Here is a 57,671-nt window from a genome sequence, read left to right on the forward strand (position 1 = left end):
CTCGTCGGGGATGGTGATGTCGTAGGCGTTCTCGAGGGACACCAACAGACGCACCATGGCCAGTGAGGTGAGTCCCGCATCGGAAAGCGGCAGATCGGGTGTCACGGCCGTCGCGGAGGGATCGGAGTACACCGAGGACAAGGCCTCCTGGATCAGCTCCTCGAACTGCTCGTCCCACGGTGTGCCCGGTACTGCGGTCACGTCCTCGACGGGCTCCGGTTCGGGGAGTCGGTCTAGGGCGACGCCCCCGCAGGCTGCCAACGGCCAGCCCTCCACCTTCACCAGCGTCTCCGGGATCAAGTGCCGCGGCATTCCTCGTTCTGCCAGGCTCCTGCTTAGCTCGTCGGCGGCGAACCGGGCCCCCGGGGCGACGCGGACGTAGCCGATGGTCCGGGGCCGCCCCAGCTCGGAGTCGGGCCGCAGCAGTACCCGGCTGTCCCGCACCGAGGGCAGGGCATCGAGCAGGTCCCGGGTGCGGTACACCTCGGCTGGTGTCTCGTCGTGGTGCGTCGACCGCTCGATCGGCCCCACATACTCCAACGTCCCGTCGGCTGCGAACCGCGCGAGCAGCCCCGTGCGGAATAGCCTCGCCCCGGGAGTGCCGAAGGGGTCCGGGATGAAGGCCTCGGCCGTTCCGGCTGGATCACCGAAGAGAGCGTCCGCGAGCCCCGCACCTCCCACACAGAGCTCGCCGACGACCCCGAGGGGCACAGGGCGCAACCGGGTGTCGAGGACGCGCAGCGTGCGTCCGGGGAGCGGCCTGCCGTGCAATGTCAGCCATCCGGGCAGCGTGTCGACCGAGTCGGCCGGGATCAGCCGTACGCTCAGGCTGGACGAGGCGGTCCTCCGCCCGTCGTCCTGCCCGTCTCCGTCGCAGAGACTGTCCGCGAGTGCGGTGACCCCGGCGGCAGCAGATCCGTCGGGAAAGACGTGCTCCGCCGCGAGCGTCGTCGTCCGCATATGTGTCACGGTCCCGGCGGTGACGAGATCCCTGATCTCGGCGACCGCGTCCGGCAGAGACGAGGCGGTGAGGACCGCCGAGCCCGCACACATGATCGGCAGCAGCAGTTCGTTCAGCGCGCACCAGGCCGGCAATGCCGTCATGGACAGCCATGCGGACCCGGCCAGTGCCGATATGCCCCGCGCTTCCAGTCCGGCCCGTGCGCTCGACAGCCCGTGCGCCAGTGCCTGGTGAGAGAACACCGCCCAGCCCGCGTCGGCGTTTCCGGCGGTACGCACCACACAGGCCGTGTCCACCGACAGGCGCGGGGCTTCGCGCCCTGCGGTGTGCGGCAGTGTTCCCAGTGGGTCCTCCCCGCCGAGGCCCTCCTTGCCGTCCCTCGATACGAGCACTGGCACGCGGCCGAGTGCGGCGCCTTCGGCGTCCCCTGCCGACGGCACGATCACCGCCGACAGCGCCGAGGACCAGCCCGGTCCGGGCATGTCGTCGCCGCCCCCTGCCGGCTCCCAGGGGGCAAAGGCGGCGCCTGCCTTCCAGACGGCCAGCAGCGCGGCGAGCGTTCCGGTGTCGTGCCGGGGAACCACCGCGACCAAGTCACCCGCCGCGACTCCGGACTGCCGCAGCCGCCCGGCGATCCGTTCTGCCCACGCGTCGAGCTGCGCGTAGGTCAACGACTCCGCACCGCGGAGTACTGCGACGGCGTCCGGATGCTCGCGGACCAGGGCGGCGAACGCCTCGGGCACCGTCCGCTCGACGCCGCCTCGATCACGGGCGGCGACGGCCAGGGAGTGCGCTCGACCCGTTTCCAGGGGCGGACGGCAGACCCAGTCGGTGTCGCCCTCCGGCCCACGGGCCATCTCCTCCAGCACGCTCCGGTAGAGGGCGGCCAGCCTCTGGCCCGCCTCTCTGCCGAGGGAGTGACTGGTGGTGTTAAGTCTCAGGTGCCCACTGATCGTGTAGACGTGTAGGGCGAACTCGTTCTCGCTGTCGTTGAAGGTCTGCGCCCAGTCAACGAGGTTCTTGTCCACCTGATGGAAGTCCAGGTAGTTGAAGAACACCTCCAGCAAACGGCTGCCCTGGCCGCACTCACGCTGGATGATGTGGATCGGTAGGCCCCGGTGCGGCCAGAGGTCGGTCAGCCCGTGGTACACCGCCGTAACGAGGGCACCCCATGTGCGGGCGCCGACGGGCATGGCGAAGGGCACGGTGTTGAGGTAGTTCCCGAGTACTCGGTTCGCACCGGGCACTTCCGGGCGTGTGTCACAGACGAGCCCAGTGAAGAACCTCTCCTCGCCGGCGATCATGCTCATGATCTTCATATGGGCGGCCAACAGGACCGCCTTCATCGATGTGCGCGTCTCCGAGGCGAGTCGACGGAGATCGGCCTCCAGATCCTGGAAGTCGAGCGTGGTGAAGTAGCGCTCGCGTGGAGACTCCGCTCTGTCCTGCCACGCCGTCGGCAGAGCGACGTCGGAAAGGCCTTCGACCGCCGCGCGCCAGTAGGCGCGGTGCTCGGTCGAGCGCACTGTCGCGAGTTCGGCCGCCACGTAGTCGGCGAACCGGAACGGCGCCGCCTCCGGCTCCGCGGCCACGCGTCCGGCCCGGATGTCCTCGTAGGCGACGAGGATCTCCATCAGCATGCTGTGGAAGCTCCACCCTTCGAGGATCGGGTGGCACTCCGCGATCGTCAGCCACCAGTCGGCTGAGTCCTTGGCGGTGTGGGCATGCAGCCGAATCAGCGGTGCAGTCGAGATGTCCATGAGGAACTGGCGCTCCACGACGGCGTGGGCACGCACGCGGGGATCCCAGCCCTCCGCTCCTAGGAGGCCGTGTTCGGTCAGCCCCACGGTGATCGGCGCTTCCGCGTGCACCAGCTGTAGAGGAACGGAGTAGCTGTTCAGGTCGAAACTGGTCCGGAGGACTTCGTGGCGGTCGACCACCAGTTGGGCAGCCTGCTGCAGCGCCGCCGCATCGAAGTCTCCGTTGGCGCGCACCCGGTAGGAAGTCGTGTCCTGATATGTGTTCACGTCCGGCCGGGACCGCATTTCCGCGAGCATGCCCAGTTGCATCGCGGTCATGGGGTAGGCGTCCACCAGCCCCGGCGGCAGCGCGTCACGATCCTCGCGGCTCAGCAGGGCATACGGTTCGACGGGCGAGGGAGGCGCCGCCTCCGCCAGGTCCGCGTGGCCCGCGCGGGCGGCCGCGCACAGGTCGGCCAGCTCTTCGATGGTCTGATGGGCGAAGACGTCGGCGGACGAGACGTCCAGGCCCTCAGCCTGCAACCGGCCGGCCATTTCGATGGCGCGCAGTGAGTGGCCGCCGACGTCGAAGAAGTTGTCCCGGTCGTCCGCGCCTTCGAGGCCCAGCACGTCGCACCACACATGGCGGATCCGATCGAGGAGAAGAGCCCGGGCGTCGTCGGAGACCAAGGTGGGTGCCATGGCGCGGCTCGCGGTGTCCACGCCGTCCTGCGCGGGCCGGCACCACCGCTCCCGGAGCCGGTCGTGCAGTTTCGCCAGCGACTCTTGCGGGTCACGGACGACCGCCTCCAGCAATTCCCCGAAGTACCCGGCCCATCCCCGTGCCGTGTCCTCGTCGATCACCTCGGTGGCAAACTCGAATTGTGTGAACAGCCTTCGGTCGGCCGCCTCCTGGACATGAAGGGTGAGATCGAACTTGGCCGGCCTCGTGCCGGTGAGGGGCAGCGGCTCGACGACCAGGCCCGGAAGGCGGAGCGTGTCCTCTGCCGAGGCGTTGACGTTGAAGCAGACCTGGAACAGCGGATTGCGGGTGGTGCCGCGCACCACGTCCGCCTCGTCGACCACCCACTTGAACGGCGCGGCGCGATGGTCGAAGGCGTCCAGGAAACGCTCCCTCACCTGGGCCAGCAGTTGCGCGAAGGTGTCGCCCTCGTGGTGTTGTGCCCGAACGACGATGCTGTTGATCGTGTAGCCGATCAGCTCGTCCAGTTCCGGCCGCGTCCGGGCGCTGACCGGTAGCCCGACCGCCACGTCCTCGGCCTGTGAGATGCCCGCGAGCAAGGCCTGGTAAGCCGCCAGCAGCACCATGGCGAGAGACGCCCGGTGCGCGGACGCCAGGGCGCGGACCCCGTCGGCCGCGTCGGCCTCGAACACGACGTCGACGGTCCCGCCGCGCCAGTCCGCGAGCGCCTGCCGGGGCCGGTCCAGCGGCAGGGGCAATTCCTGGAGGCCGCTCAGAGTGCGGCTCCAGTACTCCAGATGCGGGCGCAGTGATCCGTCCTGCGAGCCAGCCAGCTCCCAGGCGGCGTAATCGGCGTACTGGACGGTAACGTCGGGCAGCCCGGGGGGCCGGTGGTCGACCCGTGCCGTGTAGACCGTGCCGAGCTCTGCCGCGAGATGCTGGTAGGACAGGGCGTCACCAGCGATGTGATGCAGGTGGATCACCAGTACGTGCAGGTCAGCGGCGAGTGCGATGAGGGTGACGCGAAGGGAGTGTTCCGTTGTCAGGTCGAACGGTCTGCGCGCCTCCCACTCGGCGATCTGCCGAACCCTTTCCTCATGGGCCGAGAGCGGTACGTGGCCGAGGTCGACGAAGTGTAGTGCGAAGGGTTTCGGCGGGTCGATGATCTGCACCGGCTCGTCCCCGACCTGGGCGTAGCGCGTACGCAGGATCTCATGGCGTTCCACCACCTGTTCCCAGGCCTGTCGCAGCGCCTCTGTATCCAGCGATCCGGACAACCGCAGCGCCCATGTCATGACATACGCCGGGCTCGCGGGGTCGAGCTGGTGCAGGACCCACATCTGCTGCTGACCGGCGGAGAGCCGGATCGGCCGTGTGCGATCCGCCCGGCCGATGGCCCGCTGAACCGGGCGTGACCGCCGTGTGATCGTCTGTGGCCGCTCCCTCTCCGCTGCGCCGCCGAGCGGTGCGACCGACTGCTCCGCCATCAGGCGTCCTCCTTCATCGAGCCGTCGTGGTGCTGGGAACCGTCGGCCTCGTGCGGCACGAACCGCTCGACGGCATACGCGAGTCCGGCGGCTGTGGGCCGGTCGAAGAACTCACGCATCGGGACCTCGACGCCGTAGCTGTCCTGCACGTGCCACAGCAGGCGTGCTGCCTTGAGCGAATTGCCGCCGTGCGCCATAAAGTCGTCCTCGTACCCGACGTCGTCCCGTCCGAGCAGCTCACGCACCAGGCGTAGGATCTCCTCCAGATGGGACGAGGGCTCGAACGGCAGATCGATGTCCACGGTGTTCCTTCTCCTCCGCTTGGTCCGCGCCGATGCGCAGTTCGGGATCAGTGGCGAATCGCTCGGCGAGTGTGCGCAGTTCCGTCACCAGGTCCGTCGCCTCGGCTTCGTCGTACAGCGCCGACGCGTATTCCAGGGCCCCGCCGTACCGGCCGTCGTCGTAGGGCCACAGGGTGAGGGCCAGGTCGGTCCGGGCCGTGGACCACACCCGTCGGAGCCGAGGCAGGTCCTCTTCGCGCATGCGCTGGCCAACCGTGTCGTCACCAACGGTGACCATGGTCTGGAACAGCGGCGTCCGGGATAGGTCCCGTTCGGGCGCCGTGGCTTCGGCGACGGCCTCGAATGGCACAGCGCTACGGACGAAGCCCTCCCGGCAGACTCGCTCGACCGCGGCCAGCGCTTCCATGAAAGTCATGTGCGGTGTCAGCCGCGAGCGGATGACGACGACGTTGATGAAGAGCCCCACGATGTCGTGCAGTTCGGGCCGAGATCGGCGGGCGTGCGGCGCTCCAACTCCGAAGTCCCACTGGTCATGAGTACGGGCCACCACTGCGGTCCACAGAGTCAGGAAGACCACGAAGGGTGTAGCACCGGCGCGACGGCCGGTCTCCAGTAGCGCGGAGACGACTTCGGCGGGCAGGCAGAAGTCGACCGCCGCCCCTTCGGAGCTGCGCAGTCGCCCCCGAGTGCGGCCCGGTGGTTCGAGGGCCGGCAGCCCGGCGAGCGTCTCGCTCCAGTAGCCCAGCTCCTCGAACCACGCCTCGTCGGTCAGCTCCGCCCTCTGCCACGCCACCGCGTCGGCGTATGACAGCGGGAGAGACGGCAGCCTCGGCGTACGGCCCGATCCGATCGCGTCGACGAACTCCGCTAGGTCCCTCTCCAGCAGTCCGGCCGACCATCCGTCGCAGACGATGTGGTGGAGCATCAGAAGAAGCAGTTGCTCCTGCCCTGCGCCACGTACGAGGGTGGCCCGGCAAAGAGGAGCCACCCCCAGGTCGAAACCTAGCGCGAGTTCCGCCGCGAGGATCTCGTCGATCTCGTCGGAGGGCGTCTCCAGGACGTTCAGCAGCAGGGAGACCGCAGGCTCCACCACGGCTGACAGCCCTTCGGCGTCCATCACGCAGCGGGTGCGCAGCGCCTCGTGGCGCGCCACGAGGCAGGCGAGAGCCTGTTCGACCGTTGCCGAAGGCACGTCCACCGGCAACCGGATGAGCAACGGCAGCAGGTACTCCCGGCTGCCGGGGTTCATCCGGTCGAGCACCCAGAAGCGCTCCTGCCCGTACGACAGGGGCAGGCGGGCTCCCTCGGGCAGCCTCGGGATCGGTCGCTCCCGTGCCGCGTTGGACAGCAGTCGGGCCTGCTCGCGTGCGGTGGCGGCATAGAGCAGGTCGCGGAACTCAAGTGTGAGCCCCGACGTCTCGGCGAGGAGCGCGGCGAGACGGGTCATCATCAAGGAGTGTCCGCCGAGCCGGAAGAAGTCGTCGTCGAGCCCGACCTCGTCCACGCCCAGCAGCTCGCGCCAGGTGCTGAGGACGATGCGTTCCTCGACAGTGAGCCGAGTCCCCGGCGCGTCCGGCTCGGCCCCCGCCGCCCAGTCCGGCTCGGGCAGCCTGGCGTAGTCGGTCTTGCCACTGCTGGTGCGGGGAAGGGCCTCAGTGCCAGTGACGATCGCCGGGACGAGCGCGGGCGGCAGGGTGTCGCGCAGTCCGGGAACCAGCTCGTCGAGGGCGCCAGCGCGGACGACCACCACCCACGCGGCGAGCTTCTTAACGCCCTGTGGGTCGGTGACGGTCCGTACTGCGGCCTCGACCACGTCCTGATGGGCCTCGAGGGCCGCCTCGACCTCACCGGGCTCGATCCGAATACCGTTGATCTTGGTCTGGGCGTCAACCCGGCCGACGAACTCCAGGGCTCCGTCCGCCCGTTCTCGCACGAGGTCCCCCGTGCGGTACACCCGCGCTCCAGGCGGTCCCAAGGGATCCGGCAGAAACCGCTGTGCCGTTCGCACCGGGTCGCCGTAATACCCCCGACCGACCCCCGGCCCGCGGACGTACAGCTCGTGTACCGCTTCGTGCTCCCCTCCGCCATCGGCCGGGGGAGTCAGTAGATATCCGGAGTCGGCGATGGGTCTTCCGATGGGCACGGGGCCGTCGTGCTGCGCGGGGTCGAAGCGCGTGGCCATGACCTCGATAGAGCACTCGGTCGGTCCGTATGTGTTCCAGATCTCCACATCGAGGCACAGTCGGACGCGTTGGCAGAGTTCCGCCCGGAGCTGCTCTCCCCCGGAGCTGATCACGCGAAGGCTCGTGCATGCGGCGAGGTCCGGCTCGGCCGTAAGCAACCGCAACATCGTCGGCACGACCTGGACGACGGTGGCCCTCCGCTCACGGACCGACTGGACGAGCGCGCGGGCGTCCCGGCCGGCCTCCGGCCTTCCGAAGGCCACCGATGCCCCGCAGACCAGCGGAGCGAAGATCTCCCATTGCGCCGCGTCGAAGGTCAGCGGAGTCTTCTGCAGCACCCGGTCCGCGGGGGACAACTCCAAGGCGCCGACGCGCCAGAGCACGGTGTTCGCAAGACCTTGGTGCTCGATGACCACGCCCTTAGGCGTGCCCGTGGATCCGGAGGTGAAGATCATGTACGCGGCCTGACGGGGCTGCGACGGCATGTGGGCCGGCTCCGCAAAGTCGCCCGCGGTGAGCTCTGCCACGCGGCAGAGGGGTATGTCCCGACCCGGGTCGGCCCGCCGCGGCGACCACCGCTCGTCCGCGATGACGAGTGCGGCGTCGGCCAGCGCGAGGACCTGGTCGAGGCGCTTCGCCGGCGCCAGCGGGTCGAGCGGCAGGTAGCATCCGCCGGCCAACCAGACACCGAGGAGCGCGGCGACCAGATCGGGACCGGGGGCGATGAGCACGCCGACGATCGACTCCCTGCCCACACCACGGGCAGCCAGGGCCCCAGCGATCCGGCGTGCCGACCTCGCCAGCTCACCGTAGGTCACCACTTCGTGTTCCGAGATCACCGCCGGCGCGTCCGGGCACCTTCGTGCCTGCTCCAGGAACAGCCTGGAGAGCGGCGAGGTCATGGAGCGTCCTGGCCGGTCGCCGTCGACATCACATCGGTGCGCGCACTCAGGGGCCGCAGATCCGTCCACACCTCGGCGATGTGGGACAGGCAGCGCTCCTTGCTTCCGCGGAATCCCTCCGCGCGCCAGCCGTCCGGCAGCACGCGCCCGGTCTCCCAGATCGAGTACTGCTCCTCATGGTTGACCACGACCTGGTAAGCCTGGCCCTCGGCCGTCTCACTCACCGGTTCCACCTTTCTGTCCTTTCGAGCTTCCGTATGCCCGGCCCTCACCGCTCCGCCATGTCCGGGGGCGGGCTGTCCTGGTTTCGGCCGATGCCGACTTCGGCACCATGCGGGTCGGTGGGATCACACGGTCGGCGCCACCGCCGCGCGCCTCACACCATGTCCGCCAGCAGGCGGATGTCGACCTTTCCGTTGGTGGTCAGGGGTACGTCGTCGATGGCGACGATGTCCGACGGGATCATGTATGAGGGCAGTTCCTCCGCCAGGGCTGAGCGCAGGCGGCGTGCGTCAAGGACCCGCCCGGGGACCGTGACGACGAACGCCGCGAGACGTGTCGGCCGGGGCGGCCGCTCATACGACACCACCACTGCCTCAGCGACGTCGGGGTGCCGCCGAAGGGTCTCCCTGACCTCGCCTGGCTCCACCCGATGCCCCCGGATCTTGACCTGGTGATCCACGCGGCCGAGGAACTCCAACTCACCCGAACGCCAGCGCGCGCGGTCCCCGGTGCGGTATAGGCGTGCACCGGCAGGACCCCACGGGTCCGGGAGGAAACGCTCCGCGGTCAGTGCGGAATCGCCCAGGTACCCGCAGGACACGCCGGCCCCGCCGACATAGACCTCGCCGGGGACGCCTTCCGGAACCGGCTCCAGACGCTCCGTCAGCACATACATCGAGGTGTTGGGGATGGGCGCCCCGAGTGGAGTGAGCCCCGCGACGTCCGGGTCGACGATCCGCTGCCCCGAGTTCCCGACCGTTATCTCAGTGGGCCCGTACTCTGTCGCTACGGGCGTGCCGTCCGGCCCCGCGAGATCGTTCCAACGCTGGGCTAGCGCTCCGGGGAACGCGTCGCCCGCGGCGATGACGAGTCCGGCGAGATCACGTGCCTGCGAGGCGTCGAGATCCACACTGAGCAGATTCAGATGGCCCGGAGTCAGCTTGACGAAGCTGTAGGGGGCCCTAGCCGACAGAGCAGCGCCGAAGTCCTCGGTCGGCAGCGGATCGGGGAGCAGAACTACCGGCTGGCCAGTCAGGAGCGGGGCGAACAGACTCGGGATGCCGAGGTCAAAGGAGATCGAGGTGAAGTACGGCGAGCCGCCCTCTCCTCGTGCTGCGTACTCCTCCGCGGCCCACAGCAGGTAGTTGGCGAGTCCGCCGTGATGGACCATCACCCCCTTGGGCATCCCTGTGGAACCAGAGGTGTACATGACGTAGGCCGGATGGGTCGGGCCGGTCCGGAGAGGTATCGGCGTCGCGGGCAACGCGTCGATCTCCTCCCGCTGTTCGTCCAGCAGAACGAGCTCGTCGGAGGCGCCGAGGAGGGGCGCGTGCTCCGAACTCGTGACCACCATGCGGCATTGGGAGATGTCGATCTGCCTACGCAGCCGCTCCACGGGCAAGTCCGCGTCCAGGGGAAGATACGGTGCGCCCGCCCTCCACACGCCGAGCAGAGCTGGCAGCAGGTCGGCCGAGCGTCTCAGGCACACGCCCACGGGGGCCTGCCGCCCGGCGCCGAGCCCGATCAGGTGACGGGCGATCCGCAGCGACCGCCGGTCGAGCTCGCGATAGGTCAGGCACTTCCCGGACACTCGGACAGCCGTCGCATCCGGCGTCCTGGCGACCTGGTCCTGGAAGAGGTCGACGACAGTGACCGACCCACGGTCGATCACGGGACCGGTGCTCCACTCGCTCACTCGGCGCAGTTCGGCCTCCGGCAGGTATGCGCCCCGTGCGTCCCCGTCGGCTCCTGCCGCCATCTCCTCCAGCACACGGCGGTACATCGACGCGAGCCGTTCAAGGCGGTGGGCCGTCATCGCGGCACCGTCCGCGCGCAGAACCAGGTTGTCGTCTCGCACGGTCACGAGCAGTCCATAGGGCCCGGCCGCGAAGCGCTCGGTGGCGTACCGCGACGCATCGGCATCGACGGCGAAGAGCACACGCTCGGGGTGAAGGACCCCGCGACTCACGCTGTCATCGGACGCAGCCGTACCACGCGAGGCTCGCGACACCTGGGCGGTCAGCTCCCGCCAGGTGGCCGAGGCGCTCGGGTCCACGCGGAGGTCGTCCACGGACGACGGGGACCGGACGACCTCGGTGCGCAGCACCCGTTCCTCGGTGAGTGTGCTCAGCACCTTGACGTGGGCGGCCGACAGCACGGCGTAGAGTCGTGTGCCGACAAGGGCGGCGCACGCGTCGAGCGCCCCGAGCAGGTCGCCGTACGGAAGCACTGTCTCGCTGCCAGTCGAGGGCGAGCCCCCGCGCGACCGCCATGCTGTGGGCAGTGTGACGTAAGGGGTGTCGTTCACGGTCGTGTCCCCCCTTCCATAAGGCCACGCACGATGTCCGCGACGAGCTGACCGGCGTCGTTCAGGATGTAGTGGCCGGCGTCGAGCAGATGTAGCGAGAACTCCTTTGTGGTCTCGGTGGCCCAGGCCGCCATGGCCGCATGACTCACGAACCTGTCGTGGCGTCCGCCGACGACGGTGATGGGCACGTCCAGCGGTGGCCCCGAGGAGTACTCGAGCAGCTCGACCACCTGGTAGTCGGCCCGCAGGATGCGCTCGAACATCGTCATGAGGTCCGGGTCGTCGAGGATCTGCTGGGCTGTGCCACCGAACTCGACCACCCGGGTTAGCAGTTCCCGGGTCGGCAGCAGATGCAGTGGGTCGTCGATCCTGCGCAACGCCGGCCCCTCCGTCGAGGACAGGACGAGCATGGTCGGCGTGGGGCTCTCCGCCGCCTGCAGGCGGCGCGCGAGTTCGTAAGCCAGGACGCTGCCGGAGCAGTGGCCCACCAGGACGAACGGCAGGTCGAGCAGAGGAGCCACCGCCTGCTCAATGTCCGCGAGGAGCGTTCGCCAGTCGTGGCACAGCGGTTCGGTCATGCGGTTCTCTCGACCGGGTAGGCGCACGGCGCACAACTCGACGTCGTCCGGAAGTCGGTCTAGCCAGCCGTTGAAGGCCGCTCCCCCGGCTCCCACATGGGGGAAACAGATCATCCGCAGCCTCGGGTCCGCAGGCCTTCGAGGGCGGGCGAGCCAACGGTTCGAAACCGGCCGTCCCTGAGGCGGTGCTGTTCGTATCTCGCTCATGTGATAAGTGCCTCTCGCAACTCCTGCGCCAGGCACGGGTCTCGCAGGACGGCCCGAGGTGACGCGATGCCGTGGTCGAGCGGGAGTATGCGCAGGTCCTTCACGGCGTGCCGCCAGGTCTGTTCCGTCGCCGACAAGTGCATGGCGTCCTGGACGAGGAGCACCGGGCCGGCGTAGTCGGTCGGTTCGTAGTCGAATAGGGCGTGCGCGAGTTCTGCCCAGGCGAGCTGCAAGCGGGGCAAGTCCCGCGGTTCCGCCTGGTTGTCGTACCATCCAGCCTCGCGCATGCCCGCATGGGCCGCCTCAAGGCTCTCGGCACCATTGAGACCGAAGCGCCGTGCGAGCAGGGACAGGCGTTCCGTCAGCAACTCGTCGAGACCCCGGGGCCGTCCGGCGGCGGACCCGACTGGTGGTGGGTCGATCATGGCCAGGAACTCAACGACGTCGCCACCGGTTCGAAGGCGGCACGCCGTTTCGAACGCTACGACCGCGCCCTGGCCGAACCCCACGAGCCGGTACGCGCCGGCCCTCTGGTCTTCTCGCAGAGCCGTGACAAAGCGGTCAGCGATATCGCCGATGCCGTCGTACGGCGGTATCCGACCTCGTCCGCCCGGCAATGTCAGGGCCCGCACCGGGCGCGGGCTTTCCCAACCCGCCACCACTTCCCTCTCTAGCTGGACGTGATTGTCGGAGTGCACGATGTAAAGGGGTTCGGCGCTGCCGCCGACGACCGGCACCGGCCGGGAGTCCGCCGGGGTCCAGGCGGGGGCGTGCGGGAGCGCACCGTTCGCCGTGGTCGGCAGGAGGGCTGGAAGCCCGCTCGGGGTGGGGCTCCACAAGGCATCGCGGCCGATGGTCAGGCTTTCCGCGAGACGGGCCGGCGTTGCGTGGTGCAACGCCACCGAGCTGCGCAACGGAATTCCACGCCCTCGCGCGGCAACCACGATATCGACAATCGTGAGGGAATCTCCGCCTAGGTCGTAATAGTCGTCATCAGGGGAAACAGGGCAGCCTAAATAATCACTCCAAATCTCGCACATCAGGCGCTCGATCGTATGACAGGAAAGCCTGGTGGCGTCGGTCATCGTTTCCAGGGCGTCCCGCTCGGTCATTCCACCTCGCAGCCAGGTATGGGGCATGGTAGGCAGCCAGGACCGTATCTCTGGTCACGCTCGACGGTCTGCTGGAGATCCTGGCGTTTTCCCCCGCCGGAAACCAGGCAGCCGGACCGGCAACTGCCTCTGCCCGGAATTGCCGATTCGGATTCCTGGAACACCATGGGGCTCCTGTGATGATCTATAAGAAATCAAAGGGATGCAAAAACTCCTGCTTGCCTGTTTCATCACCACGCATGACATGAGATTCCTGGGAAGGAGTGGCGCACTTGACCGCCGCCTTGGACTCCACGCTGCCCCGCAGTCCCGGCCGAAGTCTCGGCGTGCAGCTCACCGATGACGATCGATCCGCCGTGGAGGCGCTCGCACAAGGCTTCGTACACAACGGGGCCGCACCGTTGGACAGCCCTGAATGGCAGGAACAGGCGCGCCTGGCGAGTTGTCAGCTACCCGCCCGGCTGACCCAGGCGATCAGGCGCTACCGGCACGACGCGGGAAGCGCTGGCACCCTGTCGGTCACCAATCTGCCCATCGTGACGAATGTTCTGCCCCCCACACCGCATGCGCCCGATTCGGTGGAACGCGCGGCCACGACGCCCGCGACGGTCGCCGTGCTGCTCGCCCAACAACTCGGTGAGGTCATCGCATACCGCGACGAGAAGCAGGGTGCCCTGGTGCAGAATGTGGTACCCATCCGGTCCCTGTCCCGGTCGCAGAGCAACGGCGGATCCGTGCCTCTCGAATTCCACACCGAGAACGCGTTCCACCCCAATCGGCCTGACTTTGTGGGTCTCTTGTGCCTACGCCCCGCGCATGAGGGAGGAGTCGGCACATACGTGGCTTCCATCCGCCAAGCCCTTCCGCTGCTGGAGGACAAGGACCGGGCTATCCTGCGCGAGTCTCGTTTCGTGACCGCCGCGCCCCCTTCGTTCCGGTCGGCGGACCGCACGGCTCCGCATCCGCTGCTGAGCGGCGATGCGGACGACCCAGACATTTGCGTAGACTTCTACGCCACCACTGCTCTGGACGAGACGGCGGCCGTGTCGATGGAGCGGCTGCGCGTGGCACTCATGAGCGTCCGTACGGGTCTCGTGCTGCGGCCCGGGGACATGGTGTTCCTGGACAACCGTCTCGTCGTTCACGGACGCGGCGCCTTCACACCGCGTTATGACGGGACCGATCGCTGGCTGCATCGGGTGTTCGTCCACTTGGACAACCGCCGTAGCCGGCCCCGTCGGACGGGTGGCGGCGCGGTGCTGGTGTGAACGTCGACGCGTGCTGACACGCGGTGCGGGGTTTCCGGCCCTCCCCGGGAGCCCCGCACCGCGCGCCTGTGCAGTGCCGAAGCCCCGCGTGTCCGCGTCGGCGCTTCGGCACCGTGCCGGCGCGACGGCGCGTCACGCACCTGGCGGGATAGACCAGGGAACGTCAGTGCGGACCGGCACGGTGTAGTCGACCCCTGGTATACCGAACCCGAACAGCCGCTCGACCTCGGCTCGGAACCAGTCGAGGTCGGCGAGGTCCGCGAGGTTGTCCGTGGTGACGGAGGCCCAGCGTTCCTCGACGGCGCGCTGTACCTCGGTGTCCAGCTCCCACGCGTCGACACGCACCCGGCCCTCGCTGTCGACCTCGAGCGGCCGTCCACCGGTCATCCGCTCCCACAGGTGTGACATCTGACCGATGGGCGGCACCATGGCCTCGCCCAGCACACCGCGCAGCAGCAACAGGTAGAGAGCAATACCGGGAATCGCGTTGGAGGACTGAGTAACGGCCACACCGTTTACCGTGGCGAAGGCTCGGCCGCCCACCAGCTTCTCCAGGCGTTCGTTCAACCGCGTCGCCGTGTTCTCCACATGGATCTTCGCGGCTCCGATGGTTCCCTGCCTGTAGACGGGCGCAGTGACGGGCGAGCCGACATACGAGAGCGCAGTGGTGGTGAAGCCGTCGGCCAACAGCCTCCGGTCGAGGAGGTGAGTGACCCAGCGTTCCCAGTCCACACCACCCATGATTGCAACCGTCCGCTCTGTCTCACCGCTCTCGGCCCGCTCCAAGGTCGTCTTCCTGACCTCGAACAGCCCATCCGCCGCGAAATGCAGTGTCTTCGTGGTGTGGGGTGCACCGATCGGCTTGAGCACCGATGCCTCCGTGCTCCCGGTCACCGGGTCGGTCCGTCTGGGCGCGGCCACCGAGTGGATGAGGTAGTCCAGTCGACCGCCGAATCGCTCGTCGAGCAGATCGGCGACCCGCTCCTTGAGGGCGTCGCCGAACCCATCACCGTTGAGGAAGACCATGTCCCGGCCGTGGCGGCGGGCCAGTTCGGCGACGGCTGCGGTGCGGTACCAGCCGGCCGACGCGGTTCTCCGGTCGGTCGCAGCTCGCTCCGAGCAGACACCGATGCCGCGGATCCCAGCCCGGGCGAGCCCCGCGACGGTGGCGGCCAGGCCGTATCCCGCGGACGAGCCGATGACCAGCGCCACGGCTCCCTCCTCCCGTCCGTGAACGGGAGGGACAGGGGCGGCGGCTCGCCAGAGGTCGTCCACGGCCCGGGCGCAGCCCGTCGGGTGGGAGTCGAGGCAGAGAAAGCCTCGTCTAACGGGGGCAATGACACGTTCACTCACTCGGGGCTCCTCCTTGTCGGAGCGCAAGGGGCGTCGGTGGGCTCCGGGACACCGGTCCGTCACCCAGCGGATGCGCGGCTCGTTCTCCGCACGGCGGAAAGCCACCAGTGCGGGGCAGATCGTTCTTGTGAACAGCCTTCGACGCGGCGCGTCTCAGGCCGGGCGTCTCCGTGAAAGGCAGATTGAGAGCGGTACGGGGTGCCATCGACCCACTTTGGGTTCCGCAGTCCCGCAGCAGCATAAGCACGCCTCGGAGATCGGTACAGGCAACTCGGCGGCAGCTCGATCGGAGCAGTCTGACAGGCAAAGACAGGCAACACAGTTGCCGGTCCCATTCCTGGAGATTCCCAAGCCACGCTGGCCTACTGATGTCGATGGCTCGCACGGGAGAAATGAACGGAATGGTGATGAAGCTGCCAGCGGACCAACGAAGCATCGCACCGCCCCACGGCCATCCAATCACTACGGGGCAGGAGGCAATGTGGTTTCTGCAACAGGTAAGACCGGATAGCGGTTCATACAATGTAGCGGGCGCTTTTAATCTGCATTTCCCAGCGGACATCACCATTCTGACATCGGCGATCGAGGCCATTGTAGCCCGCCATGAAATCTTCCGTTCCGTGTTCCGAACCCTCGGCGGATCCGTGCGCCGATTTCCGCTCCCAGCATTGCGGCCGACCGGTGCGCTGGATGTCCTGAACGTCCCCGACATGAGTGAAGAGGCACTGCGCAACTTCGCCCGGGAGCTGGCAGAAAGGCCATTCGATCTCGTCCACGAAACGCCTCTGCGGGCCACCCTCCTGCGCAGAGGATCCAGCGCCCCGGACATCTTGCTCATAGTCGCGCACCACATAGCAACAGACGATGTCACACAGCGACTGGTATTTCGGGACGTCCTGACGGCATACTCCGCCCGACTGTCCGACGCCGACTGCGCCGACGCGGCGGGCGGCAATGACTTCGAGGCGCTCGTGGGACGAGAGCGGACGTATCTTGCCTCTTCTGAAGCGGCGGCTGCGCGCACATACTGGCAGCGCGAGCTAGACGGCATCGATACGGGAGTGGACCTTCTGACGGATCTGCCCCGTCCCGCCGTTTACGAGTACCGAGGCTCAGAAATTCCCTTCACGCTTCCCACCGAACTGGCCGCCCGGCTCAAAGAGGATACCAAGGGGCGAGGTGTCACGGAGTTCACCTACTTCATGTGCGTGTTCCAAGCGCTGCTGTATAGGCACGGGGGCCAGACAGATTTCGTGATCGGTTATCCGGTGAGCCTGCGGACCAGCCGAGCCTTCAGAGAATCTTTTGGATGTCTCATCAACACCCTCCCTTTTCGAGTCTCCATTGATCCGAATGACTCGTTCGAAACGGTACTTCACCGCACGTCCGACAAGCTGTGGCGCGCACTGAGGCATCGCGAATACCCACTCGCACTTATTTCACGTGACCTCCGCCTCAGGCCCGACCCGGCCCGGACGGGCCTTCTCCAGGCTCTGATCACGACGAACACGTCGAACCAGACGGACTCTTTCTACTCCGCGTCCCTGAGCGATATGCGCTTCGTACATGCCGGCCTGGAGGTGTCTGTGTTCTACGTTTCGCAACAGCTCGGGCAGGACGATCTCACGCTGGAGGTCTTCCGACACGAAGACATAGTCACCGGAAAACTCAAGTACAACTCCGCGTTGTTCTCCACGGACACGGCCAGGCGCCTCGCAAACGACTATCTGGGGCTGCTGGACATGGCCGCCACCCACGCCTGGCCACGCACGATGCGTGAACTCCGCGGCGCGTCTGACAGCCCCGACGAACCGAAGGAGGCGTAGATGAGCGAGACCAAGGGCACCGCTATTGTCACGGGGGGATCCCGCGGCATCGGCCGGGCCGTCGCCGTCGCCCTGGCACAGGACGGCTACGACATCGGGTTCTGCTATCGCAGTGCCGGGTCCGAGGCCGAGAAGACCGCCCAACTGATCGAGGCCGAGGGACGTAGTGTCTACAGTGAGGCTGTCGATGTCGCCGACCACGACTCCGTCCGCGACTTCGTGGCGGCTGCCCAGGAAGCCCTCGGGCCGCCGACAGCCGCCGTGGCATGCGCGGGAGTAACCCAGGATCGTAGCGTGGCGCTGATGCGGCCCGACGAATGGTCCACGGTTCTGCGTACGAACCTCGACGGCGCGTTCCATCTGGCACGCGGCGTCATCACACCGATGATGAAGAACCGAAGAGGATCGATCGTGCTCATGTCTTCGGTTTCCGCCTTCAGCGGCAACCGCGGGCAGGCCAATTATGCCGCCTCGAAATCCGGTCTGCACGGGCTCGCTCTGTCCCTCAGCAAAGAGGCCGGGCCCTATGGCGTCCGGGTCAATGTGGTCGCTCCCGGCCTCATCGAGACGGACATGACATCAACGCTCCCCGCCACGGCCCGCAAAGCGGCGTCGGAGCGTATCTCGCTCGGTCGATTCGGCACTGCGCATCATGTGGCCGAGGCGGTCTGCTTCCTCTGCTCCCAGCGCGCCTCGTATATCACTGGCTCCATTCTGCGCGTCGACGGGGGCCTCGCCCTCTGACGGCAACTCCCGATCACCTCGTCACCGGGAAGACATCGTTCACCAGAAAAGGATGGAATCCATGACAGAGATCGTCAGCGACGAGACCGCGCTGCGAATCGCCACGATCCGGGACATCGCTGCGGATGTCTTCTCCGTGGAACCGGAAGACGTCGAACGCGCCGGCTCCTTCATCACCGACCTAGAAGCGGACTCGCTTCTCGCCATCGAGCTCGTGAGCCAGCTCGAAATGCGCTTCGACATCGCCATCGACGAGTCGCAAATGCCTCGACTGATGACCAGCCTGCAGACCGCCTACGAGGCCGTCGCCGAGAGCGCCGGTTGGTGACCTGATGCGCCGCCGAGTCGTCATAACAGGCATGGGCCCCGTGTCGAACATCGGCATCGGGATAGGGGAGTTCAGCTCGTCGGTCCGCCACGGCAAGTGCGGAACATCCCCGGTCAAGAGCTTCGACACCACCGGATTCCACCATATCCACGGGGGTGAGATAGCTGATTTCGAGCCGTCGCGTCATCTTCGACGGCTGCGACCGGACGACGGCCACTGGGGCCGTACCTCGTTGTTGGCCGCAACTGCCGTGCGCCTGGCCGTCGACGACGCCGAGCTGGACGTGGCGGACACGGAGACCGCTGTCGTCGTCGGAACGACCTTCGGTGAGATCCCTGCCCTCGTAGACATGACAGAGAACTGGCTCCACAACGGCTGGGGGCCGCCCGACCCGCTGACCGCCGCACAGGCACCGGCGTCGAAGCTCGCACTGGCGGCAGCGCGAGAGCTGGGCACGCGAGGCGAGGCGATGACCATCGGCACCGCCTGCGCCGCGAGCAATTACGCGCTCGGCTATGCCTACGACATGCTGAGCATGGGCCAAGCAGACGTGGCGGTGGCCGGGGGCGCCGATTCGGTCAACCGCTTCACCCACGCGGGATTCCACAGGCTCGGGGCCGTGGCCGCAGAGGTGTGCCGTCCGTTCGACAGGGACCGGGACGGCATGCTGCCCGGCGAGGGCGGAGCCGCGCTAGTCCTGGAGTCCTTCGAGCACGCGGAGGCACGTGGCGCACGCGTCTACGCCGAAGTCCTGGGCTATGCCATGACCTGCGACGCGAAGCATCCTACGGCTCCGGACGGAGACAGCATCGCCCGGTGCATGCGTGAGGCCCATCGTCGAGCGGGCGTGGCACCGGAGCAGATCGACTACATCTGTGCGCACGGCACCGGCACTGTGACCAATGACCTGGTGGAATCTCAGGCGGTGTTCGACGTCTTCGGCGAGAACCCGCCACCGATCAGTTCCATCAAGTCCATGTTGGGCCACACGATGGGGGCGGCCAGCGGCTTCGGAGCCATCGCCAGCGCGCTGAGTGTCTCCATGGGATTTCTGCCACCCACCATCAACCACGCCGTCACCGACCCACGCCTGGCGAAGCTGGACCTGGTGCCTAACGCGAGCAGGTCAGCCCCCGTGCGTGTCGCGCAGAACAACGGTTTCGCATTCGGCGGCAACAACGCGGTAAGCCTTTTCGGGAGCGCCCCATGACGCACATAGTCATCACAGGAATGGCCACGATCGCTCCGGAGGAGGCCGCCAGCGACGGTGCCGTCGATGGCCACCCTTCTCACCGCGTGTCGTCGTTTGACCCGGAAGCCTTGTTCGGCCGACGCGCGATCCGTTTCAGCCATCGTTCCACGCTCCTGGCGATGGCAGCTTGCGAGGCGGCCGCCGCTGATGCCGGCCTGAGCATCACTGAGGAGAACCGGAACGCCGTCGGCATCACTGTCGGTACGACGCTGGGAAGTCTCTCCGGGGTCTACGACTTCGGCGTGCCCACCTTCGACCGTAGGCGACCCGATCTGGTAAACGCGGCGTGCACACCCAACATCGCCCTGAACACCGCCGCCGGGGCCCTTGCCATCCGCATGGGCGCGCGGGGTGCCAACTCCACCGTGGCTGGCGGACCACTCTCCAGTGTCGCCGCGCTCCGCCACGCCGAGGTGACGCTGCGTGCGGAACACGCTGACACAGTGCTGGTCGGGGCGTCCGACGAACTGTCCGAGCCGATGATGTGGTGGGCGGCCTCCGCGCTGGCCACCGTCTCGCCCGGCGAGGGAGCGGCGATGTTCGTAGTGGAGCGCGAGGAGACGGCCCAAGCGGCCGGACGCGCGCCCCTCGCACGGCTCGGTGCCATCGTGGTCCGTGCGGTGGACCCCACGCATGCCGACGCGTTGGCGGAGGTGGTCCATACGGCACTGCGGTCTGCCGGGACCCGTCCTGAGCACGTGGTGCTCGCCGCGATACGCGAGACGGGTGTCCCCGCGGTGGACGAGGCCCAGCGCGATGTGCTGCGGTCGCTGCCCGGTGCCCGTCAACTGTGCAGTGAAGGCCGCATCGGCGACTGCTACAGCGCGCACGGCAGCCTCCAACTGGCGGAGCTGGTCGAGATGATGAGGGCGCAGGACAGCGGAGCAGAGTCGGCCGGCCTAGTCATGGCTGTGGATCCGGACGGGGCTGTGGGAGTCGCAGTGGTGACGCCCGCGACCGCGTTCAAACCGGCGGCAGCGGCGGGCTAAGACTTGTCCCGCAAACGATCACGAAGGACAGCGTCGCAGCCGGGTGTCGACCGGCTGCGGAATCAATCGAGGCAGGTTGCCCATGCCGTCAGCGTGACGAAGTCGTCGATGGCAAGGCCGCGTCGCGGGTCGACCCGGTGCAAGAGGGCGGGACCGTCGTGGTGTTGCTTCACCCAGGTACGATCCGCCTCTGTGATCTCGTCGTCGACCCAGGCGAACGCACGGCCCTTCGCCCAGGCGACGATCTCAGGCGTCTTCCAGAACACACCGCCCCCGGGCTCGGGTCTCGGCGAGGGCCAGGCAATGTAGGGCAGTTCGGGCAATCCCAGGACTGGCGCGACGAAGGCGTTGGCTTCTTCCTCCCACGTTGTCGCCCACACCAGGTCGAAGGGAAGCGTGTCCAGCGCCGGGCCGTGATCCGGGTTGAGCCACACCCGCAGCGGCTTCACGGGCTTGTTCGACAGCCCCCACTCAGTCAGTCGGCGGCGCTCAGCGGCCTCCCAGCGAGGAGTCAGCAGGCGGTGTGTCTGATAGCCCTCGGGCCGACGGTGCGGCTTCGCGGCATACGGGTTCAGTGGTCCGTCCACATCCACCAACAGCACTGGGCGCACGAGCTCATCCCCCTTGGTCCTGCGTCGCACGGTACCGGCCGGTGACGAGACCGCCCAACAGAATTCTGGCAAGTACTGATCTTCGTAACGCTGGGCTCTGGGGTAGTGGGACTATCTTGACCTGGGAGCAGTGATCACGGCGTCACAGCCGTCCTGGATAGGCCCGTTCACCGGGCTGAGCCCGCGCTGCTTCGGCAAGCTGGTGACCGCCCTGCGCCGTGAGGGAGCGGACGCGGTCCGTCGAGGCCGGCCGTGGAGCCTGCCCCTGGAGGACCGCGTCCTGCTGGTCGCGGCGTACTGGCGCACGAACTTGACGCTGCGCCAGCTCGCGCCGTTGTTCGGCATCTCGAAGTCTGCGGCCGACCGCATCATCGACCGCCTCGCACCGCTGCTCGCGTTGCGGCCGCGCCTCCGGTTCCGCAAGGGCACCGTGCTCATCGTGGACGGCACCTTGGTGCCCACGCGTGACCATGCGGTGGCCGAGCAGTCGAAGAACTATCGGTACTCCACCAACCACCAGGTCGTCATCGACGCTGATACACGGCTGGTCGTCGCGGTTGGCCGCCCACTGCCTGGCAACCGCAACGACTGCAGGGCATGGGAGTTGTCCGGAGCGAAGGCCGCCGTCGGCAACGCCACGGTGATCGCCGACGGGGGTTACCGCGGCACTGGCCTGGTGATCCCGCACCGCCGCGAACCCGGCCAGGCCGAACTCCCGGCCTGGAAAGAGGAGCACAACCGCTCACACCGCAAGGTCCGCGCCCGCATCGAGCACGCCTTCGCCCGCATGAAGAGCTGGAAGATCCTCCGCGACTGCCGATTGAAGGGAGACGGTGTTCATCACGCCATGCTTGGCATTGCCCGCCTGCACAACCTCGCGCTCGCCGGATAGACCGGCCCGAGGGGGCCGTCCCCGATGCTGACCGTCTCGACTCAATTGATCATTGCGGGACAGTCTTTAGCGGGCTCAGTGAGGCTGCGTCCAATCCAGCTTATGCAGAACAGGTAAACGGCTGACCCCAAGGTGAGGCGTGACAGAGCCCCTCGTCGTCGGCGCGGTGACCTCACTCATCGCACCGGCGGCCGAGGGGCTCTGTCGTGCCGGATGACTCACACGTCGGGCTCACATGCCGCCGATCAGAGGCCGCGTGGCCGCGCCGTGGACATAAACAGCCGATCGCGCCATGCAGCATCCTCGAGTAGGGGCTGAAGCAATCCGACCAGGTCGCCGGCTCGCCCGGATACGATCGCGGAATACACGTTTCGCAGTTCCTGAGGAATCCCAGCGAACAGCTGCGTAGGAAAATCATCCAACAGTTCGGCCGCTCGCTTCACGAACTCGCAGCGGTAATCCTCGTCCTCTTCCACGAACTCATCGAAGAACAGCGGGACCTCCTCCTGTAGGAGGTTCCTGTCATAAGATAGGAGCATTCCGTCTGCCGTGGCGGTACCACTCTTCAAGAATGTTCGAACGAGATCGATCGCGGTGAATCTGTCCGCCATTCCGGAGACGGTTCTCTGCTGAGTTATGGACGGAGCACCCCCCTCTCTGATGCGCCAGAGATAGACGACTTCATTGACGATGTCCACCGATTCGGCCAAGCAGTAGAGGGGGACGACAAATGGTGCGTCCTCGTAGAGCAGACCTTCCCGGAAGAAGAGCCTCTGCTTCTCCCAGAAGGTACGGCGATAGACCTTGTTCCATACCGTTCGGTCCATGAAGAGGCCAGGGGTCTCGAATATGTTGGTCCGCACCTTGAGATCACCGAAGTCGTGGATGTGCTTCTCGAACTGATAGCTCCCAAAGGAATCGAAACGATGAACGTTTCCAGCCGCCATGTCGGAGTTGCTGGACTCGATGGAAGCCAGCAAAGCAGAATAGGCATTCCGCGGCAGGACGTCATCGGAGTCGACGAAGGAAAAATAGTCCACACTGTCCGAAATCTGCCTCAGTCCGATATTTCGAGCAGCCCCCGGACCTTTTCTGCTCGACTGCACAAAGAGCCGAAATCGCTTGTCCTCGGCAACAAATCTACGAGCAATAGGTACACTTTCGTCCGTGGATCCGTCATCGACCAGGATGACATCCAGATCGGAGAAGTGCTGATCCGCGACAGACCTCAGACATTCCTCGAGGTATGGTTTTGCGTTGTATATCGGAATCACAACTGCGAGCTTGGGACGCACGGCAACTCCCAGGGAATAGGATGGGGCAAGTCAGACAGAGCGAGGAAACGCTGACCAGTCGGCGCCCGACGCCATCCAGTAGACGGAACCGGATATCAGCTTCAGGAGCCTCTCCTCCTGAGCGAACACCCCTGAATCGGCTCTGCTCTGTAGCTGCACTTCCGATGCGTCGCCACTCGAACGCACCCTCAACATCAGAGAGGGCCCGCGCAGGATTTCGTCATCGCCGACCACGATGCGGTCGTTCTCGCCAACAGAGCAGGACGGGGCGTCGGCCTTCGACGACTCAAGAAGTGAGTCGTGTTCGGTGTAGTTGAACAGCGCGCCGCAGACTGCCGTGGACGACGCCTCTGGAAGCACTTCCTCGATGACTTCGTCCAAGCCGTGGGGGGGCGCGTATCCCACGGACATGGACTTCAGCCGTTGAGCGTGTGTACGTCGCACCAAAGTCTCGGCGCTGTTCGTCCGCGGCGCCGAGATCGCCACCGGAGCTCCGGTGTAACGCAAGGACACAGACCGCAATTCAGGCTCGAAGAACCGGTTGCAGTGCAGGCCCACCACACCCATGACCTCCGAGTCGTGCATCAGGGAAAGTGCCCACCCGAACGCACACAGGAATACCGACTCTTTTGACACTTTGAAGCGGGTGGCGGCTTTCACGGCCGCGCTATGGAGTTGCGTCGAATGCAATTCATGCCGTCGGCATTTCCCGACAGGTGGCGATGACTGCGCACGCCCACTCAAAGAAATATAGTCACTGATTTCCTGAAATGTTTCGCGCCAGTATTGCACGGCTCGTCGGCCGCGCTTGATACCGGATGGCGAATCCTCCCATTGGGTCATGTCCAGGGGCTGAGTAACTGCTAGGCCGGTATCGAGCAATGGGTGCACTCCGACATCAAGCCCCCACAGAATGTCACGGGAGAGAACTTGGAGCCCCCATTCATCCGCCGCGGAGTGGTCGATGAGGATGTAGACCTCGTGCGCGTACCCGCCGTCGTGTCCAACCACGAAACGGACGGGCCATTCTCTGCGGATATCGAGGGCCGGAGCCTGGCGCAGTTCCGCGAGCCGGCGACTGACATCGATGGGAAGCAGCTCGACCACATGCTCGATATCTGCCGGGGAATGCGGAGCTTCCTGGACCGATTGCATGCCGACACCCGCCTGGTCATACGTCACCACGGTGCGCAGCGATTCATGTCTTGCCACGACCGCGGCCAGCACATCCAAGAGGTCGCGAATCCTAACCCGAGTCAGCGGCAGCCGGTTGACGAGGGTGTTCGCATGAGCGGACTCCGGATCATCTGGTTCCCCTCTCAGCCAATTCTGTTGCAGCCAGTTCAGGCGTCCGAACCGCCACACGGAGGGTTCGATCTTTCCGTCAATTGCCATTCTGCTTCGTATCTCCATGTGTACGAAAGGAAGCAGAGACCCCTCGGCCCTAAGGGCTGTCTCGTAACTGCTGGCCACAGGTGAAAATGCTCTTGCTGTGGCTGGTGTCATAACGGCGTCGGAAGCGTCCTGGTCGGCCAGTTCACCGGGCTGAGCCGGGCCAGTTCGACAAGCTGATCCCGCGTTGCGACGGGAGAGCGCAGATCCCGCCGCGACGCGCGGCAGCGGGCCGCCAGCGGTCGGCCTTGGAACGCGCCCCTGAAGGACCGGGTGCTGCTGGCCTCCGCGCCCCGCGATCCCCGCGCCGGGTCAGCGAGGGGATCAATCGAGGGACGCCCGTCGGGCGTCCCTGGAGCCCGCACCGCGGGGCCGTCTGTGGCGGCATGCGTCCATCACACTCCTTCGGCGAACGGGGCAGCGGCTCTGCGACTAGTAGGGCAGGACGGCCCCTTAGGATCCAGGAAGTCGGTAGGCAACTCTTTCTGCCGGTGTCATTCCGGTGCTTCCGGGCTCAGTACGAAGGCGGACCAGCCGATCGCGGTCTTGCCCTGCAGCCCGAAGTGCGTTGGCACACTCGACAGATACCCGCGCCTGCGACGACCGTTTTACTGCCCTCCGCTGTCGGGACATAGCGCTCGGCCTTACAGGTGCCTGATGACTGGCATCCCCAGGGAGCCGGGTGCCGTGTGGGCGCGATCGGCGACTGTCACCGGCGTTGGACGTCCGGAAGAACCGGAAGGAAACCGGCAGGAAAGCTTCCTCCGGGCTTCCTGGATCCTATGGAGCCTTCCTGCCGTACTTGTTTCGAGAGGTTGCCCTGCTCACCGGAGGAATGTGATGACACGTATGACGCCGCAGTCGGCGATGCCACGCGAAGCTGGAGACGCGGGAGCGGACCCGCTGGGAAAGCGTGGTGACGGGACCTGGCTACTGCCATCGGCAGTGCCCGGACTGACCTCTTTCACTGCGCGATTCGAAAGAGTCATGGCAGGGTTGCAATCAACGCTGACGTCGATCGATCCGGCCGGCTCGCCGGGACCGTCCTGGCAGCCTCCGGTTGTGCCGCAAGCAGTGATCGAACGCGCCGAGTACGCCGAGTCGTTCCCCCATCTCCTCGGCACCGTGCATGCGCTGGAGGCGGAAACCTCGGAGAAAGACGCGCTCGACGAAGGGAACCGAGGACCGACCGACGTCGTTCTGGCGCCGGCGGTCTGCTATGGCGTCTACGCGCACCTCGCCGACCGGCACCTTGCGGAAGCCCGTCAGTTCGACGTCGCGGGCCACTGCTACCGCCATGAGGCCACCAGCGAACTCGGTCGCTTCCGCTCCTTCCGTATGAGGGAATTCGTCATGGTCGCCGACGACACCGCGCTACTGGAATGGCGGCAGAAGTGGATGGAACGTTGCGAAGAACTGTTCGCGCGTCTCGGGCTGAAGGTCTCGGTTCAGGTGGCGAGTGACCCGTTCTTCGGCCCGGGCAGCCGATTCATCAGGTCCAGTCAGGTGGAGCAACACTTGAAGTACGAATTCGTGGCGCCGCTGTTCGATGACGATCCAGGAACGGCCATCGCCTCCGCTAACAACCACAAGGATCACCTTGGCCGCCGTTTCGGCATCGATTTCCTCGACCAAGGTCCGGCGCACAGCTCCTGCACCGCCTTCGGCCTCGAACGCATCGTCCTGGCCTTGATCCATGCTCACGGGGACGACCTTGCCGATTGGCCCCTCCCGGTGTGAGAGCAGCTGGACCTCGCTCCGGGGTCGGCCTGGGCGGAGACCCGTGGATGCCCTGTGATCTGTTCGGGACTCCGCTCCGAAGCTACGAGAGTCCGCCGTCTCCAGTGGGGACGAGAGCAACGTCAGTGGTTATCTTGTGTTGATGCCCGATTCTTCGCCTCGAGAACTGAGCGACATCGGTTCGCTCAAAGCTCTGGCCCACCCACTCCGCCAGCAGATGTTCGCCTGGCTCCAGCGCTCCGGACCAGCCACGTCCGCGGAGCTGGCCGCCGAATTCGGCGCGGACCGTGGTGCCACCAGCTACCACTTGCGCCAGTTGGCGCGCTACGGCTTCATCGAGGAGGACACTTCCCGGTCGACGGGACGTCGCCGGTACTGGCGGGCTCCCCCGCAAGACCTCCGCATCCCCAGGCGAACGGCGGACTCGAAGACCGCGGGCGCCGTCAAGGAGGTTTTTCTCGCCTGGCTCGAGCAGGCGGACGACGCGTTGCGGAACTTTCTGGCGGCCTCGGATTCCTTCGGGGAGTTCGCAGAAGCCTCCCAGCACTCGCTCGCCGCTGTCACACTCACCGCCGAGGAACTCGTCCAGTTCGGCGAGGATTACATGGCTCTGCTCAAACGATGGCAGCTGGACGAGGGGGAACAACCGCTGCCTGGCGCCAGACACATCACCGTTCTGTTCCACGCGTTTCCCACCATTGACGAGAAGTGAGCGGCTCGTCGCGGCAGGCGTTCTCATCAGGTGCACGATTCCGGTACTCCGGCGAGCAACGGCTCCGCGGCGACGTCGGCGGTGTCCGTGGATACCGGCTCTGTAGTCACGAACTCAGCGTGCTGTATCCCGTGCGCGCCTTGCGGAGGCACAGGGTGTCGACGTACACGTGAACGTGCATAGCCGCGTTCCGACCTGGGCCGCGGCGTCAGGACCAGAACCAGCTCCGTGGAGCGTCGCCCCGGACTGGTGCTGGGGCCTCAGCCTTAGGCCCGTACCTTCAACGCGTTTTCCCTTCCCCGTCGCCGAGGGGCTGAGTGGTGCCTGCGCAGGCCATGGCATCCGGTCATCTGCTGTCGGCCGCTGTCAGTCCTTTGCCTGCAGTGCTCATGGTCACCGTGCCGCCCCACCCATCTCCAGGGTCGCGTCGGCCAACGTCGGTACACCTGGCGTCTCCGCCACGAAAGAACGGGCCCCGGGTACGGCCCGCCTGATCGCCGGCATGCCGGACGATGTGCGCCTCCGGACCAGAGGGTTCGACGCTTCGCTCACGGTTTCGTGATGATCAGCCGGTTCCTCTTCCGATGGCCTGATCACCTCTCTGACATAGGGGGCCAACCGGTACTCGCACGGCTCGGCAGAGTCGGCCACGACAAGGGACAAGTCGAGTAGGTCGGAAAGCAGCACAAGCTGCGTCGCTCCTCCGACCGCCGTCGCCCGCGCCCCGAATTCCGCCGCCACGTCGTCCACAGTGAACCGGGGAGTTCTAAGGGTGGCCAAACGAGTTAGCAATCGGCGGTGATTGTCCGTGAGCAGGTCCAAGTCCCAGCTGATGCTGGCGGCGACGGAGCGCTGATGGGACGAGAGGGCGTGGTCCCGAGTCCAGAGCATCTGCATGATGAGCCCGTTGGTCAGCAACAGCTCGATCGGCACGGTCCGTAGACGCTCCGCCGCGAACTCGAGGTAGCGAGGCAGACCGCCCACCCGGCGGCATAGTTCGGCCAGGCGTGAGGCATCCCGGACGAGGTCGACGGCCGCTGGAGAGCCCGACTCGACGTGCCACAGCAGGAGTTCTACCGCCGGTGCGGAGGAGACAGTGCAGCCAGGCCGGTGGTCGACCGACAGGGGGAGGATCTCACGGTTAACGCCGAGCCGCTCCGTGAGCCGGCGGCGCGCCGTGATCAGGACATGGATTCGAGCGAATCTGCTGAGTAGTTCTCTGGCCGCCGCGATAGTCCCTGCCGGAACGTGCTCGGCGTTGTCGAGAACAAGCAGCAGGTGGTCGTCTCGTTCGTTGTCCGCCCTGCCGTCTATCCGCTTCGAATCGGCGGCGTCCGGCGGACTGCCCCCAGGGCGTGGGGCTCGACTGAGTCGCTCTGAGACGCGCCGCAGCACAGTGGTTGTTTGATGGTTGCCGAAGGGGTGCTCCCTCGGGATGTCTCCGAGCTCCACGAAGACGACGCCGTCCCGGAATGTCGAGGACAGCTCTTCGGCCACAGCGAGAGCGAGTCGGGTCTTCCCGACGCCGCCGGGCCCGTGAAAAGTCGTCAGCCGATTGGCGCGCACGGTGCGCACCAGCTGCTCGAAGTCCGAACCGAGACCGGTGAGGGGCGCGTTCGGCGACTGCGGGCCGCGCCAGCGCTCCGCCGCCAGGGCGTCGTCCGCCCGCCGCACTGCCTCCGCGGACACGCCGAGCGCCTCCATCAAAAGGTCGATCGAGGACTGACGGGGGTTCTGCACCCGCCCCAGTTCGACGTTCCTGATCGTGCGGACGCTGAGCCCTGAGTACTCGGCCAGCTCTTCCTGCGTCCAGCCTCTCTGCTTCCTCATCAGTGCTATTTCTCTTGCCAGTTCCATGAATTCCCCGTTAGCTCCTGGAAACAGTCCAACTCCGAGACTCCGGGCACCCCAAAGGGGCCGCCATTTCTGGTGTTCGGAAACGCCATTGAGCATGGCAGAGTCGGAGATGCAATGCGGCGTGCGCCCTGATTCATCCGGCCGTCCGCCCATAGTTTCGGCGGTTACGTTGCCTTAAGGAGGCAACTCCTCAATGAAGACCGGTTCGTGGTTCGGTGCACGTGGACACCGACTGTGAGCGGTGCCTCATTTGAGCGCGGCAGGGCTGTCCCCAGCTAACGGGCCGTTCATTCGCTTCGCCGCCCTTCGCTGGTCCGGCATGCTCGGGATCCCAAACGAATCTAGAAGGACGGCAAGACGGAACTTCCGCCACATAGAACTCTCCCTCGCTCGGGCAGACCACCCTCGAGGCATCCCGGCAGTGTATGACTTGGTGGTCAACACTGGCTTAATGAGATCCCCGTGGCCCCGTGTCCGCTACATGTGAACGCTCTCATTGGCTTAATTAGAGGTCAAGGGGAGGCCGCGAACCACTTGGAAACGTGCGTATATTTCAAGCCACACCAGCCATCGCCGCCACGGCTCGGAATCCCTCGACGTGGAGGTCCAAGGCCGGGTACCTTTCGCCACCGCCGTCGGTTGAAGCTCGACAGCATGGGGGGATTTTTGCTGGTAGACGAACCGCTTTCGAGGTGCGGTCCATCCGCGTCAAGCCCTCGCACACCTTGGGCGGTTCGAGATTCCGACAGACGATGCGTCAGAAAACGCTTTCATATGGCCGAAATCATGCCACGCCTTTATCGATACTCCATCGAATCGCCTACACCCGCCACATCGCCCCTTTTTACCGATCTGTGATCAGTCGAGTATATTCGCCGAACCCTGAGGTTCGCTTGATCGATCGAGTAAATAGCCCACCACGCAACAGCGGACTCTAAACCTGTGTGAACTCTATGTAGAGGCTGATGACCTATTCAGTGCCACAGGTCGAAACTTGCTGCTCTCTCCACTCCAACCTGCGGTCGCATGACAGAGACGTGCATTTCGATAGCATGGCGGATTCGCTCGCCGACACACACAGGGAGCGGCCCGAAAATAATCAAGCAAAGAAACTAAAAATGCGGCCTGCCATGCACTTGGGTTCTGAAGAACTGACCCCATCGCCGCCGCAGGCTCACCCTCTTCGGGCTCGAGGATGAGGCCGACGCCTTCAACGAGCGGGAAGTAGAGGATCAGTCGACTACAGCGTCCTTCGCAGCCAAAAGACCACCGGCCACTGGGTTTTCTTGAAGCACTCCTAGTGAGAGCAGTTCAATCAGATGCTGTCGACTGTTCCCCCATCCAATAAGGAGCCGATCGGCCGGTGCGAAAACGACTTCGCTGCGCACGCCGAACTCGGTCCCGGTAGGAGTCAGAGGTTCAAGCTTGCGTCGACTCCTTGCGTTCAGGGAGTGATGGGGCACGCCGGACTGCCGGGCTGGCGGTGGCGCTGATCGCTGCAACGAGTGTCACCGCGGTGAGGACGAATATGGAGCTCACGGGTCCAAGGAGGGTGAGCATATAGCCAGCGCCAAGAGAGGCTAGGGGCATGACCCCCCAGGAGAGGGTCATAGCCGCGCTAGTCACGCGCCCCCGCAGTTCGTCGGGGACCAGGACAGTCATGTAGGTGATCATCACGACGTTCCACAACGGTCCGATGAAGGCGCAGACAGCACCGATGGAACCAATCGCCAGGGGATTGGAGGGCAGCGCGAACAGGGGTAGGAGCGCGGCCCATATCCAGTTGACTCCGATGATGACGACCTTGGGCGTGAAGTGGTCATGTAGCTTGCTCGCGGCGAGGGCACCGACCAGGCCGCCGCCGCTGTAAATGCCGAGCATGATGCCGACAGTGCTGGATGAGGCGCCGCGTTCCTCGGCGAGGACGACCAGAATCAGTGTCAGGGCCTGGAAGACCAGGTTGCTCATGGCGATGAGCAAGATCGCGGCACGTATGAGCGGCCGGCGCCAGACCCAGCGCAGACCCGCGGTGGTCGCCTGCCACAGGGTCTCTGACGGTGGCTTCGCCTCGTTCTGCAGGTCGCTTCGGATGAATAGCAGTCCGATGGAGGCGACGACGTAGGAGATCGCGTCGGCCAGAAAGGGCACGGCTCGGTTGATGCCGAAGAGCATGCCGCCCAAGGGAGGACCGGCCAAGGCTGCACCACGGCTTCTGGCCTCGTTGTGGGCGACAGCGGTGGGTAAAAGCCCGACCGGCACGATGTTCGGGAGGGCGGCCCGCTCGGCCAGCCCGAAGAAGACGAAGCAGACTCCCTGCACGAAGGCGACGACGGCCAAGTATCCGACCGTGAGCAGGTCCGACCACATGGCGAATGGGACGGTCAAGAGTGCCAGTCCGGCAACGAGTTCGCTGATCAGCAGGATTCTGCGCCGGTTCCACCGGTCTACCAACGCTCCGGCCGGCAGGTGAGCGATGAGGTGGGGAAGCGTGCCAGCGGCCCCAACCAGCCCGGCGTCGGAGGGTGATCCGGTCGTCGCGAGCACAAGTAGCGGCATTGCCGTCCCGCTGATCTGAGCACCCAGTGTCGACACGACCTGCCCAGTCCACAGGATGACGAACTCACGGTTGCGCCACAGCGAGGGCGGCCGAGCCGCTCCCTGTACAGGCGGCGCAGTCACGAGGCGGCCTCGCAGTCCGTGAGTGGGAAGGTGCGTGAGGCAGCGGAGACGCGTCGGCTGCGGGGAGACGACGGGCAAGATTCTCGGTGTTGAGGAAAGGGCAGGTCGATGCGTCCTCCACCGGCCTGGGCGACCTCACAAACCTCGTCGGTCGCACGGACCTCGGTGGCCGAGGCAGCAGGCATGGCTAGGACGTGAGACTCACGCCAGGTCGGCTCCTGCCGCCGCAGCCGTCGAGCCAGGTCGGCGGGTGCAGGAAGGTCAGGCAGCGAACATGATCGTGATTCCGGCATGATGAGAAGATATCTGTGCAAACATTTCTTCTCAAGGGGCGAGCCGCTCAAACTCATGCCAGAGGCGAACCGACCAAGCCACCGAGCTCGGCCCCAACGCCCAGGCCTCACATTCCACGGGACGGCTACGGCGATCGTGGATCTGCGGCCGCTGGGGACGGCGATCCTCTTGAAGGAGGCGTCCGGTTGGGACGGCGGGAACATGTTGTCCGGGCGCAAGCCGCACCTGACCGTGGACTGCCTCGGCCTGCTCCTAGCGGTGATGTGGCGGGCAAGACTCGTCGAATGGACGGCCGAAACGGCAACGGAGCCTGACCCGGTCAGGGAAGCAGTCTGCGGCCCGCCCGGGATCTGGTCCGGCCGCACCTTCACAGGCGTCGCATCCGACATGTTGTGGGGCGGATCGGGTACGCACTGGACAACGCCGCCGCGGAGGCGCTCAACAGGATGCTAAAGGTCGAGTTCGCTCACCGGCAGTACTTCACCACCCGGGCCGAGGCACGCATCAAGATCTCGACCTGGATAGCGGACTTCTACAACACCCGCCGGAGACACGGCGCCGACGACGGGCTCACTTGATCCCGTTCGAACGTCGCATGGCAGAAGCGCGGAGACCATCAACGGCCCAGTCGGCGGCGCCGCGCAGTGAGGCGTGCGTCCTCTTCACGGGCAGGCCGTGGGAGTGCCCCACCTTGAGGACCGAGCGGTGTGACTCCACAGCGTCGTCCGGTGTTGGCCTTGCTTGCTCCGTGCCGCGCAGAGCCTCTGCCCCACACAGGGGACGATCTGTCGTCCCAGACGACGTGCGGCGGAACCAAGAAGCCCCACAAGCTGGCGTAGGGAAGCAGAACGGTCCAACCGGCCTCGGCCTCTGCACCCTAACCATCCATCAATCATCCGCCGAGAACAGCTGAAGCGGCAGGTCAGAGGCATGCTCACTCACCACCCCACCCACCTGCCCTCATACGGAGGACGCTCGCTGGCGCGCATCCGCTACCCTGTCCTTGGTCGGACATTGGTGCGCCATGTTGTCTCCCAGGTTTCCCTGGTGGAGAACGTCGCGCCATGTCTGACCAGCGGGCTTGTGCTCCTGGTTGAAGATCCGCTGTCTGGATTTTCAGCAAGGTTTTCTACAAGCCCCCGCCTTCGTAGCTCAGGGGATAGAGCACCGCTCTCCTAAAGCGGGTGTCGCAGGTTCGAATCCTGCCGGGGGCACAACGCGTTACGCCGCTGACCTGGGGTTTCTTCCCCTGGGAAGCGCTCTGTTCGGCCTCGGGCTCCCCGTCCGGGGCCGTTTGCGTGAGCGGTGCGGGCGGGCAACCGTTCAGGCCGGGAAGCCGGCTCTTGCGACCGGGTCAGCACAAGCCTCGCTGAGCTTCGAAGATTGTCAGGGCCTCGGTCCGACGTCCCTGGGTGATGAGGGTTCGGGTGCCGTCGTCGAGGAGCCCACGCCACAGCCATGCGCGGGCCTCACCCTTTCCTGTGAGGCCCGCCGGCACCGCGACATCCCCGAACCAGTGGCGGGGCCCGCCTCGACGGACTGGTACAGGTCGAGCAGTCCCCGACGGTCCTCATCCGCGTGGCCGGCGCGTACTCCGGCCACGGGTGGGAGAAGAGTGGCAGTGCCGTGGCGGGCGTCGTGCCGGCGTATCACGCAGGGGCCGTGCTGCTACTTGAGCTCGTCGGCGGTGAAGTAGCCGTCGGTGAGCAGAAGTTCGTAGTTGGTCCTGTCGATGTCGACCGGCTGCAGCAAGCGGGCGGGCACGTCCTTGACGCCGTTGTTGTAATCACTTCTGTTGTCCACCCACGGCGCCCTGTCGCTGAGTATGTCGTCGGCCATGTCTGCGGCGGCTCTTGCGAGGTCGCGGACGTCCTTGAAGACGGTCTGGGACTGCTGGCCCGCGATGATGGACTTCACCGAGGGCAGCTCGGCGTCCTGACCAGTGATGACCGGGAGGGGCTTGCCGGCGGAGCCGTAGCCGTCCTGCTTCAGTGCGGACAGGACGCCCCTGGAGATGCCGTCGTACGGCGAGAGGACCGCGTCGACCTTCCTGCTGCCGTACCACTTGGTGAGGAGGCCGCTCATGCGCTTTTGCGCGGTGGGCCCGTCCCAGCGCAGGGTGGTGATCTTGCTGAGTTCGGTCTGGCCGGACGGGACGTCCAACTGCTTGCTGTCCAGAAACGGCTGCAGGAGCGTCATCGAACCGTTGAAGAAGTATTTGGTGTTGTTGTCGTCGGGGGAGCCGGCGAACAGCTCGATGTTGAACGGACCCTTGCCGTCCTCCAGGCCGAGCTTCTTGATGATGTGGTGGGCCTGGATCAGGCCGACCATCTCGTTGTCGAAGCTGACGTAGTAGTCGACGTTCTTGGTGCCGAGGATGAGCCGGTCGTAGCAGATCACCGGAATCTGCGCATCGGCGGCCTGTTGAAGCACGCCGTTCAGCGACCTGGCGTCGATGGCCGCGATGATCAGTGCGTCGACGCCCTGCTTGATCAGGTTCTCGATCTGTGAGACCTGGGCCTTCGGGTCGTCGTCGCCGTAGACCAGCTTGGTCTTGTACCCACTGCCCTTCAGGTCCTCGACGAGGCTCTTGCCGTCGGTGAGCCAGCGCTCGGAGGCCCGCGTCGGCATGGCGAGGCCGACGGTGCCGCGCCCGGACCTGCGCACGGAGCTGCTCTCGCTGTTCTGGTCACAGGCGGACAAGGCGAGGGCGAGGCCGGCGGCTCCAGCGAGGGCGGATCTTCGGTTGAGCATGGTGATCGTTCCTTGTTCTTCTCGTCGTTGAGGAGGATGACGGCCAGGCGTCGACGGGGGCGGTGGAGCCGGCGGGCGGCATGCAGGCGAGTCGCGAGCGAGTCGGACGCGCCGTACGCACTCCCGGGGTGCCGGAGTCAGGTCCCGCAGAGGGGTGCCGTACGGGTGGATCCCCGGGCGCCCTGGACGGACCGAACTTCAGACAGCGCGGTGCGCTGGGGCGGACCAGCTCGGCGCCCTCGTGGATCCGCATGCAGCCGCCGATGTCGTCGGGGGCCTTGGTGCACAAGTTCCAAGGCGAGTGAACAACCGGCGGGCTCGCTCGTGTGGTTGAGGCCAAGTTGGCCCGGCACGCTGCACGAGTCGGTACTCATGCGCCTCGATGTCCCGCAGATCACCGATCCCGTCGCCGGTGTGTCCCTGTACGTACACCGGGCTTCGCCACGGCGTTCCGGCCACGTGCGTGCTGGTTCCGGGGATGCACAGGACAATCGCCTTTCGAATGTTCGAAATCTCGACACATGTTCGGAATGCTGGCGTGACGTTAGGGGCGGGTGTGCGGGGTGTCAACGGGGCGAACTGGAACGGTTACAGAAAGAGGTGGGAGATCGCGCTGATCGGATGCCGACCGACGGGAAGGGAGCGTGAAGCGAGATCAGCGTGCCGGAAGGACGGCAGACAGTACGCTGAATCCAGGCGGGATCGGGCCCGCAGCACAGTGTCCGGGAGGTGCTTCATGACATCCGAGATGGTGGCCCCGGCATGGATGCATGAGCTGATCACGGCGGAGGAGTACGACTCCTGGTCCGAGGAGCAGTGCGCCGGTATCGAGGTCGTGGACGGGATGGTCGTCGTGAGTCCGAGCGCGTCCAAGCGGCACAACCGGCTCGCTCGGATTCTGGCGAACGCCCTGGATGCCGCCGCGGGCCCGGAGTGGAACGCGGACACGCACTTCGACGTCCGGCTTCAGGACGTCCCGCTCACCAATCGCCGCCCGGACGTCGTCGTGTACCGCGCGGACACGATCGACATCACCCCCACTCGCCCTGAGCACGTGCTGCTGGTCGCGGAGGTGGTGTCGCCGGGCTCGGAGACCACCGACCGGATCGTGAAGGTCGACCAGTACGCCAAGGCAGGCATCGGCTTCTACTGGCGGATCGAGCAGGCCGTGACAGGCGTTCCTCTCGTGTACACCTACGTTCTCGACCCCGCGACGAAGGCCTACCGCGACGGAGACGTCTTCACCGGCGTCCTCAAGGTCGCGGCCCCCTTCCCGGTGGAGGTCGACCTCGGCCAGGTCTGACCAGGCGCTGCCTGGCAGTCGGCGACGCGTGAGCGATGCGTGAGCGGACTGCCCGATACAGGGCGGCAAAGCGGGTGTCGCAGGTTCGCATCCTGCCGGTGCACAGAGAAGCACCAGGTCAGGGGCCCTTCCGTCCAGCGGACGGAAGGGCTCCTGCGCTTGCAGTGCGGGCGGGCAGGGTCCGGACCAGGGATCTCCAGAAGGCGGGGCGGTAGTCCGTGATCAGCGGTCGCCGGGCGTCCTTCGGCCAGCTGAAGACGATGCCCGGGTTGTGCAGGCCGGTGCCGTCGGGAAGGAAGAAGTGCGGGCTGCCGGTCACCTCGGGGGCCTTCGATTCCTCCCACTGGTCGAAAATGGCGATGCGGCACGTTCCGCGGCGCAGCGCCGTGTCGAGGTGGCCGGTGTCGACCAGGGGGCAGTCGTCGGCGATCGCGAGTATCTCGGAGTGGACGCTGATACAACGCGACTCGGCGTAGAAGGCGTGACGGAGGGCCGCGTCGAGCTGGTCGGAGGCGGCCAGGCCCGCCTCGGGGGGTCCGGGCTGGGCCTTCACCGCCTGGACCGCCTCCATGGCCGGCAGCATGGTCACCGGGTATCCGGACTCCGGCCCCTGCCATCCTGTCCAGCCGAGAGCGGGTTCGCGTTCGGCCACGGCGGCGATCTCCGGGTCGAGGATCCACTTGGGCGTGGGACGGGAGTTGAAGAGTTCCAGGGGGAACGCCCGGTGGTCGATGGTGAGCCGGACGCCTTCCTCGGCGGCTGCCCGCCGCAGGTTGAACAGCCCCAGCGAGGCCCACGGGCAGCCGATGTCGGAGTACACGATCACGGTGTTCATGGCAGGGTCTCCTCCTCGGGCCGCGGCCCACGAGAGCGCGGGGCGCAGCCCGGGCGGCGCGGCCGGGCTGCCGACGTCGCAGATGTGCTGCGCGTGCCGGAAGATCACCGGACCTCCGGCGAGACACCGGCGCGCTGGTAGAGCACCGGGTCGAACGGGGTGGGACCACCGCAGGTGGCGAAGCGGGGTGCGGTGGGATCCTCGTCGGGGTGGCGGGTGCCGTGCGGCACACCGGGCGGGGCGAACAGCACGTCGCCGGGTTCGGCGTCGTACCACTGACCGTCCAGGTGGAGCTGGCCCTTGCCCTCGAAGGCGATGAAGGCCTCCTCGCTGTCGGGGTGGACGTGGACGTTGAAGTACTCGCCGGGCTCCATGAAGCCGCAGTGCAGACACAGTTGGGGCGAACCGGTGCCCGGCCAGAACAGGAAGTTCATGGTGGCGGTCCTGGCCGAGGCTTCGCTCTGCCCGGTGCCGGTGAAGCCCTTCAGCTGGGTCTCCTCGTTCCACAGGCGCGAGAACCGGCGGGGATCGGTGCCGGGAGCACGGTCCGGGCGCAGCGTGGTGTTCCACACGTACGCCGTGAGGTCCACGCCGGCGTCGGCGCTCAGCTCGTAGGGGTCACCGGTCGGCGCGTACACCGTGTCGGCACGGCCGAGGCGTCCGCGGGCGGTGCCGGAGGCGCCGGAGCCGGAGCCCTCGAAGACGACCACGACGTTCTCCTCGCCTGCCGAGGACGGGGGCCGCCATACCGCTGCGGCGGGGACCTTCACCACGTCGAGCCGGACGATCCGCGCACCGAGGTGGGGGCCGACCGCAGTGGCGACCCGGCACCCGTCAAGCAGACGGAACTCCATCTCGTCCGCCTTGACGACACAGCCCTGGGCGGTCCTGGTGCTCATGTTCTCCCTTTCGGTGGAGTCGTGCGGTGGCAGAGGGGGGCAACTGGGCGAAGACGATTCCGGCCAGCACGGCGGCGGCTCCGACCACTTGGAGAGGGGTCATGTGCTGTCCGAGCACGATCAGGCCGAGCAGGGCGGCGACGACCGGGCTGAACAGGCCCAGGAAGGACACCGCCACGGCCGGCAGCCGTTCGACGCCGCGGAACCAGACGGCGTAGGCGACGACGGCACCGACCAGGCACAGGTAGCCGTACCCCATGAGGTTGGTGGTCGTGACGCGACCGGGAAGCCCCTCGAACAGCAGGGTGAGCGGCAGCAGGAACAGCCCGCCCATGGTGAGCTGCCAGCCGGTGAAGGCCATCAGGCCGACCCGCGGCGGGCGGCCCCAGCGTTTGGTGAGGACGATGCCCAGGGCCATGCAGCAGGCCCCGCCCAGCGCGGCGGCGACCCCCACGGGGTCGAGGGTGGTGGCGGACGCCGAGACCAGCAGGCCCACGCCCGCCGTGCCGAGCAGACAGGCCACCAGGTGCCGGCCCTGGACCCGGTCGCGCAGCAGCACGGCGGCCAGCCCCAGGACGATCAGCGGCTGGAGCGAGCCGATCAGCGCGGCGATACCGCCGGGGAGGTGGTACGCGGCGACGAAGAGCAGAGCGAAGAACGCGCCGATGTTGCACACGCCCAGCACGGCGGACCGCCAGATCCACGTCCCCCGCGGCAGGCGGCGGGCCGCGAGGACCAGCAGCAGCCCGGACGGCAGGGCACGGATCGTGGCAGCGAGCAACGGGCGGTCCGCGGGCAGGAATTCGGTGGTGACCAGGTAGGTGCTCCCCCAGACCAACGGTGCGAGCGCGGCCAGCGCGGCGTCCGTGAGGTACGTCTTCACCGGGCACCGCCCGGCAGGAGCACGGCGGGCGCCCCGGTGGAGCCGTCCTCGGGTGCGGGGCGCGTCGGCACGGCCTCGAGCAGGTGCGCCACCACGTCCGGGAACGTGTCGCACACCGTCGTCCCCGGGACCGCCGCCAACGCGTCACGGCTGCCCACCCCGTAGGTGACCGCCACCGGGCGCATGCCGGCCGCTACGGCCATCCGCATGTCGCCCACGGTGTCGCCGACGTACGCGCAGCCGTCCGGCGGGACGCCGAGGGCGTGCGCCGCCGCCAGACCCGACTCCGGGTGGGGTTTGCCCCGGCTCACCATGTCGTGGCCGATGACCACGGGGAAGTACGCGCCGATGTGCAGGGCGTCCAGGAGCGCGTGGGCGCTGCGGGACACCTTGGCGGTGGCGACGGCCAGCGCGATGCCCGCCTTGCGCAACCGGGCCAGGCCCTCGGGGACTCCGGCGTGGAGCAGGCGTGTGCCCGTTCCGAGCACCTCGGCGTCGAACAGCTCCCGGTACCGCGCCACGGCGCGGCCGGTCCGCGGGTCGTCGGGTGCCGTGCCGAGCAGCCGGCCGAACGCCTGCTCCAGCGGGATGCCCACGGTGGGCGCAGCCTCCTCGGGTGCGACCGTCCGGCCGTGCTCGGCGCAGACCCGGACGAGCAGCCGGCGGATGGCCGCCGGGGTGTCGGCAAGGGTGCCGTCCAGGTCGAACACGACGGCCCGCAGTGGCCCGTTCACCGGTCCGCCCCCATGACGTCGCCGCGTGCGCGGCGCGCGTCGGCGAGAGCGACGGCGAGTTCGCCGGCCCGTCGGGCGGTGCTGATCAGCACCGCGCGGTTGGCCTCGGCGGTGCGGCCCCCGGTGGCACGGGAGAGTGCCTTCATCAGGTACGGGGTGGTCCTCGGCCCGCTCACCCCCTCGCGTTCGGCGTCCGCGAGCGCCTGGTGCAGCACCCGCTCGATCTCGTCGGGGTCGAGCGCGTGTTCCTCGTCGATCGGCGTGGTGACCAGGGCTCCGCCCGGCAGCCCGAGGCTCCAGTGCGCCTCCAGGGCCCGGGCGACGGCGGCCATGTCGTCCAGGCGCTGCGGGTTGCGCAGGCCGCTCGAACGGCAGTAGAAGGCCGGGAAGTCGTCGCAGCGGTAGCCGATGACGGGGACGCCCAGGGTCTCCAGGTACTCCAGGGTCAGCTTCAGGCACAGGATGCTCTTCGCCCCGGCGCAGACGACCGCCACCTTGCTGCGGGTGAACTGGACCAGGTCCGCGGAGATGTCGAAGGTCTCGGGGGCACCGCGGTGCACGCCGCCGATTCCCGCGGTGGAGAAGACGGGGATGCCGGCGAGGTCGGCGGCGACCAGGGCGGAGGCGACGGTGGTCGCGCCGTAGCCGCCGCCGGCGATCGCAGGCCCGATGTCCCGGCTGCTCACCTTCGCGACCTGACGCTCCGTCGCGAAGCGTTCGATCTCCTCGCGGTCCATTCCGACCGAGAAGCGGCCGCCGGCGATCCCGATGGTGGCGGGAACGGCGCCCGCCTCGCGCACGGCCTTCTCGATGGCGAGGGCGGTCTCGACATTGCCCGGGTAGGGAAGGCCGTGTGCGATGACGGCGGACTCGAGGGCGACCACCGGCAGCCCTTCGTGCAGGGCTTCACGTACCTCGCTGTGCATATCGACCAGGGGATGCACCTGGTCCCTCCTCTCGTCGCGGTGTCGGTGACGAGGATGCGCGGACCTGCTCCCGTGTCCGTCCCGATCGGATCCCGCACGGTTCCCCTCGGACGCCGGTCCCGACCGGCATCGAAGGACAGGGTGGGGAACGCCCGGCCGGAACGGTGTTCCGGCAGGTACGGCACCGGGAACGGATCGGGAACGGGCGCTCCTAGCCTGGCCGGGAAGCCTCAGGTGAAGGAGAAGTCACTGCCATGACCGAGATCGTCCTCATGTCCGGCAGCATTCGCGACGGCTCGTACAACTCCGCGGTCGTCGCCACGCTGCGCCGTCTCGTCGACGCGCGCTTCGACGGGGTCCGTACCACCGTCGTCCATCCGGCGGAACTGCCCTTCTACGACCAGGACATGGACGCGGCCAACGGTTCCGAGGCCGTGCTGCGGATGCGCAACCGGGTGGCCGCCGCGGACGTCCTGGTGATCAGCACCCCGTCGTACAACGGCGCCGCGCCGGGCGTTCTCAAGAACGCGCTGGACTGGCTGTCGCGGCCGTACGGCGAGAGCTGCCTGGACGGGCGGATCGTGGCCGTCACCAGTGCCTCGCCCGGTCCGCGCGGGGCCGTGGACGCGCAGCCGGGGCTCGTGGAGGTCCTGGGGCACGCCGGAGCGCTGGTGGTGGACCACCCGCCCGTCGCGGTGGCCAACGCAGAGGAACTGCTCACCGAGGGCGGGGAGTTCGAGGACCCCGCGACTCTCGACGCGCTGGAAGGCCTGCTGAGGGCCGCGCTGGCCGCCGCCCGTGAGGCCGAGCCCTCCCTCGCCGCCTGACCTTCCACGTGCCCTCGGCGCCACCCCCGCACCCCCGCGAGAGCCATGCGTCCAGCCCTGGGCCGCCACCCTCCGCATTGCTCGTACCGCACCCTTGGGACACGATCGTGGTAGCGGTTCACGGCCGGGCCCGGACGGCGAATCCGTCGTCCGGGCCCGGCCGTTCCGTCGTTGCCGCCGCTCTTGTCGTTCCCCTGCTCCGCCCGACACCCTTCCGCCGAAAGCCCTCCTCCGAAGGCCTTGACCGCCATGAACACTCCACCAAGTCACTGCCGGATCCTGATCGCCGGCCCGTCCGTCCCGCTCGTGCGGGCGGCCGCATCGGCCGGATTCCAGGTCTGGTCCCTGTGTGACGTCCGCGGATGTCCCCCCGAGGAACTCACCGTCCTCTCCGAGCGGTTACTGGTCGCCGACTTCCGCGACGAGGCCGCGCTCAAGGACGCCCTCGACACGGCCGCCCAGGCCGGCGTGTACGTCAACCCGACCATCGCCGTACGGCAGTTGGCGGATCCGGACGCCCTCCGGCGACTGGTGCGCGACAACGGCCTGTGCCCCCCGGGAGCCGCCGAGGACCCGGCCGGGGACCGGTACCTGGTCGACACGCTCAGCGTGCACGGCATGCACCACACGGTCGGCATCACCGCCGAGACGTCGTACGGCCTGCTGCATCCCGCGCCGTTGGCCGGGGACACCGCCGCCACGCTGCGGTCGGTCGTCACCTCGCTGCTCGACCTGGCCGACTACCAGTACGGGCCCGCGCACACCCTCGTCGTCCTCACCCCGCGCGGGCCGGTGACCACCGGCTGCTGGGCCGTCGTCGCCGAGGAACCGGTTCCACGCCTGGTGCTGACGGCCACGGAACGCGACCTGGTGGCCGACTCCTTCGAGGTGCTCGCCGGGCGGGATGTCGCGGCGGTACGGGCACTGCGGTTCGCGGCCTCCGTCGGGCTCCCGGACCCCGGGCGGGAAAAGGTGCGCACGTTGCCGTATGTACGTCACGTCGTCGCGGGCGAGGGCGGGCGGGGCGGTCATGTCGTCCTGGACGCCGACTCGCCGCAGGAAGCCCACGAACGCGCCCGCCACGTCCAGCGGTTGGCCGGCTGATCCGCCGCGAGAACGCCGAATGCCCCGGAGACCGGTCACCGGGGCATTCGGCTTATGGCGGGCGAAGAGGGTCAGGACGCGAAGGCGCGCTGGTGCCACACGAGGCCGCCACGGGAACCCTCGCAGGCGTCGACCTCGATGACCCTGCCGATGAGGATGGAGTGGTCGCCACCGTCACGGACCGCGTACCGCTCGCAGGTCAGGCGCACTCCGGCCGCCAGCGCGGGCGCCGGAGCCGGGTCCGGCAGCAGGGGCGTGTGCGTGAACCGGCGGTCCGCGGGGCCCGCGAACCGCATCGCGAGGTCCTCGTCACCGGGGCCCAGGACGTGCACGCAGAAGAACGGCGCGGACACCAGGGCGTCGTGCGAGCCGGCGCGGTGGTCCAGGCAGACGAGGAACAGCGGCGGGTCCAGGGACAGCGAGCAGGCCGCGCTGACGGTCATCCCGCGTGGGACGCCGAGGTCGTCGTAGCAGGTCACCACCGTTACCGGGGCCGCCAGAGCGGCCATCGCGGAGCGGAAGACCGCCGGGTCGACGGACTCCCGGACGGCCGGGCGCGGTGTCAGCAGACGGGTGCTCATCGAAGCGCCTCCAGGCGTCGGGCGGTCGGCAGCCAGCGGCCGTCCGCAGGGGTGTGCAGACCGGTGCGGACGTCCCAGGCGATCCGGCCCGCCCGTACCGTCGTGATCACCCGGCCGGTGAAGGTCCAGCCCTCGTACGCGGACCAGCCGCATTTGGAGCGCACGTCGGCGGCGGACATCTGCCACCGCTCGGCCGGGTCGAAGACCACCAGGTCGGCGTCGGCGCCGGGCTCCAGGCGGCCCTTGCCGGGCAGCTCGAAGAGGGCCGCCGGGCCGCTGCCCATGAGTCGCGCGAGATGGCGGGCCGCCTCGTCGGCGGGTACGCCGCGGGCGCGCAGCCCCGTCCAGATCGCCACCGCCAGCTCCTGCACGCCGGGCAGTCCGGGCGGGGCGTCGGCCGGCGGACGGTTCTTCTCCTCGATCGTGTGCGGGGCGTGGTCGCTTCCGGCGGTGGCCGCCTCGCCGCTCAGGACGGCCTGCCACAGGCGTTCCCGGTCGGCCTCGCCCCGGATCGCGGGCGACAGCCGGGTGCGCGGGCCCCGGCGGCTGGTGTCGGCATGGGTGAAGGAGAGGTGGTGGCCGGTGACCTCGAAGGTGACCGGCAGTCCTTCGCGGGCGGCGGCCACCAGCAGGTCGATCTCCTCCGCCGACGAGGTGTGCAGCACATGGGCGGCGGTGCCGTGGCGGCGGACCAGCTCCACGACCTGGGCCACCGCCACGATGGCGCCCGAGCGGGGCCGGTGCGGCTCGTACTCGGCGTAGGAGTGCGGGTCACCGCGCCAGGAGTCGAGCAGGTCGAAGACGTGCTGGTCCTCGGCGTGCAGGACCAGCCGCACGCCGCCGCGGGCAGCGGCCGCGAAGGCGGCGTCCAGCTGCGCGCGGTCCCGGAAGACGACCGGGGCCGTGTGGTGGCCCGCCATGAACACCTTGGCGGACGTGGCCACTTCGGGATCCAGGGTGGCCAGCAGGCCCGGGTGGGCCGGGTCGGCGCCGATGTGGAAGCGATGGTCCACCCCCGCGTGGCCCGCCACCAGCTCCGCCTTGGCCCGCAGGGCGTCCTCGTCCAGGCCTGGCGGGCGCGTGTTCGGCATGTCCATCACCGTCGTGACGCCCCCCGCCAGCGCCGCGGCGCTCCCGTGCTCCCAGTCCTCCTTGTACTCCAGGCCCGGCGTGCGGAAGTGCACGTGGGAGTCGATCAGGCCCGGCAGGACGTACCGGCCCGTGGCGTCCAGGCGCGGTCCTTCGGGCAGCGGCGCGTCCGGCCCGAGCAGGGCGGCGACCTTGCCGTCGCGGACGACGACCGTGCCCGCGCGTACGCCTTCAGGGGTGACCAGGCGGCCGCCCTCGACGATCAGCTGTTCCATGACATGCTCACCAGTTCCCTGCACAGATCGTTGGTCGGTCCCATGAGGGCCACGGCACGGGCGTCGCGGCCGTGGCGGTTGACGGGGTGGGTCTCGATGAAGCCGGCGGAGCCCAGCATCCGCGCGGCCTCCGCGCACACCTCCTCGGCGCAGACCGAGGCGAAGAGCTTGGAGTGCAGCGTCGCCATGCCGGGGTCGGGCGCGTCCCGGCGCCCGGCGCGCTCCACCACCGCACGGGCCGCCTCGACTCGGGTGGCGAGGTCGACCAGCCGGTGCCGTACCGACTGCTGGGCCAGCAGCCCGCGGCGGGCGGCCTGGTCACTGGCGGCGTCCAGGGCCGCCTGGGCGAGGCCGACCGCGACCGCGCCGAGCGTGGCACCGCTCTCCCGCACCCGCGCGATGATCGAGGCGGCGGCGCCGACCGGGCCGAGCCGGTCGGTGTCCGGCACCCGGCAGTCGTGCAGCGAGACGAACCCGGTGGCCGAGCCGCGCATCCCGGTCAGCCGCAGCGAGGTGTCCGGCCTGATGCCCGGGTTGCCGGCGCGGACGAGGTAGAAGGTCTGGCCTGCCGCGCCGTATCCGGTGTCGGCGGTGGCGGGGTCCTCGGGGTCGCCGGTCTGGGCGAGGACGAGGTACACGTCGGCGATGCCGGCGCTGGTGGTGAAGGACTTCGCGCCGTCCAGCAGCCAGTCGCCGTCGGGCAGACGACGGGCCCTGGTGGACAGGTTCTTCTTGTTGGCGCCGGCACCGGTCTCGCTCCACGCGGACGCGGCCAGCCACTCGCCGGAGGCGAGCTTCGCGAGCAGCTCGCCGTGCTGGGACTCGGTGCCCTGCTCCACGATGCGGCTGGTGACGGCGTAGTGCTGGAACAGCATGATCGCGGCGGAGGCGTTGACCTCGGCCACCTGGGCCACCCGCCGGTTGAGTTCCACCGCGTCGGCGCCCGCCCCGCCGAACCGGCGGGGTACGGCAAGGCCGAGCAGCCCGGTGCGGCGCAGCACCGCCACCGCGGCGTGATCGGGCTCGCCGGTGCGGTCGGCCTCCTCGGCGGAGCGCGCCAGTTCGGCGAGGCCGTCGGTGAGGTCGGCGGAGAGCGGCCGGGCGGCCGCGGCCGGGTCTACAGGGGCAGTGACAGGCATGACGTGTCCTTGGAGGGTGAAGGGGCGGGGGTGCTGAGGGAGTCGAGAGGGGACGCCACGGTGGTCTCGTAGCTGACGTACTTGTCGGCGACCGAGACCCAGCCGAGGCGGGGCGTGTCGGCCGGGCCGGTGATCCTGGCCCGTACGCGCAGCGGGCCGCCCGGGGTGCGCAGCCGGACCAGTCCGGCCTCGTGTCCGGCGGCCCGGGCCAGCTGCCAGGGCAGGGTGCCCTCGATGCCCACCGCGGTGCCGAGGCAGATCGCGCCGGTCAGGGCGAGGGTGGGGTGCCAGGAGGGCACGGACACCGCGCGGACCGCGAGTTCGCCGTCCGGGGCGGGCAGCAGGGCGGCGATCTTGGGGAACGCGCCCGAGGGGTCCCAGCCCATGCGGTCGCACACCGCCAGCCGGACCCTGCCCAGCAGGCCGAACAGTTCGTCCCCGGCGGCGAACAGCTCCCGCACATCGCGCACGCCGAGGTCGCCGGCGCCGACGAAGACGTACGGATTGCCCATGTCGACCAGCGACACCGGGACCTGCCGGCCGTCGACCCGGGCGGTGGTCACCGGATCGCCGGTGATCAGCAGGTCACCGACCGGGCGGGCCGGGGTGCACAGGAAGTGGGCGGTGAACCGGGTGCGGCCCGGGGCGGTCTCGTCGACCTCGCAGACCACGTGGTCACCGTTGTTGAGCACGTTGACCCGGATGCGCCGGCCGGGCTCCAGGGGCGGGACCATCCCGTCCCGGGCAGCGGCCTCGACGGCGGCGAGGATCGAGTGGCCGCAGGATCCGCGGGTGTCGAAGCGCTCGGGGGAGCCGGGAAGCGTCTGTACGAAGTAGTAGTCGAGGTCGAACAGCGGGTGGGCGGAGGGACGGACGACGGCGTTCTTCAGTACGGTCCGCCGGGTCTCGGTGTCGAGCCCGCCGCGTGTGCGCGCCAGGCCCTCCAGCAACCCGTCCTCGCTGTCCGGGAGTCGTCCGGCGTCGACGACCAGAGTGGGGCACGGCGCGCCCTCGGCGCGCACCAGGTGGGCCGTGCGGGCTCGGGTGATCGTGGCGTTCACCGTGCCTCCTGCGCTGCCGGGGCGGATATGGGGGAGCCGCCGAAGAACTGGTTCCGCCACATCTGGTGGGTCATCAGGGACCACAGGGCGAGGGAGGCCTGGTCGGACGGGTGGGCCGCCTGCTCGGCGAACAGGCCCTCGACCGCTTCCGGCCGCAGCCGGCCGTCGGCGCGCAGACCGGCGGGCGCGAGGGTGTCGCGGGCCAGGTCCCACAGGGCGGAGCCGGGCTGGAGCATGGCGGTGATCGGCAGGGTGAAGGGCTGCTTGGGCCGGTTCAGCACGCTGTCGGGGACCAGGCCACCGGCCGCCGCGTACAGGGCGCGCTTGACTCCGCCGCGGGTGATGCGGTGCTCGTCGGCCAGGGTGGTGGCGTAGCGCACGACCGAGGGCTGGCAGAACGGCAGCCGTACCTCCACCGAGCTGGCCATGCTGAGGTGGTCGACCCGGCGCAGGTGGTAGGCGGGCAGCCGGTAGCGCTGCTCGACCGCGCACAGCCGCTGCAGCCGGGTGCCGGGGCCGTGCCGGAGGGTGGTGAGCAGGTCGTCCGGGAGCGCGGGGCCCCGGTCGGCGACGGCGGTGGCATAGGCGTCGGTGTAGAGCCGGGCACGCAGCGCGGCGGGGACAGCGGCGAGGTGGTCGAGGTAGGTGCCGACCCAGTCGGGGCCGCAGGGCGCGGTGACCGCCTGGGTCATGCGGGCGTAGCCGCCGAAGAGTTCGTCGGCCGCGTCGCCGGTCAGGGCCACCTTGAAGCCCGCGTCGCGCACGGCGCGGAACAGGGAGAAGGTGCTCAGCGTGATCGGGTCGGCGTTGGGCTGGCCGAGGTGCCAGACGACGTCCGACAGCAGCTCCGGGAATCTTGCCGGGTCGATCTCCACCTGGTGGTGGATGGTCCCCGCGGCTCGGGCGACCTCGGCGGCGTAGGCCCGCTCGTCGAAGGGCCAGTCGCCGGCGTAGGCGATGTTGAAGCTGTGCAGTCCGGTGTGGGCGCGGGCGGCCAGGGCGGTGACCAGGCTGGAGTCCAGGCCGCCGGAGGTGATCGCGGCCACCGGGGCGTCGGCGACCAGCAGCCGGGAGACCTCGCGGGTGAGCAGGGCACGGAGTTCGGCACCGGTCTCGTCGAGGGTGCGGTCGTGCGGTTCGGCGGGCCGGGAGGCGGTACGGACGTGCAGCCGGGGTCCCTGCTCGCGGGTGACGACGAGCGTCGCGGCGGGCGGCAGCACGTCGATGCCCTCGAACATGGTCCGCTCGCCGAACGGCGTCTTCAGCGTCAGGTAGGCGTCCAGGCCGAAGGGGTCCTCGTGGGCGGTGACGTCGGCGAAGGCGAGCAGTGCGGGGATCTCGGAGGCGAACCGGAAGCGCCCGGTGGCCGCGTCCCAGGTGTGGTACAGCGGCTTCATGCCCGACTCGTCGGTGGCGATGACCAGTCTGGGCTCGTCGCGCAGGTCCATGACGGCGACGGAGTACATGCCGTCCAGGTGCTCGGGGAAGCGGTCGCCGTAGAGGTGGTAGAGGGCGGGCAGGACGGAGCCGTCGCAGCGGTCGGTGAAGGTGAACCCGTGCCGGGTGAGACGGTCGCGTAGTTCGTCGTGGTTGTACAGCTCGCCGTTGAAGACGACGGTGACGCCGTCGAGGTGGTACGGCTGGTCGCCGCCCTCGGGGTCCATGATGGACAGCCGGTTGTTCCCGAGGGCCCACTCGGGGTGGGTGGCCCGGGTGCCGGCCCTGAACGACTGGGCGTCGGGGCCGCCATGGTGCAGCAGGGCGGCCACCGTGCGCAGTTCACGGTGCGCGGTACGGGCGTTGAAGGTTCCGTAGATACGGCACATGACGTCAGATCACCTCACTGGGGACGCCGGCGGCGTCGTAAGGGGCGGGATCGAAGGGAGGGGGCCACCGCAGGTGACGACCGGCGGGCTGCGGGGCCGGTGTGCGGGGTGCGGGCGCCGCACGTCGCCGGCGGCGACGTCGGCCCGGCGGTCGACGCGGTACGTCCGGCCGATGCCCTCGAAGGCGGTGAAGGCGAACGCCTGGTCGGAGTCCGGGTGCAGACGAACGTGGAACGTCTCGCCGGGATGCTGGACGCCGCCGTGCAGGCACCTCGGCAACCGCCGGAGCCGGGCCGGATACGACGAGGTTCAACGTGACCCGGCGGCCCTCGGGGGGCGACCCGTCCGGTGCCGGCGAAGCCCCGCGGTCGGGTTGTCTCGACACAGGCTCTGAGGGCCGGGGCGCCCGGCCGGTCGGCGCATACGCGGCCGAGGCGGGCCGGGCGGGCGGCTCACGCCGTCCACGATGAGCCTGCCCGAGCCCGCGAAGACGACCGCGGTGTTCTCCTCCTGCACGGTGTGGGGCGGGCTCCAGGTCTCGCCGGTGCGGACGATCCGGGCGCCGCCCAGGTACGTCGTCGTCCGCGTTGTTGTCATGGGTGGCTCCTGGCTCGTACTCACATGCGGGTCGCATGTCGTGTTCGTGACGAGCGTGGTGGGAGTCCGTACCCGTGATGTCCCAACCCGCTCCCGCCACAGGGCGGTCGGCCGGTACCGGCCGGGAACCTACCGGGACCGGTTCGGGAAGACGGGGCGGCACCTTCGGGGTGTCGCCGGAAGACGGCGGCAGGGACGAACCCGCGAGAGGAGGAACAGCCATGATCCGCAAGCCGGTTCGCCGGGGCGTCAGCTCCCGCAAGGCCGTGTCCGCCTGACGGCCCCACTCCCCCGCCGCGACAACCCCCGGAAAGGAGGAACAGCCATGATCCGCAAGCCGGTTCGCCGGGGAGTCAGCTCCCGCAAGGCCGTGCTCTCGTAAGCAAGGCCCCTTCTCTGTGGCGGGCACAGCCTCTGCGCGGTGCCCGCCACCGCCCTTTTCCGCACACCCCCCTCAGGAGCCTGAAATGGAGTTGACCGACCGCGTCGTACGCATCGCGCACGTACCGGAAGCCGGGCTGCTGGCCGCCGACGTCACGGGCCGCATCCACCTGCTCGACGAGGACCTGCACGTCATCAGGTCCTCCGCCGCCCCGACGGGCAGTGTCGCCGCGGGCCACGCCCCGGTGTACACGGTGACCGCGGCCGGCGACTGGGTGGTGGGCCGCGACAAGCGCGGCACCCTGCTGCGCTGGCGTCTGGACACCCTCGAACTGGTCGACGTGCTGGACGCCGACCACACCGCGAACCGCACCGAACTGCTCGAGGGCGAGGAGCCCTCACCGGTGATGAGCCGCGGCATCACCGTGCACAAGGGCAAGGTCTACGTGAACAACGGCTACCGCCAGATGGCCGTCCTGGACCTCGAGACCTTCGCCGTCGAGCGGATCGAGCCGAACTTCGCGGGGCACGTCCCGCTGGAGTGGTTCTGCCAGGACCACCCGGAGGTCGACGCGGCCTCCGACAAGGCCGGCCGGGTCTTCCTCGGCGACCTGGAGACGCTGGACTTCCCGACCGTCGTCCAGGCCGACGGCGGCAACATCCACCGAATCCTCTACGACCCGCTGCACGACCGGTTCTGGGCCACCCAGGACGACGGCGTCGACGAGAACAACAACATCGCCAACGGCGTGCTGACGCTGGACGCCCGCGGCAAGGTCACCGGCCAGCTGCTGCTCGCCCGCGACGACGTGGAGTTCCTGGCCTTCTCCCCGGACCACCGCACCGTGTACGTCGGCGGCTTCGACGGCGTGCTGCACCTGCTGGACAACAGCACCCCGGAGCTGAAGGTGGCGTCCACCGTCAGCGGCTTCTCCCACCAGCTGACCGACTTCGCCGTCGGCGACGACGGCACGATCTACACCCTCACCCAGGACGGCGACATCCGCCGGCTGACCGCCGACGGCACCCGGACCCTGGCCCGCGCCCCCTTCCGGCGCCAGTGCGTGTGGGACATCCAGCCCTCCGTGGACGACCCGGACGAGCTGTACGCGGCCACCGACGACGGTGTCGCGGTCCTCTCCGTCGTCGCCGACGGCCTCGGCGAGCCGCTTCTCGACCTGCGCGCCCACCACACCCACGGCATGGGCTTCACCCGACGCGTGGTGCCGCTGCCGGGCGGCTGGGCCGGTGTCACCCGCGACCAGTGGGTGTTCCGCGCCGACCGGGACGGCACGGTGCTGTGGCGCCACCGCCTCGACGCCCTGGCGCACACCGTCGCCGGCTCCCCGGACCACACCCGCCTGCTCGCCTGCCACAACGACGGCGTCGACGAACTCGACGCGGAGACCGGCGAGTTGATCGCACGGCTGGACATCGGCCGGGCCTCCGCCTGGGCGGGCTGCTACCTGCCGACCGGCGAGCGGGTCATCGCCTCCAGCACCGGACTGGTCAGGGTCTACGCGGCCGAGGGCGACGAGGTGCTGAGGGAGTTCGACACCGAGGAGTACCCCAAGCGGATGTGGGCCGACGGCCCCGGCTCCCTGGTCATCAGCGGTGAGAACGGCGTCAAGCGCCTCACCGTGGCCGACGGCGAGGTCACCCACCGCTGGACCGAACTCCTCGACAACACCGTGGAGAACGGCGTCCTGCTGGCCGACACCGTCTACGCGGTCTCCTACGGCGCCCAACTGGCCGCGTACGACCGTGAGTCCACCGAGATCACCGCTCTCGTCGAGGACCTGCCCGACTTCGCCAAGGCGCTCGCCGCCGTGCCCTTCGGCGACGAGTACGTGCTGCTCGCCGGCGGCCGGGGCGGCTGGATCCGACTCTTCCGTCCGGCCGGCGAGGACCGCAAGGCGACGCTGACCCGGGTACGCGACCTGCTCCTGCCCCGACAGAGGACCACGCCGTGAGCACCCCCGCCGCCGCGCAGTCCGAGCCGGCGCCCTGGCGGGACCGGAGGTTCCGGATCTTCGCCGCCGGCAATGTCGTCAACAACATCGGCGAGGCCGTCTACACCGTCGCGCTCCCGCTGTTCGTGTACGAACGCACCGGTTCGCTCACCGTCATGTCACTGCTGGCCGTCCTCACCCCGGCCACGCTGCTGCTGGCACCGGTGCTCGGGGCGATCGTCGACCGGCACGGCGCGCGAGTCCTGGTGGTACCGGGGCTGTTCGTGCAGGCCGCGGCGGCGATCGCGCTGAACCTGACCGGACTCGCCGCCCACGCCCCGGTGTGGCCGCTCTTCGTCTTCGGCGCCCTGGTGCAGATCGGCGGCGCCGCCTACCGGATGGGCTGGATGACCGGGGTGGCGCACATGTTCCCGGACAACCCGGTGCGCTCCCGGGCCAGCCTCGGCAGCCTCTACACCGTCACCAACGTGGTCGGCCCGCTGCTCGTCAGCTCCGCGCTGCTGTGGGTCGGTTACACCGGGCTGCTGTGGTTCAACGTCGTCACCTTCTTCGCTCCGATCGCCGTGTGGCTGATGGGCATCCACCCGCCCCGGCAGCAGCCCGCCGAGGCCGGCGGCGGGGTGGTGCGGGGACTGGCGGAGGGTCTGCGCGTGGTGTGGGCGACGCCCGTGCTGCTGCACGCCATGCTGGTCTTCGTGCCGATGCTGCTGGTCGGCACGACCGGCACGATGACCCTGTCGCTGTTCCGGCTCCAGCACGACTGGGACCTCTCGCCGCGCACGGTGGGCCTGGTCCTGGTGGCCGTACGGATCTCCGGCGTCCTCGGCACCGTCCTGGTCTCCGAGCGCAGGACCTTCCCGTTCCGCGCGATCGTCCTCACCGGCACCGTCGGCATGGGCGTGGCGCTGCTGACGATGGCGTCCGGCTCGGTGCAGGTGTTCGTGACCGCGATGGTCGTGATGTTCGGCTTCCAGTCCGCGCTGGGTGTGGCGAGCGACCTGATGGTCTTCAAGTTCGTGCCCGCCGACGCGCTGGGGCGGGTCGGCGGCATCGTCGACCTGGCCCTCGGCCTGCCGATCCTCGCCGGGCCGCTCGTCGTCCCCGCCCTCGCCGACGTGCTCGGCGCGGCCGCCACCTTCCTCGCCTTCGGCTGCCTTCAGCTCGCCGGCCTGCTGTGGCTGTGGCGGACCTGGCAGCAGTGGGCGCCTTCCGCACCGCACACCTCGTCCCGAGAGGAGACCGTCTCGGCATGAACGACGGCAGCAACGACAGTAACGACCTGGGCCGGACGGCCATCCGCGCCCGCGTCCCGGTCACCTTGCAGCGGGCCGGGCACCGCCGCGCCGACCTGGTCACCTTCACCGGTCTGCCGGACCGCGAGGAGCACATGGCCGTGGTCGTCCCCGCCCCCCGCGGCGAGGTGCCCCTGGTCCGGCTGCACAGCGAGTGCCTGACCGGCGACGTGTTCGGCTCCGCGCGCTGCGACTGCGGCCCCCAGCTGGAAGAGGCGCTCAGGCGGATCGCCCGCGAGGGCGGGGCCGTGCTGTACCTGCGCCAGGAGGGGCGCGGCATCGGTCTGTACAACAAGCTCGACGCGTACGTCCTGCAGGACCGCGGCAGCGACACCTTCGAGGCCAACCGGCTGCTGGGCCGCGGCGAGGACGAGCGCGACTACACGGCGGCCGCCGAGATGCTGCGCGCCCTCGGCCTGACCCGTATCCGACTGCTGACCAACAACCCTGAGAAGGCCGCGCAGTTGGCGAGCCTCGGCATCGAGGTGGCCGCGATGGTGCCGACAGGGGTCTACCTGACCGACGAGAACGGCCGCTACCTCGACGCGAAGGTCCGGCACGGCGGCCACACCCTGCTCGTCCCGGACGCCCTGTCCACCGCGTCCGCACCCCGTACCGACGACCTGGAGGTGTCTGTCCTGTGATCCGCCACAACGGTCCCATCAGCGGAGTCGCGGCCCACGACGGCAGGTTCGTGGCCACCGCCGGCTACGACAACCAGCTCGTCCTGTGGGACGTACGCACTCGCCGGGCGCTCGCCCGAGCCGTCCACGACCATCTCGCCAACCAGGTGTCCTTCAGCCCCGACGGCCGCCATCTGGTCTCCTCCTCCAGCGACTACACCGCCCGCCTGTGGTCGGTGCCCGACCTCAAGCTCCTGGCCGTGCTGTCCGACCAGGACGACGACGTGGAGATGTCGGCCTTCCACCCGTCCAAGCCCCTCATCGCCACCGCCTCCCGTGACCACCGGGTACGGGTGTACGACTTCTCCGGCACGCTGCTGCACACCTTCAGCGGTCACACCGCCGACGTCATCTCCGTCGAGTGGGCGGCGGACAGCGACGAGTTGGTCTCCTCCAGCGACGACGGCACCATCAAGCGCTGGTCCATCGTCACCGGCGGCCTGGTCTCGGACACCGACCTCGGCGGCGTCGAGACCGACACCATCGCCGTCACCCCCGAGGGCACGGTGTACGCGGGCAACGACGAGGGCGAGATCGTCGTCCTCGCCGCCGAGGGCACCTCCGTCCACCGCGCGCACGAGGCGGGCATCAAGCGGCTGGTCCTGGACTGTGCCCAGGGCAGGCTGGTGAGCCTCAGCTATGACCGCACGCTGCGGGTGTGGGACGTGACCGACGGGCTGCGGCCGGTCGCCTCGTCCGCCTTCCCGGCCGATGTGTGGCCTCGCTCGTGCGCCTTCCTCGACGCCGACACCCTGGTGTTCGCCACGTTCGGGTCGTCGTACGCGATCCACCGCATCGCCGACGGCACCTGGGACCTGGACCACGTCGAGCCCACTTTCGGCGTGAACGCCGTCGCCGTGCACGAGGGGCGGCGGTTGACCATCGGCGACGCCGGGATCCTGTGGGCCGACGGCGTGCCGTCCGCGGAGACCGGCAGCCTGTGCAACTTCCTCACCCCGGCCGGCGGGCGGGTCTTCAGCGGCGGCCAGATGGGCACCGTCTTCGACGCGCTCACCGGCGAGGTGCTGTACCAGCACCGCTCGCCGCTCAACTGCGGTGCCGCCTTCGAGCGTGCCGGTGTGCCGCACGTGGTGGTCGGCGCCTACACCGGTGAGGGCCTGGTCTTCTCCGTCCAGCCCGACGGCGCCGTCAAGCACGAGGTGACGCTGCCGCTGCACACCGGCGCGGTCAAGGGCGTGGCGGTCTCCGACGGCCTGGTCTTCGCGGTGTGCGCGGACGCGGCGGCCTCCTGGTTCTCCACCGAGGACTTCACCGAGGTGGCGCGGGTCGACGCCGCCCACGACCGGATCGCCAACGGCTGCGCGGCGCTGCCCGGCGGGCGTTTCGCGAGCGTCAGCCGGGACCGGGTGCTGCGCCTGTGGGACGGCTCCACGGCAAGCGCCCACGCCACCCCGCACGACCACTCCGTGAAGTGCGTCGCCGCCTCACCGGACGGCCGGTACATCGCCACCGGCTCCTACAGCGGCCTGGTCGCCGTCTTCGACACCGTGTCCGGGACCTGGCCGGTGGTGATGCGCCCGACCACGGCCGGCATCTCCTCGCTGTGCCACGACCCGCGGCACGACGTCTTCCTCGCCGGGTCCTACGACGGGCAGGTGTACGAGATCCCGGGGGGCGACCGGTGAACCCGAACCTGGTCGGCGACCGCGCGGCAATGGGGCTGCCCGAATCCTTCGTGCAGCGCAGCTCCGGCGAGGTCATAGGTCCGCACCGCGACCTGCTGACCGCTTCCCCCGAAACCCTGATCGCGGTCGCCACCGCGCCGCACGAGCCGTGCCGGCGGCGGCACGCGGCCGGCACCGTGCTGAGCCTGATCGGTGACCCGCGTATCCGCGTTCTCGACCCCGAGATGATCGACGTGCCGGCCGCCCGGGTCGGCGTGGGCCTGGCGCCGGAGCGGGTGGCCGAGGTCACCGACCGGTGGCGGCACGTCGGCGTGGTGGAGGAGTGGATCGCGAAGGAGTGCCCGGTCCACGAGGTCGACATCGCCGCCTTCCGCATCGCCCGCTACCCGGTGACGAACAGCGAGTACCGCGCGTTCCTGGAGGACACGCACGAGACATGGCTGCCGAAGTCGTGGCCGTTCGGCGTCTACCCCCGGGAGCAGGCCAACCACCCGGTGTGGGGTGTCCCGGCCGAGGCCGCCGACGCGTACGCGGCCTGGCTGTCACGGCGCACCGGCCGCCGCTTCCGGCTGCCCTCGGAGGCCGAGTGGGAGTACGCGGCCTCCGGCGGTGACGGCCGGGAGTACCCGTGGGGCGAGTCGTTCCGGCCCGAGTGCGCGAACACGGTGGAGGCCGGCCCGCTCACCACCACTCCGGTCGGCGTCTATCCCGCCGGTCGCAGCCCGTTCGGCCTGGACGACGTCGCCGGGAACGTCGAGGAGTTCGTCGCCGACGACTACCGGCCCTACCCCGGCGGTGACCCCGAGCCCGACGACCTGCTGCTGACGCAGGGGTCGTACCGGGTGGCGCGGGGCGGGAGCTTCACCCGCTTCGGCGATCTCACCCGATGCCGCAGGCGGCACGGCTGGTACGACAAACCCATCTACGCGATCGGCTTCCGACTGGCCGAGACCCCGTGAGCCCGCACCGCGAAGGCCGGCGCCAGACCGTCGCCGGCCTTCCGCCACGTCTTCGGCGTCCGTCCGCCGCCGGTTGCGCGGAGCCTGTGTGTCCTGTTTCACATCCCGGACACGTCACCGCTCCCTGACCTAGGATGACTCCGATCTTCTCCAATCAGGGCGGAATACGGGGGAGGGAGAAGGATCCGTGATGTCGGGGGAGCCGAATCGTTCCGTCAGGTTCAACATCCTGGGATCGCTGGAGGGTTGGCACGGCGAGCAGCGACTGAAACTGGGCAGCCCCACGCAGGAGCGTGTGCTGGTCACCCTGCTGCTGGAACCGGGCCGGATGGTCCCGGTGTCCCGACTGGTGACCGCCGCCTGGGACGACGAGCCGCCGCAGACCGCCGCGCACCAGGTCCGCAAGGCGGTGGCGACACTGCGCAACCGGATCCCCCAGGGCTCCGAGCTGATCGTCACCGACGGCACCGGCTACCGGATCGTCCTGGACGAGGACCAGCTCGACCTGCACCTGTTCAACCTGCACGCGCGGCTCGCCCGGGAGGCGGTGGCCGCCGGGCGGATCGCCGAAGCGGCCGATGAACTGCGCGCCGCCCTCGACCTGTGGCGCGGGCCGATCCTCGCGGGCGCCGGCGGCCCGTTGATAGCCGCTGCCTCCGCCGCCCTGGAGGAGCGGCACATGGCGGTCGCCGAGCAGTACTACGGGCTGCGTCTCGAACTCGGCGAGGCAGCAGAACTCGTGGGCCCGTTACGCGAGTTGGTCACCTCGCACCCTCTGCGCGAGACCCTGCGGGGCCAGCTGATGCTCGCCTTGTACCGCTCGGGCCGGCAGGCGGAGGCCCTCGAGGAGTTCGGCCGGGTCCGTGACCTGCTCGTCGAGGAGCTCGGCATCGATCCGGGCGCCGAACTCACCCGGCTGTACGAGGCGATTCTGCGCGACAGCCCGGAAGTCGCCCCCCGGCCACCGCAGTCGGTGGCCCCCCGGGGGATTCCCGCGCCCGCCGCCCAGGACGACCTGCTGCCCAAGCTGGAGCAGCCGCCCCGCACCCTGCCGTACGACCTGCCGGACTTCACCGGGCGGGAGGCGGAACTGCAGCGGATCGTCGCCGCCGGCCGGACTCCGGCGCGGGGGGCCGCCCGCATCATCGGCATCGACGGCATGGGGGGCAGCGGCAAGACCGCGCTCGCCGTGCACGCCGCGCACCGGCTGGCCGAGGACTACCCGGACGGGCAACTCTTCGTCGATCTGCGGGGATTCAGCCCCGGGGAGAAGCCGCAGGAGGCCGGCGCGGTGATCGACTCCCTGCTGCGCAACCTCGGTGTGTCCGACGACCGGATGCCCGACGGGCTGGAGCGCCGGATCACCCTCTGGCTCAACATCTGCGCACAGCGCCGGCTGCTGCTGGTCTTCGACAACGCGGTGGACGCCGCCCAGGTCCGGCCGCTGCTGCCGGCCTCCGAGAGCTGTCTGGTGCTGATCACCAGCCGGATCCGCATGCTCGACCTCGACGGCGCCGAGTGGCTCTCCCTGGAGCTGCTCTCCGGGGACGACAGCGCCGCGCTGCTGGCCCGCACGCTCGGGCAGGAACGCACCGCCTCCGAGCCCGAAGCCGCGGCCCAGCTGGTCCAGCTCTGCGGAGGACTGCCGCTGGCCCTGCGGATCACCGCCGCTCGTCTGCGCAACAGGCCTCGCTGGACCATCCAGTACCTCGTGGACCGGCTCGCCGACGAGACCCGCCGCCTGCACGAACTCAGCGCGGGAGAACGCAGCGTGGAGGCCACGCTGCGGCTGTCGTACCAGGCGATGGAGGAAGACCGGCGCGCCGCCTTCCGGCTGCTGGCCGAGCATCCCGGCGGCGCCCTCGACGTGCACTCCGCCGCCGCGCTGCTCGGCGAGGGGGTGCGTGAGGCCGAGGACGCCCTGGAACACCTCCTCGACATCCATTTGCTGGAACAGCCGGAGATGGG

The 57,671-nt window shown here is 68.6% G+C and carries 44 protein-coding genes and 1 tRNA gene (2 of these 45 only partly in view); 21 read left to right on the top strand and 24 right to left on the bottom strand.

Annotated features, from left to right (window positions below; all coding sequences use genetic code 11):
- From ABT254_RS24750 to ABT254_RS24780, 7 genes are all read right to left on the bottom strand, one after another.
- On the bottom strand, positions 1 to 4,890 hold the 5' portion of the coding sequence (locus tag ABT254_RS24750) for a condensation domain-containing protein (protein WP_351473957.1). Its footprint begins 93 nt before the window's first position; only the first 4,890 of its 4,983 coding nucleotides appear in the window; its start codon is at positions 4,888 to 4,890; its stop codon lies beyond the left edge, outside the window.
- On the bottom strand, positions 4,890 to 5,192 hold the full coding sequence (locus ABT254_RS24755) for an acyl carrier protein (protein WP_351473960.1): 303 nt from the start codon (positions 5,190 to 5,192) through the stop codon (positions 4,890 to 4,892). The genes ABT254_RS24750 and ABT254_RS24755 overlap by 1 nt, the downstream gene beginning before the upstream one ends.
- The gene (locus tag ABT254_RS24760) at positions 5,128 to 8,277 is read right to left on the bottom strand and encodes a non-ribosomal peptide synthetase (protein ID WP_351473963.1); all 3,150 of its coding nucleotides are present in this window, start codon (positions 8,275 to 8,277) and stop codon (positions 5,128 to 5,130) included. Before ABT254_RS24760 ends, ABT254_RS24755 begins: the two co-directional genes overlap by 65 nt.
- Positions 8,274 to 8,501 carry an MbtH family protein gene (locus ABT254_RS24765; protein ID WP_351473966.1) on the bottom strand — a complete coding sequence of 76 codons (228 nt, stop codon included), beginning with the start codon at positions 8,499 to 8,501 and terminating at the stop codon, positions 8,274 to 8,276. The genes ABT254_RS24760 and ABT254_RS24765 overlap by 4 nt, the downstream gene beginning before the upstream one ends.
- Before the next feature lie 152 nt (positions 8,502 to 8,653).
- On the bottom strand, positions 8,654 to 10,807 hold the full coding sequence (locus ABT254_RS24770) for an amino acid adenylation domain-containing protein (protein ID WP_351473969.1): 2,154 nt from the start codon (positions 10,805 to 10,807) through the stop codon (positions 8,654 to 8,656).
- A complete protein-coding gene (locus ABT254_RS24775) occupies positions 10,804 to 11,592 on the bottom strand; it encodes a thioesterase II family protein (protein WP_351473972.1) in 789 nt (262 codons plus the stop codon). The genes ABT254_RS24770 and ABT254_RS24775 overlap by 4 nt, the downstream gene beginning before the upstream one ends.
- Positions 11,589 to 12,704, bottom strand: coding sequence for a thioesterase domain-containing protein (locus ABT254_RS24780; RefSeq protein ID WP_351473974.1), 1,116 nt, complete (start codon positions 12,702 to 12,704; stop codon positions 11,589 to 11,591). The genes ABT254_RS24775 and ABT254_RS24780 overlap by 4 nt, the downstream gene beginning before the upstream one ends.
- Before the next feature lie 272 nt (positions 12,705 to 12,976).
- On the opposite strand from ABT254_RS24780, the gene ABT254_RS24785 reads away from it, so the two are divergent.
- Entirely contained in the window at positions 12,977 to 13,972 is a 996-nt protein-coding gene (locus ABT254_RS24785) for a TauD/TfdA family dioxygenase (RefSeq protein WP_351473976.1), read from the top strand.
- Between the two features lie 132 nt (positions 13,973 to 14,104).
- Here ABT254_RS24785 and fabV read toward each other — a convergent pair whose 3' ends face one another.
- Entirely contained in the window at positions 14,105 to 15,325 is a 1,221-nt protein-coding gene (gene fabV, locus ABT254_RS24790) for an enoyl-[acyl-carrier-protein] reductase FabV (RefSeq protein ID WP_351473979.1), read from the bottom strand.
- Positions 15,326 to 15,717: 392 nt separating this feature from the next.
- On the opposite strand from fabV, the gene ABT254_RS24795 reads away from it, so the two are divergent.
- From ABT254_RS24795 to ABT254_RS24815, 5 genes are all read left to right on the top strand, one after another.
- Positions 15,718 to 17,151, top strand: a complete 1,434-nt coding sequence (locus ABT254_RS24795) for a condensation domain-containing protein (protein WP_351473982.1) — start codon at positions 15,718 to 15,720, stop codon at positions 17,149 to 17,151.
- On the top strand, positions 17,152 to 17,895 hold the full coding sequence (gene fabG / locus ABT254_RS24800; protein WP_351473985.1) for a 3-oxoacyl-ACP reductase FabG: 744 nt from the start codon (positions 17,152 to 17,154) through the stop codon (positions 17,893 to 17,895).
- A gap of 61 nt (positions 17,896 to 17,956) precedes the next feature.
- The gene (locus ABT254_RS24805; protein ID WP_351473988.1) at positions 17,957 to 18,223 is read left to right on the top strand and encodes an acyl carrier protein; all 267 of its coding nucleotides are present in this window, start codon (positions 17,957 to 17,959) and stop codon (positions 18,221 to 18,223) included.
- Positions 18,224 to 18,227: 4 nt separating this feature from the next.
- Positions 18,228 to 19,433 (top strand): beta-ketoacyl-[acyl-carrier-protein] synthase family protein, encoded by a 1,206-nt coding sequence (locus tag ABT254_RS24810; protein ID WP_351473991.1) that lies wholly within the window; start codon positions 18,228 to 18,230, stop codon positions 19,431 to 19,433.
- A gap of 20 nt (positions 19,434 to 19,453) precedes the next feature.
- The gene (locus tag ABT254_RS24815; protein WP_351473994.1) at positions 19,454 to 20,464 is read left to right on the top strand and encodes a beta-ketoacyl synthase N-terminal-like domain-containing protein; all 1,011 of its coding nucleotides are present in this window, start codon (positions 19,454 to 19,456) and stop codon (positions 20,462 to 20,464) included.
- Between the two features lie 62 nt (positions 20,465 to 20,526).
- On the opposite strand, the gene ABT254_RS24820 is transcribed toward ABT254_RS24815, so the two are convergent.
- Complete coding sequence (locus ABT254_RS24820) at positions 20,527 to 21,066, bottom strand: HAD domain-containing protein (RefSeq protein ID WP_351474121.1); 540 nt, start codon at positions 21,064 to 21,066, stop codon at positions 20,527 to 20,529.
- A gap of 130 nt (positions 21,067 to 21,196) precedes the next feature.
- Here ABT254_RS24820 and ABT254_RS24825 point away from each other — a divergent pair, with 130 nt between their 5' ends.
- Entirely contained in the window at positions 21,197 to 21,967 is a 771-nt protein-coding gene (locus ABT254_RS24825) for a transposase (RefSeq protein WP_351474123.1), read from the top strand.
- Positions 21,968 to 22,212: 245 nt separating this feature from the next.
- Here the strand turns inward: ABT254_RS24825 and ABT254_RS24830 are convergent, their stop codons facing one another.
- The gene (locus ABT254_RS24830) at positions 22,213 to 23,262 is read right to left on the bottom strand and encodes a glycosyltransferase family 2 protein (RefSeq protein WP_351473997.1); all 1,050 of its coding nucleotides are present in this window, start codon (positions 23,260 to 23,262) and stop codon (positions 22,213 to 22,215) included.
- 30 nt (positions 23,263 to 23,292) lie between these two features.
- The gene (locus ABT254_RS24835) at positions 23,293 to 24,675 is read right to left on the bottom strand and encodes a condensation domain-containing protein (RefSeq protein ID WP_351474000.1); all 1,383 of its coding nucleotides are present in this window, start codon (positions 24,673 to 24,675) and stop codon (positions 23,293 to 23,295) included.
- 966 nt (positions 24,676 to 25,641) lie between these two features.
- On the opposite strand from ABT254_RS24835, the gene ABT254_RS24840 reads away from it, so the two are divergent.
- Both ABT254_RS24840 and ABT254_RS24845 read left to right on the top strand, forming a co-directional pair.
- Positions 25,642 to 26,394: an aminoacyl--tRNA ligase-related protein gene (locus ABT254_RS24840; RefSeq protein ID WP_351474003.1), complete on the top strand. Its 753-nt coding sequence runs from the start codon at positions 25,642 to 25,644 to the stop codon at positions 26,392 to 26,394.
- 142 nt (positions 26,395 to 26,536) lie between these two features.
- Positions 26,537 to 27,106, top strand: coding sequence for a helix-turn-helix domain-containing protein (locus ABT254_RS24845; protein WP_351474006.1), 570 nt, complete (start codon positions 26,537 to 26,539; stop codon positions 27,104 to 27,106).
- Between the two features lie 393 nt (positions 27,107 to 27,499).
- Here ABT254_RS24845 and ABT254_RS24850 read toward each other — a convergent pair whose 3' ends face one another.
- Together ABT254_RS24850 and ABT254_RS24855 are read right to left on the bottom strand one after the other, a co-directional pair.
- Positions 27,500 to 28,963 carry a helix-turn-helix domain-containing protein gene (locus tag ABT254_RS24850; protein WP_351474009.1) on the bottom strand — a complete coding sequence of 488 codons (1,464 nt, stop codon included), beginning with the start codon at positions 28,961 to 28,963 and terminating at the stop codon, positions 27,500 to 27,502.
- A 1,419-nt stretch (positions 28,964 to 30,382) separates the two neighbouring features.
- Positions 30,383 to 31,642: an MFS transporter gene (locus ABT254_RS24855; protein WP_351474012.1), complete on the bottom strand. Its 1,260-nt coding sequence runs from the start codon at positions 31,640 to 31,642 to the stop codon at positions 30,383 to 30,385.
- 674 nt (positions 31,643 to 32,316) lie between these two features.
- Between ABT254_RS24855 and ABT254_RS24860 the strand changes: the two genes are divergently transcribed.
- Both ABT254_RS24860 and ABT254_RS24865 read left to right on the top strand, forming a co-directional pair.
- Positions 32,317 to 32,514: an integrase core domain-containing protein gene (locus tag ABT254_RS24860; RefSeq protein ID WP_351474126.1), complete on the top strand. Its 198-nt coding sequence runs from the start codon at positions 32,317 to 32,319 to the stop codon at positions 32,512 to 32,514.
- Between the two features lie 563 nt (positions 32,515 to 33,077).
- A tRNA-Arg gene (locus tag ABT254_RS24865) sits at positions 33,078 to 33,150 on the top strand.
- Between the two features lie 454 nt (positions 33,151 to 33,604).
- Here the strand turns inward: ABT254_RS24865 and chvE are convergent.
- A complete protein-coding gene (chvE, locus tag ABT254_RS24870; RefSeq protein ID WP_351474015.1) occupies positions 33,605 to 34,690 on the bottom strand; it encodes a multiple monosaccharide ABC transporter substrate-binding protein in 1,086 nt (361 codons plus the stop codon).
- Between the two features lie 736 nt (positions 34,691 to 35,426).
- Here chvE and ABT254_RS24875 point away from each other — a divergent pair.
- The gene (locus ABT254_RS24875; protein WP_351474018.1) at positions 35,427 to 35,993 is read left to right on the top strand and encodes a Uma2 family endonuclease; all 567 of its coding nucleotides are present in this window, start codon (positions 35,427 to 35,429) and stop codon (positions 35,991 to 35,993) included.
- A 118-nt stretch (positions 35,994 to 36,111) separates the two neighbouring features.
- On the opposite strand, the gene ABT254_RS24880 is transcribed toward ABT254_RS24875, so the two are convergent.
- The 5 genes from ABT254_RS24880 to ABT254_RS24900 form a co-directional block, all read right to left on the bottom strand.
- Positions 36,112 to 36,828 (bottom strand): DsbA family oxidoreductase, encoded by a 717-nt coding sequence (locus tag ABT254_RS24880; protein WP_351474021.1) that lies wholly within the window; start codon positions 36,826 to 36,828, stop codon positions 36,112 to 36,114.
- Between the two features lie 104 nt (positions 36,829 to 36,932).
- Positions 36,933 to 37,727, bottom strand: coding sequence for a cupin domain-containing protein (locus ABT254_RS24885; protein WP_351474024.1), 795 nt, complete (start codon positions 37,725 to 37,727; stop codon positions 36,933 to 36,935).
- Positions 37,663 to 38,610 carry an EamA family transporter gene (locus tag ABT254_RS24890; protein WP_351474027.1) on the bottom strand — a complete coding sequence of 316 codons (948 nt, stop codon included), beginning with the start codon at positions 38,608 to 38,610 and terminating at the stop codon, positions 37,663 to 37,665. Before ABT254_RS24890 ends, ABT254_RS24885 begins: the two co-directional genes overlap by 65 nt.
- Positions 38,607 to 39,344 carry an HAD family hydrolase gene (locus ABT254_RS24895; protein WP_351474030.1) on the bottom strand — a complete coding sequence of 246 codons (738 nt, stop codon included), beginning with the start codon at positions 39,342 to 39,344 and terminating at the stop codon, positions 38,607 to 38,609. Before ABT254_RS24895 ends, ABT254_RS24890 begins: the two co-directional genes overlap by 4 nt.
- Entirely contained in the window at positions 39,341 to 40,270 is a 930-nt protein-coding gene (locus ABT254_RS24900) for a pseudouridine-5'-phosphate glycosidase (protein WP_351474129.1), read from the bottom strand. Before ABT254_RS24900 ends, ABT254_RS24895 begins: the two co-directional genes overlap by 4 nt.
- A gap of 254 nt (positions 40,271 to 40,524) precedes the next feature.
- Between ABT254_RS24900 and ABT254_RS24905 the strand changes: the two genes are divergently transcribed.
- Both ABT254_RS24905 and ABT254_RS24910 read left to right on the top strand, forming a co-directional pair.
- Entirely contained in the window at positions 40,525 to 41,097 is a 573-nt protein-coding gene (locus ABT254_RS24905) for an NADPH-dependent FMN reductase (protein ID WP_351474033.1), read from the top strand.
- Between the two features lie 249 nt (positions 41,098 to 41,346).
- Positions 41,347 to 42,201, top strand: coding sequence for a hypothetical protein (locus ABT254_RS24910; RefSeq protein ID WP_351474036.1), 855 nt, complete (start codon positions 41,347 to 41,349; stop codon positions 42,199 to 42,201).
- Positions 42,202 to 42,272: 71 nt separating this feature from the next.
- Here ABT254_RS24910 and ABT254_RS24915 read toward each other — a convergent pair whose 3' ends face one another.
- From ABT254_RS24915 to asnB, 5 genes are read right to left on the bottom strand one after another with little or no spacing between them, the layout of a single operon-like run.
- Complete coding sequence (locus tag ABT254_RS24915; RefSeq protein WP_351474038.1) at positions 42,273 to 42,782, bottom strand: flavin reductase family protein; 510 nt, start codon at positions 42,780 to 42,782, stop codon at positions 42,273 to 42,275.
- A complete protein-coding gene (locus ABT254_RS24920; protein WP_351474041.1) occupies positions 42,779 to 44,146 on the bottom strand; it encodes a dihydroorotase in 1,368 nt (455 codons plus the stop codon). The genes ABT254_RS24915 and ABT254_RS24920 overlap by 4 nt, the downstream gene beginning before the upstream one ends.
- Positions 44,134 to 45,285: an acyl-CoA dehydrogenase family protein gene (locus ABT254_RS24925; RefSeq protein ID WP_351474042.1), complete on the bottom strand. Its 1,152-nt coding sequence runs from the start codon at positions 45,283 to 45,285 to the stop codon at positions 44,134 to 44,136. Before ABT254_RS24925 ends, ABT254_RS24920 begins: the two co-directional genes overlap by 13 nt.
- Positions 45,264 to 46,346, bottom strand: coding sequence for a PrpF domain-containing protein (locus tag ABT254_RS24930; protein WP_351474045.1), 1,083 nt, complete (start codon positions 46,344 to 46,346; stop codon positions 45,264 to 45,266). The genes ABT254_RS24925 and ABT254_RS24930 overlap by 22 nt, the downstream gene beginning before the upstream one ends.
- Complete coding sequence (gene asnB / locus ABT254_RS24935; RefSeq protein WP_351474048.1) at positions 46,343 to 48,172, bottom strand: asparagine synthase (glutamine-hydrolyzing); 1,830 nt, start codon at positions 48,170 to 48,172, stop codon at positions 46,343 to 46,345. The genes ABT254_RS24930 and asnB overlap by 4 nt, the downstream gene beginning before the upstream one ends.
- 108 nt (positions 48,173 to 48,280) lie before the next feature.
- Here asnB and ABT254_RS24940 point away from each other — a divergent pair, with 108 nt between their 5' ends.
- The 7 genes from ABT254_RS24940 to ABT254_RS24970 all read left to right on the top strand — a co-directional run.
- Positions 48,281 to 48,490 carry a hypothetical protein gene (locus tag ABT254_RS24940; protein WP_351474051.1) on the top strand — a complete coding sequence of 70 codons (210 nt, stop codon included), beginning with the start codon at positions 48,281 to 48,283 and terminating at the stop codon, positions 48,488 to 48,490.
- 746 nt (positions 48,491 to 49,236) lie between these two features.
- Complete coding sequence (locus tag ABT254_RS24945; RefSeq protein ID WP_351474054.1) at positions 49,237 to 51,123, top strand: WD40 repeat domain-containing protein; 1,887 nt, start codon at positions 49,237 to 49,239, stop codon at positions 51,121 to 51,123.
- A complete protein-coding gene (locus ABT254_RS24950; protein ID WP_351474056.1) occupies positions 51,120 to 52,376 on the top strand; it encodes an MFS transporter in 1,257 nt (418 codons plus the stop codon). Before ABT254_RS24945 ends, ABT254_RS24950 begins: the two co-directional genes overlap by 4 nt.
- Positions 52,373 to 53,059 carry a GTP cyclohydrolase II gene (locus ABT254_RS24955; RefSeq protein WP_351474059.1) on the top strand — a complete coding sequence of 229 codons (687 nt, stop codon included), beginning with the start codon at positions 52,373 to 52,375 and terminating at the stop codon, positions 53,057 to 53,059. The genes ABT254_RS24950 and ABT254_RS24955 overlap by 4 nt, the downstream gene beginning before the upstream one ends.
- Positions 53,056 to 54,744 (top strand): WD40 repeat domain-containing protein, encoded by a 1,689-nt coding sequence (locus tag ABT254_RS24960; RefSeq protein WP_351474062.1) that lies wholly within the window; start codon positions 53,056 to 53,058, stop codon positions 54,742 to 54,744. Before ABT254_RS24955 ends, ABT254_RS24960 begins: the two co-directional genes overlap by 4 nt.
- Positions 54,741 to 55,703 carry a formylglycine-generating enzyme family protein gene (locus tag ABT254_RS24965; protein WP_351474063.1) on the top strand — a complete coding sequence of 321 codons (963 nt, stop codon included), beginning with the start codon at positions 54,741 to 54,743 and terminating at the stop codon, positions 55,701 to 55,703. The genes ABT254_RS24960 and ABT254_RS24965 overlap by 4 nt, the downstream gene beginning before the upstream one ends.
- A gap of 190 nt (positions 55,704 to 55,893) precedes the next feature.
- A protein-coding gene (locus tag ABT254_RS24970) for an AfsR/SARP family transcriptional regulator (protein ID WP_351474066.1) crosses the window boundary here: on the top strand, positions 55,894 to 57,671 show its 5' portion. It continues 1,267 nt past the right edge of the window; only the first 1,778 of its 3,045 coding nucleotides appear in the window; the start codon lies at positions 55,894 to 55,896; its stop codon lies beyond the right edge, outside the window.

The sequence above is a fragment of the Streptomyces sp. NPDC001137 genome (assembly GCF_040298885.1).
GTDB lineage: Bacteria > Actinomycetota > Actinomycetes > Streptomycetales > Streptomycetaceae > Streptomyces.

Bases quoted from the DNA above. Each gene is read 5' to 3' on its own strand.
- ABT254_RS24760 (WP_351473963.1), bottom strand. From the start codon at position 8,277: ATGACCTCGCCGCTCTCCAGGCTGTTCCTGGAGCAGGCACGAAGGTGC.
- ABT254_RS24775 (WP_351473972.1), bottom strand. From the start codon at position 11,592: ATGAGCGAGATACGAACAGCACCGCCTCAGGGACGGCCGGTTTCGAAC.
- ABT254_RS24780 (WP_351473974.1), bottom strand. From the start codon at position 12,704: ATGACCGAGCGGGACGCCCTGGAAACGATGACCGACGCCACCAGGCTT.
- ABT254_RS24795 (WP_351473982.1), top strand. From the start codon at position 15,718: ATGAACGGAATGGTGATGAAGCTGCCAGCGGACCAACGAAGCATCGCA.
- fabG (WP_351473985.1), top strand. From the start codon at position 17,152: ATGAGCGAGACCAAGGGCACCGCTATTGTCACGGGGGGATCCCGCGGC.
- ABT254_RS24805 (WP_351473988.1), top strand. From the start codon at position 17,957: ATGACAGAGATCGTCAGCGACGAGACCGCGCTGCGAATCGCCACGATC.
- ABT254_RS24810 (WP_351473991.1), top strand. From the start codon at position 18,228: ATGCGCCGCCGAGTCGTCATAACAGGCATGGGCCCCGTGTCGAACATC.
- ABT254_RS24815 (WP_351473994.1), top strand. From the start codon at position 19,454: ATGGCCACGATCGCTCCGGAGGAGGCCGCCAGCGACGGTGCCGTCGAT.
- ABT254_RS24835 (WP_351474000.1), bottom strand. From the start codon at position 24,675: ATGGAGATACGAAGCAGAATGGCAATTGACGGAAAGATCGAACCCTCC.
- ABT254_RS24840 (WP_351474003.1), top strand. From the start codon at position 25,642: ATGGCAGGGTTGCAATCAACGCTGACGTCGATCGATCCGGCCGGCTCG.
- ABT254_RS24845 (WP_351474006.1), top strand. From the start codon at position 26,537: ATGCCCGATTCTTCGCCTCGAGAACTGAGCGACATCGGTTCGCTCAAA.
- ABT254_RS24850 (WP_351474009.1), bottom strand. From the start codon at position 28,963: ATGGAACTGGCAAGAGAAATAGCACTGATGAGGAAGCAGAGAGGCTGG.
- chvE (WP_351474015.1), bottom strand. From the start codon at position 34,690: ATGCTCAACCGAAGATCCGCCCTCGCTGGAGCCGCCGGCCTCGCCCTC.
- ABT254_RS24875 (WP_351474018.1), top strand. From the start codon at position 35,427: ATGACATCCGAGATGGTGGCCCCGGCATGGATGCATGAGCTGATCACG.
- ABT254_RS24880 (WP_351474021.1), bottom strand. From the start codon at position 36,828: ATGAACACCGTGATCGTGTACTCCGACATCGGCTGCCCGTGGGCCTCG.
- ABT254_RS24885 (WP_351474024.1), bottom strand. From the start codon at position 37,727: ATGAGCACCAGGACCGCCCAGGGCTGTGTCGTCAAGGCGGACGAGATG.
- ABT254_RS24900 (WP_351474129.1), bottom strand. From the start codon at position 40,270: ATGCACAGCGAGGTACGTGAAGCCCTGCACGAAGGGCTGCCGGTGGTC.
- ABT254_RS24905 (WP_351474033.1), top strand. From the start codon at position 40,525: ATGACCGAGATCGTCCTCATGTCCGGCAGCATTCGCGACGGCTCGTAC.
- ABT254_RS24910 (WP_351474036.1), top strand. From the start codon at position 41,347: ATGAACACTCCACCAAGTCACTGCCGGATCCTGATCGCCGGCCCGTCC.
- ABT254_RS24915 (WP_351474038.1), bottom strand. From the start codon at position 42,782: ATGAGCACCCGTCTGCTGACACCGCGCCCGGCCGTCCGGGAGTCCGTC.
- ABT254_RS24920 (WP_351474041.1), bottom strand. From the start codon at position 44,146: ATGGAACAGCTGATCGTCGAGGGCGGCCGCCTGGTCACCCCTGAAGGC.
- ABT254_RS24925 (WP_351474042.1), bottom strand. From the start codon at position 45,285: ATGCCTGTCACTGCCCCTGTAGACCCGGCCGCGGCCGCCCGGCCGCTC.
- asnB (WP_351474048.1), bottom strand. From the start codon at position 48,172: ATGTGCCGTATCTACGGAACCTTCAACGCCCGTACCGCGCACCGTGAA.
- ABT254_RS24945 (WP_351474054.1), top strand. From the start codon at position 49,237: ATGGAGTTGACCGACCGCGTCGTACGCATCGCGCACGTACCGGAAGCC.
- ABT254_RS24955 (WP_351474059.1), top strand. From the start codon at position 52,373: ATGAACGACGGCAGCAACGACAGTAACGACCTGGGCCGGACGGCCATC.